This is a genomic window from Microbacterium sp. ZW T6_19, from assembly GCF_044987465.1.
Classification (GTDB): Bacteria; Actinomycetota; Actinomycetes; order Actinomycetales; family Microbacteriaceae; genus Microbacterium; species Microbacterium natoriense_A.
This window is the reverse complement of sequence record NZ_JBJDRH010000001.1, coordinates 1-56260: the sequence shown is the minus strand read 5'-3', so window position 1 is coordinate 56260 and position 56260 is coordinate 1. Positions and strand designations below refer to the sequence as shown.

General features: G+C 68.6%; 53 protein-coding genes (1 of these 53 cut by a window edge). 22 read left to right on the top strand and 31 right to left on the bottom strand.

Annotated features, from left to right (window positions below; genetic code table 11):
* Window positions 1–254, bottom strand: partial view of an OmpL47-type beta-barrel domain-containing protein gene (locus tag ACI3KT_RS00265; protein WP_404901696.1) — the 5' end (the start) only. The gene continues 5242 nt to the left of window position 1, outside the view; only the first 254 of its 5496 coding nucleotides appear in the window; its start codon is at window positions 252–254; its stop codon lies off the left edge, out of view.
* A gap of 192 nt (window positions 255–446) precedes the next feature.
* Window positions 447–1469 carry a LacI family DNA-binding transcriptional regulator gene (locus tag ACI3KT_RS00260; protein WP_404901693.1) on the bottom strand — a complete coding sequence of 341 codons (1023 nt, stop codon included), beginning with the start codon at window positions 1467–1469 and terminating at the stop codon, window positions 447–449.
* Window positions 1470–1634: 165 nt separating this feature from the next.
* On the opposite strand from ACI3KT_RS00260, the gene ACI3KT_RS00255 reads away from it, so the two are divergent.
* The 5 genes from ACI3KT_RS00255 to ACI3KT_RS00235 all read left to right on the top strand — a co-directional run bounded on the left by ACI3KT_RS00255 (window position 1635) and on the right by ACI3KT_RS00235 (window position 7354).
* Window positions 1635–2930: an ABC transporter substrate-binding protein gene (locus ACI3KT_RS00255; RefSeq protein WP_404901691.1), complete on the top strand. Its 1296-nt coding sequence runs from the start codon at window positions 1635–1637 to the stop codon at window positions 2928–2930.
* A 55-nt stretch (window positions 2931–2985) separates the two neighbouring features.
* A complete protein-coding gene (locus ACI3KT_RS00250) occupies window positions 2986–3891 on the top strand; it encodes a carbohydrate ABC transporter permease (RefSeq protein WP_404901689.1) in 906 nt (301 codons plus the stop codon).
* Window positions 3892–3894: 3 nt separating this feature from the next.
* Complete coding sequence (locus tag ACI3KT_RS00245) at window positions 3895–4785, top strand: carbohydrate ABC transporter permease (RefSeq protein ID WP_404901687.1); 891 nt, start codon at window positions 3895–3897, stop codon at window positions 4783–4785.
* A gap of 3 nt (window positions 4786–4788) precedes the next feature.
* Window positions 4789–6651: a glycoside hydrolase family 127 protein gene (locus ACI3KT_RS00240; protein WP_404901686.1), complete on the top strand. Its 1863-nt coding sequence runs from the start codon at window positions 4789–4791 to the stop codon at window positions 6649–6651.
* Between the two features lie 100 nt (window positions 6652–6751).
* Window positions 6752–7354, top strand: coding sequence for an HD domain-containing protein (locus ACI3KT_RS00235; protein WP_404901684.1), 603 nt, complete (start codon window positions 6752–6754; stop codon window positions 7352–7354).
* Between the two features lie 12 nt (window positions 7355–7366).
* Here ACI3KT_RS00235 and ACI3KT_RS00230 read toward each other — a convergent pair whose 3' ends face one another.
* Complete coding sequence (locus tag ACI3KT_RS00230) at window positions 7367–8644, bottom strand: FAD-binding protein (RefSeq protein ID WP_404901681.1); 1278 nt, start codon at window positions 8642–8644, stop codon at window positions 7367–7369.
* Between the two features lie 55 nt (window positions 8645–8699).
* Here ACI3KT_RS00230 and ACI3KT_RS00225 point away from each other — a divergent pair, with 55 nt between their 5' ends.
* The 5 genes from ACI3KT_RS00225 to ACI3KT_RS00205 all read left to right on the top strand — a co-directional run bounded on the left by ACI3KT_RS00225 (window position 8700) and on the right by ACI3KT_RS00205 (window position 14598).
* Window positions 8700–9746 carry a LacI family DNA-binding transcriptional regulator gene (locus tag ACI3KT_RS00225; protein ID WP_404901679.1) on the top strand — a complete coding sequence of 349 codons (1047 nt, stop codon included), beginning with the start codon at window positions 8700–8702 and terminating at the stop codon, window positions 9744–9746.
* A gap of 102 nt (window positions 9747–9848) precedes the next feature.
* Window positions 9849–11186, top strand: a complete 1338-nt coding sequence (locus ACI3KT_RS00220) for an extracellular solute-binding protein (RefSeq protein WP_307299218.1) — start codon at window positions 9849–9851, stop codon at window positions 11184–11186.
* Window positions 11183–12133 (top strand): carbohydrate ABC transporter permease, encoded by a 951-nt coding sequence (locus ACI3KT_RS00215; protein ID WP_404901676.1) that lies wholly within the window; start codon window positions 11183–11185, stop codon window positions 12131–12133. The genes ACI3KT_RS00220 and ACI3KT_RS00215 overlap by 4 nt, the downstream gene beginning before the upstream one ends.
* Window positions 12133–13038, top strand: coding sequence for a carbohydrate ABC transporter permease (locus ACI3KT_RS00210; RefSeq protein ID WP_404901674.1), 906 nt, complete (start codon window positions 12133–12135; stop codon window positions 13036–13038). The genes ACI3KT_RS00215 and ACI3KT_RS00210 overlap by 1 nt, the downstream gene beginning before the upstream one ends.
* A gap of 36 nt (window positions 13039–13074) precedes the next feature.
* Window positions 13075–14598 (top strand): alpha-N-arabinofuranosidase, encoded by a 1524-nt coding sequence (locus ACI3KT_RS00205; RefSeq protein ID WP_404901672.1) that lies wholly within the window; start codon window positions 13075–13077, stop codon window positions 14596–14598.
* A 109-nt stretch (window positions 14599–14707) separates the two neighbouring features.
* Here the strand turns inward: ACI3KT_RS00205 and ACI3KT_RS00200 are convergent, their stop codons facing one another.
* The 16 genes from ACI3KT_RS00200 to ACI3KT_RS00125 all read right to left on the bottom strand — a co-directional run bounded on the left by ACI3KT_RS00200 (window position 14708) and on the right by ACI3KT_RS00125 (window position 31674).
* Entirely contained in the window at window positions 14708–15694 is a 987-nt protein-coding gene (locus tag ACI3KT_RS00200; protein ID WP_404901670.1) for an arabinan endo-1,5-alpha-L-arabinosidase, read from the bottom strand.
* Window positions 15691–17190, bottom strand: a complete 1500-nt coding sequence (locus tag ACI3KT_RS00195) for an alpha-N-arabinofuranosidase (RefSeq protein WP_404901669.1) — start codon at window positions 17188–17190, stop codon at window positions 15691–15693. Before ACI3KT_RS00195 ends, ACI3KT_RS00200 begins: the two co-directional genes overlap by 4 nt.
* A gap of 33 nt (window positions 17191–17223) precedes the next feature.
* Window positions 17224–17868, bottom strand: coding sequence for a YesL family protein (locus ACI3KT_RS00190; protein WP_404901668.1), 645 nt, complete (start codon window positions 17866–17868; stop codon window positions 17224–17226).
* Window positions 17865–19181, bottom strand: coding sequence for an arabinan endo-1,5-alpha-L-arabinosidase (locus ACI3KT_RS00185; RefSeq protein ID WP_404901666.1), 1317 nt, complete (start codon window positions 19179–19181; stop codon window positions 17865–17867). The genes ACI3KT_RS00190 and ACI3KT_RS00185 overlap by 4 nt, the downstream gene beginning before the upstream one ends.
* Window positions 19182–19183: 2 nt before the next feature.
* Window positions 19184–20095 (bottom strand): carbohydrate ABC transporter permease, encoded by a 912-nt coding sequence (locus ACI3KT_RS00180; RefSeq protein WP_307299236.1) that lies wholly within the window; start codon window positions 20093–20095, stop codon window positions 19184–19186.
* Between the two features lie 8 nt (window positions 20096–20103).
* Window positions 20104–21003, bottom strand: a complete 900-nt coding sequence (locus ACI3KT_RS00175; RefSeq protein ID WP_307299239.1) for a sugar ABC transporter permease — start codon at window positions 21001–21003, stop codon at window positions 20104–20106.
* 101 nt (window positions 21004–21104) lie between these two features.
* Window positions 21105–22427, bottom strand: a complete 1323-nt coding sequence (locus tag ACI3KT_RS00170) for an ABC transporter substrate-binding protein (protein WP_404901664.1) — start codon at window positions 22425–22427, stop codon at window positions 21105–21107.
* A 254-nt stretch (window positions 22428–22681) separates the two neighbouring features.
* A complete protein-coding gene (locus ACI3KT_RS00165; protein WP_307299246.1) occupies window positions 22682–23692 on the bottom strand; it encodes a LacI family DNA-binding transcriptional regulator in 1011 nt (336 codons plus the stop codon).
* 109 nt (window positions 23693–23801) lie between these two features.
* Complete coding sequence (locus ACI3KT_RS00160) at window positions 23802–25247, bottom strand: hypothetical protein (protein WP_404901662.1); 1446 nt, start codon at window positions 25245–25247, stop codon at window positions 23802–23804.
* Window positions 25244–25396 (bottom strand): hypothetical protein, encoded by a 153-nt coding sequence (locus ACI3KT_RS00155; protein WP_292907030.1) that lies wholly within the window; start codon window positions 25394–25396, stop codon window positions 25244–25246. Before ACI3KT_RS00155 ends, ACI3KT_RS00160 begins: the two co-directional genes overlap by 4 nt.
* Before the next feature lie 40 nt (window positions 25397–25436).
* Complete coding sequence (locus ACI3KT_RS00150) at window positions 25437–26570, bottom strand: bifunctional 2-methylcitrate synthase/citrate synthase (protein ID WP_404901659.1); 1134 nt, start codon at window positions 26568–26570, stop codon at window positions 25437–25439.
* 2 nt (window positions 26571–26572) lie between these two features.
* A complete protein-coding gene (prpB, locus tag ACI3KT_RS00145; protein WP_404901658.1) occupies window positions 26573–27487 on the bottom strand; it encodes a methylisocitrate lyase in 915 nt (304 codons plus the stop codon).
* Window positions 27487–29013 (bottom strand): MmgE/PrpD family protein, encoded by a 1527-nt coding sequence (locus ACI3KT_RS00140; protein WP_292907025.1) that lies wholly within the window; start codon window positions 29011–29013, stop codon window positions 27487–27489. The genes prpB and ACI3KT_RS00140 overlap by 1 nt, the downstream gene beginning before the upstream one ends.
* Window positions 29010–29669, bottom strand: coding sequence for a GntR family transcriptional regulator (locus tag ACI3KT_RS00135; RefSeq protein ID WP_404901657.1), 660 nt, complete (start codon window positions 29667–29669; stop codon window positions 29010–29012). The genes ACI3KT_RS00140 and ACI3KT_RS00135 overlap by 4 nt, the downstream gene beginning before the upstream one ends.
* A 90-nt stretch (window positions 29670–29759) precedes the next feature.
* The gene (locus ACI3KT_RS00130; protein ID WP_404901655.1) at window positions 29760–30602 is read right to left on the bottom strand and encodes a hypothetical protein; all 843 of its coding nucleotides are present in this window, start codon (window positions 30600–30602) and stop codon (window positions 29760–29762) included.
* Between the two features lie 67 nt (window positions 30603–30669).
* A complete protein-coding gene (locus ACI3KT_RS00125) occupies window positions 30670–31674 on the bottom strand; it encodes a DMT family transporter (protein WP_292907019.1) in 1005 nt (334 codons plus the stop codon).
* 39 nt (window positions 31675–31713) lie between these two features.
* Here ACI3KT_RS00125 and ACI3KT_RS00120 point away from each other — a divergent pair, with 39 nt between their 5' ends.
* The 4 genes from ACI3KT_RS00120 (at window position 31714) to ACI3KT_RS00105 (ending at window position 35423) form a co-directional block, all read left to right on the top strand.
* Window positions 31714–32247: a CGNR zinc finger domain-containing protein gene (locus ACI3KT_RS00120; protein WP_404901654.1), complete on the top strand. Its 534-nt coding sequence runs from the start codon at window positions 31714–31716 to the stop codon at window positions 32245–32247.
* A 180-nt stretch (window positions 32248–32427) separates the two neighbouring features.
* Window positions 32428–33333 carry an ABC transporter ATP-binding protein gene (locus tag ACI3KT_RS00115; RefSeq protein ID WP_292907015.1) on the top strand — a complete coding sequence of 302 codons (906 nt, stop codon included), beginning with the start codon at window positions 32428–32430 and terminating at the stop codon, window positions 33331–33333.
* Window positions 33330–34940, top strand: coding sequence for an ABC transporter permease (locus ACI3KT_RS00110; RefSeq protein ID WP_404901651.1), 1611 nt, complete (start codon window positions 33330–33332; stop codon window positions 34938–34940). Before ACI3KT_RS00115 ends, ACI3KT_RS00110 begins: the two co-directional genes overlap by 4 nt.
* Window positions 34941–34958: 18 nt before the next feature.
* Entirely contained in the window at window positions 34959–35423 is a 465-nt protein-coding gene (locus tag ACI3KT_RS00105; RefSeq protein WP_292907011.1) for a GbsR/MarR family transcriptional regulator, read from the top strand.
* A 14-nt stretch (window positions 35424–35437) separates the two neighbouring features.
* Here ACI3KT_RS00105 and ACI3KT_RS00100 read toward each other — a convergent pair whose 3' ends face one another.
* The 4 genes from ACI3KT_RS00100 to ACI3KT_RS00085 all read right to left on the bottom strand — a co-directional run bounded on the left by ACI3KT_RS00100 (window position 35438) and on the right by ACI3KT_RS00085 (window position 38554).
* The gene (locus tag ACI3KT_RS00100; RefSeq protein WP_292907009.1) at window positions 35438–35800 is read right to left on the bottom strand and encodes a VOC family protein; all 363 of its coding nucleotides are present in this window, start codon (window positions 35798–35800) and stop codon (window positions 35438–35440) included.
* Between the two features lie 81 nt (window positions 35801–35881).
* Entirely contained in the window at window positions 35882–36301 is a 420-nt protein-coding gene (locus ACI3KT_RS00095) for an RbsD/FucU family protein (protein WP_292907007.1), read from the bottom strand.
* A 14-nt stretch (window positions 36302–36315) separates the two neighbouring features.
* Window positions 36316–37278 carry an aldo/keto reductase gene (locus ACI3KT_RS00090; protein ID WP_404901650.1) on the bottom strand — a complete coding sequence of 321 codons (963 nt, stop codon included), beginning with the start codon at window positions 37276–37278 and terminating at the stop codon, window positions 36316–36318.
* Complete coding sequence (locus ACI3KT_RS00085; RefSeq protein WP_404901648.1) at window positions 37265–38554, bottom strand: enolase C-terminal domain-like protein; 1290 nt, start codon at window positions 38552–38554, stop codon at window positions 37265–37267. Before ACI3KT_RS00085 ends, ACI3KT_RS00090 begins: the two co-directional genes overlap by 14 nt.
* Before the next feature lie 143 nt (window positions 38555–38697).
* Here ACI3KT_RS00085 and ACI3KT_RS00080 point away from each other — a divergent pair, with 143 nt between their 5' ends.
* The 3 genes from ACI3KT_RS00080 to ACI3KT_RS00070 all read left to right on the top strand — a co-directional run bounded on the left by ACI3KT_RS00080 (window position 38698) and on the right by ACI3KT_RS00070 (window position 41575).
* The gene (locus tag ACI3KT_RS00080) at window positions 38698–39558 is read left to right on the top strand and encodes a fumarylacetoacetate hydrolase family protein (RefSeq protein ID WP_404901646.1); all 861 of its coding nucleotides are present in this window, start codon (window positions 38698–38700) and stop codon (window positions 39556–39558) included.
* On the top strand, window positions 39555–40307 hold the full coding sequence (locus tag ACI3KT_RS00075; protein ID WP_404901643.1) for an SDR family NAD(P)-dependent oxidoreductase: 753 nt from the start codon (window positions 39555–39557) through the stop codon (window positions 40305–40307). Before ACI3KT_RS00080 ends, ACI3KT_RS00075 begins: the two co-directional genes overlap by 4 nt.
* A 617-nt stretch (window positions 40308–40924) precedes the next feature.
* Complete coding sequence (locus tag ACI3KT_RS00070; protein ID WP_404901641.1) at window positions 40925–41575, top strand: hypothetical protein; 651 nt, start codon at window positions 40925–40927, stop codon at window positions 41573–41575.
* A gap of 206 nt (window positions 41576–41781) precedes the next feature.
* Here the strand turns inward: ACI3KT_RS00070 and ACI3KT_RS00065 are convergent, their stop codons facing one another.
* From ACI3KT_RS00065 to ACI3KT_RS00045, 5 genes are read right to left on the bottom strand one after another with little or no spacing between them, the layout of a single operon-like run.
* Window positions 41782–42642 (bottom strand): carbohydrate ABC transporter permease, encoded by an 861-nt coding sequence (locus tag ACI3KT_RS00065; protein WP_292906995.1) that lies wholly within the window; start codon window positions 42640–42642, stop codon window positions 41782–41784.
* A complete protein-coding gene (locus ACI3KT_RS00060) occupies window positions 42632–43579 on the bottom strand; it encodes a carbohydrate ABC transporter permease (RefSeq protein ID WP_404901640.1) in 948 nt (315 codons plus the stop codon). The genes ACI3KT_RS00065 and ACI3KT_RS00060 overlap by 11 nt, the downstream gene beginning before the upstream one ends.
* Window positions 43576–44850, bottom strand: a complete 1275-nt coding sequence (locus ACI3KT_RS00055; RefSeq protein ID WP_404901638.1) for an ABC transporter substrate-binding protein — start codon at window positions 44848–44850, stop codon at window positions 43576–43578. The genes ACI3KT_RS00060 and ACI3KT_RS00055 overlap by 4 nt, the downstream gene beginning before the upstream one ends.
* A 13-nt stretch (window positions 44851–44863) precedes the next feature.
* Window positions 44864–46462: an FAD-dependent oxidoreductase gene (locus tag ACI3KT_RS00050; protein ID WP_404901637.1), complete on the bottom strand. Its 1599-nt coding sequence runs from the start codon at window positions 46460–46462 to the stop codon at window positions 44864–44866.
* Complete coding sequence (locus ACI3KT_RS00045) at window positions 46459–47496, bottom strand: LacI family DNA-binding transcriptional regulator (RefSeq protein WP_307299294.1); 1038 nt, start codon at window positions 47494–47496, stop codon at window positions 46459–46461. Before ACI3KT_RS00045 ends, ACI3KT_RS00050 begins: the two co-directional genes overlap by 4 nt.
* A 138-nt stretch (window positions 47497–47634) precedes the next feature.
* Between ACI3KT_RS00045 and ACI3KT_RS00040 the strand changes: the two genes are divergently transcribed.
* A complete protein-coding gene (locus ACI3KT_RS00040) occupies window positions 47635–49941 on the top strand; it encodes a hypothetical protein (RefSeq protein WP_404901634.1) in 2307 nt (768 codons plus the stop codon).
* A gap of 90 nt (window positions 49942–50031) precedes the next feature.
* On the opposite strand, the gene ACI3KT_RS00035 is transcribed toward ACI3KT_RS00040, so the two are convergent.
* Complete coding sequence (locus ACI3KT_RS00035) at window positions 50032–50892, bottom strand: amidohydrolase family protein (RefSeq protein WP_404901632.1); 861 nt, start codon at window positions 50890–50892, stop codon at window positions 50032–50034.
* Window positions 50893–50939: 47 nt separating this feature from the next.
* Here ACI3KT_RS00035 and ACI3KT_RS00030 point away from each other — a divergent pair, with 47 nt between their 5' ends.
* From ACI3KT_RS00030 to ACI3KT_RS00020, 3 genes are read left to right on the top strand one after another with little or no spacing between them, the layout of a single operon-like run.
* Entirely contained in the window at window positions 50940–51617 is a 678-nt protein-coding gene (locus ACI3KT_RS00030; protein WP_307299300.1) for a FadR/GntR family transcriptional regulator, read from the top strand.
* 22 nt (window positions 51618–51639) lie between these two features.
* A complete protein-coding gene (locus tag ACI3KT_RS00025; protein WP_292904170.1) occupies window positions 51640–52698 on the top strand; it encodes a PLP-dependent cysteine synthase family protein in 1059 nt (352 codons plus the stop codon).
* 23 nt (window positions 52699–52721) lie between these two features.
* Window positions 52722–53228, top strand: coding sequence for a glycine cleavage system protein R (locus tag ACI3KT_RS00020; RefSeq protein ID WP_404901629.1), 507 nt, complete (start codon window positions 52722–52724; stop codon window positions 53226–53228).
* 107 nt (window positions 53229–53335) lie between these two features.
* Here ACI3KT_RS00020 and ACI3KT_RS00015 read toward each other — a convergent pair whose 3' ends face one another.
* Window positions 53336–54349, bottom strand: coding sequence for an aldo/keto reductase family protein (locus ACI3KT_RS00015; protein ID WP_292904173.1), 1014 nt, complete (start codon window positions 54347–54349; stop codon window positions 53336–53338).
* A 45-nt stretch (window positions 54350–54394) separates the two neighbouring features.
* The gene (locus tag ACI3KT_RS00010) at window positions 54395–55873 is read right to left on the bottom strand and encodes a PLP-dependent aminotransferase family protein (protein ID WP_307299306.1); all 1479 of its coding nucleotides are present in this window, start codon (window positions 55871–55873) and stop codon (window positions 54395–54397) included.
* A gap of 19 nt (window positions 55874–55892) precedes the next feature.
* Between ACI3KT_RS00010 and ACI3KT_RS00005 the strand changes: the two genes are divergently transcribed.
* Complete coding sequence (locus tag ACI3KT_RS00005) at window positions 55893–56237, top strand: hypothetical protein (protein ID WP_404901628.1); 345 nt, start codon at window positions 55893–55895, stop codon at window positions 56235–56237.
* The last annotated feature ends 23 nt before the right edge of the window (window positions 56238–56260 follow it).

Genomic DNA, 56260 nt, shown 5'->3' with positions numbered 1-56260 from the left:
CAGAAATCCTTTTCGGCTGACGTGCCGGCACCGGCGACGACGTCGGCGTCGAAGATCGCCTGGAGCTCGTTGCGGACGGCATAGGGAACGCCTGTCGCGGGCACGGGCTCGGCACTGCCGGAGAACACCGGATAGCCGATGTCGGTGTTGGCCGCCTGGGCCGGTGTGGCGATGATGCAGCTGGCGATGATGCCCGCAAGCCCTGCCACGGCAAGGGTGGCGCGGGGGATGCTGCGGGAAGTGGTTCGGTCCACGTCGTCCGTCCTCTCGAGCGCTGCGCTCTGCTCCGAGCGCTGCTCCGCGTCACGCTATCCACGTCGCAATGCAGAGTGCAACCCTTTTCGAAAGATTTCGAAGAAGAATGTGAGCGAGAACAGGAACACGAAAGCGGCCGTCGACTGTGTCGACGGCCGCTTCAGGCAGTCAGCAGCGAACGCCTCAGAGAGTCAGCGGCGAGCGATCGTGGAGCCGCGGATGACGAGCCGCACGGGAACCGGACGGATGCCCGATTCGGCGTCGCGGCCGTCGATCGCCGCGAAGACATGCTCGGCCGCCTTGCGCCCCAGTTTCTGCAGGTTCGCGTCGATCGACGTGAGGCCCGGGCGGGAGTTGTCGGCCAGGACCTCCCAGTTGTCGTAGCCGATCACCGCGAGATCGTCCGGCACGACGCGTCCGAGATCCCTGGCCGTGTCCAGCACGCCGCGGGCGATCTGATCCGACCCGCAGAAGATCGCATCGATGTCGGGGTAGCGCTGCAGCAGCATGGCGGCGGCATCGCGCCCCCAGTGCTCGGTCCATTCCGAGAACATCGGCTCGCCCACCATCGTCAGGCCAGCCTCATCCAGCGCTTCCCGCGCTCCCGCCAGACGATCCTGCGCCGCGGCGTACGCAGGGTCGCCGGTGACGTGGGCGATCCTCGTCCGCCCGCAGGCGATCAGGTGCTCGACGGCCATCCGCCCGCCCGCGACGTTGTCGGGGGTCAGCGAGAGATCGCGGGGATCGTCCGACGGGGCGTACGCGTACACGACCGGCACCGGGATGTGCTGCCCGAGAGACCGGCGAGGGTCGGTGGAACGACCCACGACGATGATGCCGTCGACGCGCCGGCTCAGCAGAGCGCGCAGGTGATGCTGCTCGCGGATGGCATCGCCGCGGGCGTCGCACAGGAACACGTTCACCCGCCCCTCGCCGAACGCGTCCTCCGCGCCCATCAGGATCGGGATCATGAAGCGACCCTCGAGATCGCTCGTGAGCAGACCCACGGTCCCCGAGCGCCCCGCGAGCAGTCCTCGCGCGACGACGTTCGGCGTAAACGACAGCTGCTCGGCGACGGCGAGCACGCGCGCCTTTGTCGCGGCGGCGACGTCATCACGATCGTTCAGGGCTTTCGACGCCGTCGAGATCGAGACCTGTGCGGCCCGCGCCACGTCGCTGAGCGTCACCGTGCGTGCGGCGGTTGCCTCCGTCATGTGCCCTCCTTGAGTTCTGAAAGGTTATCGGCAATGTACTTGACGACATCTTCCACATCCAGATATAACAGGTACGAAATGGTTTTCGCTACATTTCGGAGAACCCGTCCGAGCAACGAGGCGAAGCACCCCCATCGTTCAAAGAAGAGCCAGAGGAGAACACCCATGCCCATCACCCGGAACCGCGGTCCCGTCAGAGGCGCGGCGATCGCCGTCGCAGCGGGCCTGCTGGTCGCAGGACTCGCCGCCTGCTCACCGGCCGCCGACGTGGCGTCCGACGAGCCGATCACCGCGGAGGGCGTCGACGACGGCTCGACCCTGACGCTGTGGACCCGCGCGCCCATGGAGCACCAGGCCAAGCTGCTCGTCGACGCGTACAACTCCTCGCACGAGAACCAGGTCGAGCTCACGATCGTCCCCAACGACGACTACGTCGCCAAGGTCGGCGCAGCCGCCGGCTCCGGAGGCCTTCCCGACCTGTTCGCCGCCGACATCGTGTACGTGCCGAACTGGGTCGAGCAGGGTCTCTTCAAGGACATCTCCGCCCAGATCGACGAGCTCGACTACAAGGACTCCATCAACCAGGGGCACCTCTCAGCCGGGGCCCTCGACGGCAAGGAGCACGTGCTGCCCTTCGTCCTCGACTTGTCGATGCTGTTCTGGAACAAGGAGCTCTTCGCCGAAGCCGGGCTCGACCCCGACAAGGCGCCCGCGACGCTGCAGGAGTTCGCGGATGCCGCGACGGCCGTGCAGGCGCTGAACAAGCCCGACACCTACGGCACGGCTACCGGGCTGAACTGCGGTGGATGCCTCGTGTTCACCTGGTTCCCGTCGATCTGGGCGTCCGGCGACGAGGTCATGGGCGACGACGGCGCCGAGTCCCTGCTGAGCGGCGACGCCGCGCAGGAGGTCTACAAGACCTGGGCCGGCCTCGAAGAGGCCGGAGCCGTGCTGCCGAGCTCGACCGACGAGACGGGACCGACCTGGACCGCGGCGTTCAGCGAGGGCAAGGTCGGCGTCATGCCGTTCCCGGCGACGCTGCTGCCCACGCTCGAGTTCGACGCGGGCGTTGCCGGCATCCCCGGTGTCGACGGCGGTGCGTCCACGTTCGTGGGCGGCGACGGCATCGGGATCTCGAAGGACTCGAAGCAGTCCCCGCAGGCGTGGAACTTCCTGAACTGGCTGATGTCCGAGGACGCTCAGGTCGAGGTCCTCGCGAAGGACGGCAACGCCGTGTCGCGTGGCGACCTGGCCGACAACGAGTACGCCTCGGCTGATCCCCGCCTCGTGACGATCAACGAGGTCGCCGCACAGGGCGACACCCCGGTGGCGCTGAACTTCCAGCAGGCGTTCAACGCTCCGGGCAGCCCGTGGCTCACGCTCGTCCGCAACGCCGTGCTGAACGGCGAGGACTCCGTGGACGCCGACAACGACGAGATCACCGCGATCCTCTCGCAGTGACCCCGTGTGCGGGGGCGGCGGTCGCCGCCCCCGCACCTCGACGAAAGTGACTCTGATGACCACGACCGCAGCGCCGCCCCGTCGGCGCCGACCTCGCACGGGCTTCGGCGGCCCGGTGCAGGGCTGGCTGTACGCCGCTCCGACCGCGATCTTCGTCGCCCTGCTCTTCGTGGTGCCGCTGGTGCTCGTACTGCAGATGTCGGCATCCGACTGGCCGCTGCTCAGCGGCAACCGAGGGCTGAACTTCCCCGAGAACTACTCGGATTCCGTGATGCACCGGCTCTTCTGGGATTCCGTCCGGTTCACGCTGCTCTACACCGTGATCACCACCGTGATCCTGATCGGGCTCGGGCTCGGTCTCGCCCTGCTCGTGCAGGAGTCGACCAGGTGGAAGGGCTTCCTGCGCACCGCATTCCTCATCCCCAGCGCGCTCGGCCTGGCATCCGCCTCGCTCCTGTTCTACGTGCTGTACTCGCCCATCGCGGGCCCTTTCGCCGACCTCATGAAGTCGTGGGGAGTGACGTTCCTCGGCACCCCCGAGGGCGCACTGTGGTCGACGATCTTCCTGATCGTCTGGCGCTACGCCGGCTTCTACATGCTGCTGATGCTCGTCGGGCTGCAGGGCATCCCCGACGACGTGTACGAAGCCGCCCGCATCGACGGGGCGAGCCGCTGGCAGACCTTCCGCGACATCACGGTCCCGCTGCTGAAGCCCACCTTCGCGCTCACGACCGTGATGTGCGTGACGGGTTCACTGCTCGCGTTCGAGCAGTTCTACATCCTCACCAAGGGCGGTCCCGACAACAGCACCATGACGGTCGTGCAGCTGATCTACAACGTCGCCTTCCAGGGGCAGAACAGCCTCGGCATCGCCGGCGCGCTGTCGGTCATCGTGCTGCTCGCCCTGATCGTCATCAACGTCTTCCAGCTGCGCGCCTTCCGGCGTCCCGACGAGAGCTGAATCATGTCCCAGACTCTGACCCGCACCATCGTCGCGCCGAACCACCAGCCGACCGCCCCTCGCTATCGGTCGAAGGCCGCGCGCGTCGTCTTCGGCATCCCCTACTGGGTGTTCACGACCGCACTCGCGGTGATCTTCCTCTACCCCCTGATCTGGACCGGAGTCTCCTCCGTCGGCCCTCGGGCCGGCACGAGCCAGACCGACGGGTGGGGCTTCGGCAACTACGCGGCCCTCGGCTCGTACCAGGCCGGCATCTGGGTGTACCTGGGCAACTCGATCTTCGTGTCGGTGCTGACCGTCGCACTCACCCTGTTCATCTCGCTGCTGGGCGGCTACGCGTTCGCCCGCTTCTCGTTCCCGGGCAAGAACGCGCTGTTCCTCGTGACCCTCGCGATCCTGATGGTGCCGTACGCGACGCTGCTGATCCCGCTCTACGTGATCCTCAACTCGGTCGGCCTGCAGAACTCCCTCGTCGGCGTCGCGCTCGTCATCACGATGTTCCAGCTGCCGTTCTCGATGTTCATGATGCGCATCTCGTTCGAGTCCATCCCGAAGGAGATGGACGAGGCCGCGATGGTCGACGGATGCTCCAGCTGGGGCGCACTGTGGCGGGTGCTGCTGCCCGCGGTCAAGCCCGGGCTGGTCACCGTCGGCCTGTTCGCGTTCCTCACGGCGTGGAACGACTTCATGGCCCCGCTGATCCTCATCAACGACTCGAACCGGATGACGCTGCCGCTCGCCGTGGCGAACCTCCGCGGTCAGGTGCAGGGCGTCGTCGACTACGGGGCCACGGAGGCCGGCGTGGTCGTGCTGGCGCTCCCCTGCATCCTGCTGTTCCTGATCCTGCAAAGACACTACGTGCGCGGCTTCATGTCGGGCGCCTTCAAGGGCTGATCCATGACTCACTTCTCCTCTCTCACCACCGCCCCCGTCGCCCCGGTCGCGCCTCGCGCGGGGCGCCTGCGCCCTCTGGGCCTCGACGAGGTTCACATCTCCGACGGGTTCTGGGCTGAACGCCAGCGCATCAACGGAGAGAACACGCTCGCGCACATCGAGAGTCGGCTGGAATCCGAAGGCTGGCTGCCCAACTTCGATCTGGCCGCCCGCGGTGAGCTCCCCGAGGGTCGTCGGGGCCGGGAGTTCTCGGATTCCGAGGTGTACAAGTACCTCGAAGCCGTGGCATGGGAGATCTTCCGCACCGACGACCCGGCCCTCGAGGCGCGGTTGCGCCACGTGGTCGACCGGGTGGCCGCGGCACAGGAGCCCGACGGATACCTGAACACGCGATTCGGACGCCCTGGCCAGGGCGCACGCTGGTCGGAGCTCGACTGGGGTCACGAGCTGTATTGCCTCGGCCATCTCTTCCAGGCGGCCGTCGCCCGTGCGCGCACCCGCCCGGATGCCGACGACGGGCTGCTCGGGATCGCGATCCGCGCCGCCGACCTGGTGTGCCGCGAGTTCGGCCCGGACGGACGCGACGCCATCTGCGGCCACGCCGAGGTCGAGGTCGGACTCGCCGAGCTCGGCCGGTTGACCGGTGACGAGCGGTATCTCGCCCAGGCGGCGCTCTTCGTCGAACGACACGGTCGCGGCACGCTGCCCGACATCGAGTTCGGACGCGTCTACTACCAGGACGACGTGCCCGTGCGAGAGGCCGAGGCGCTGCGCGGCCACGCAGTGAGGGCGAACTACCTGTCATCGGCTGCGGTCGACGTGGCAGTGGAGACCGCAGACGACGATCTGCTCGAGGCGCTGCGCAGGCAGTGGGAGCGCACGGTCGCCCGCCGCACGTACATCACCGGCGGTCAGGGCTCGCACCACCAGGACGAGGCGTTCGGCGACGACTACGAGCTTCCGCCGGACCGTGCGTACTCCGAGACCTGCGCGGGCATCGGCTCGATCATGTTCTCGTGGCGACTGCTGCTCGCCGACGGCGACGCGCGCTACGCCGATCTCATCGAGCGCACGCTGTTCAACGTCGTCGCGACCTCTCCGGGGCCAGACGGGCGCTCGTTCTACTACGCCAACACCCTGCACCAGCGTGTTCCCGCGCAGCCCGCGGACCCCGAAGCGACCTCGCCCAGGGCTCATTCCTCCCTGCGCGCGCCGTGGTTCGACGTGTCCTGCTGCCCGCCGAACGTCGCGCGCACCTTCGCGAGCCTCGCGGCGCTGACCGCCACCGCGGACGACGACGGAGTCCAGGTGCATCAGTACGCCCCCTCCAGCGTGCGCACGACTCTGCCCGACGGCACCGTCGCGGCCTTCGAGGTGTCGACCGAGTATCCCGTCGACGGACGGGTGCGGGTGAATATCGTCGAGGACGGTGAGTGGACGCTCACGCTCCGCGTGCCGTCGTGGGCGCACGGGGCGACCGTGCAGGTCGGCGAGGAGGACGCCGCGGATGCCGCGCCCGGCACCGTGTCGATCCGCCGCGCGTTCCGCGCTGGAGACGTCGTGCACCTGGTGCTGCCGGTCGCCCCCCGCGTGACGGCCCCCGATCCCCGTGTCGACGCGGTGCGCGGCTGCGTCGCGATCGAGCGCGGACCCGAAGTGCTGGCTCTCGAGTCGAACGACTTCGGCGCTGACATCGCCGAGGCGATCGTCGACACGGAGCGCGGGGTGAGCGAGCAGGAAGGCGTCGTGCACGTCCGCGTGTCGCGCCGAGACACCGGAGACACCGCCGATGTCGCGCTCATCCCGTACCACTCGTGGGCGCAGCGCGGTCCGTCGACCATGCGCATCTGGCTGCCAACGAGCTGATCGCGTTCCTCTCGTTCGAATCGCGTGAATGGCGGCATTCCGCCGGATCTTGTCACCATTCACGCGGTCCGGGCGAGTGCCGGTTCATTACCCTGGCCCCATGCGCATCTCCGACTTCGCCGTGCCCGACACCCCTGCGGCCCGGGGAGCCCGCGAGCTGATGGACGAATACCACTCCCCTGCGCTGCGCAACCACGCGGTGCGGTCCTGGCTGTGGGCCGAGGCGTTCGCGGTCGTCGAAGGACGCAGCGGCGTCGATCACGAGCTGCTCTATGAGGCGGCCCTGCTGCACGACATCGGGATCGTGCCGGCGTTCGACAACCACGTGCTGGGCTATGAGGAGGCCGGCGGCCATGTCGGCGAGGCGATGGCCGCGGGTGCCGGGTGGCCGGCGGCGCGGCGCATCCGCATCAACGAGGTGATCGTGAGGCACAACTGGCCCGAGGTCGACCCGGCGTTCGACCTCGAGGGCTACCTGCTGGAGACGGCCACCGGCCTCGACATCGCCGGGCGCCGAGATGCGGAGATCCCGCTCGACTTTCGCCGCGAGGTGCTCCACGCGCACCCGCGACTCGCTCTCGCCGAGGAGTTCGGCGCCGGCGTGCGGGAGCAGGCGGCCCGCAAGCCGCACAGCCACGCCCGACGGCTGCTCGAGGGCGGGGTCGTCGACAAGCTGGCGGCGAACCCGCTTGAGCGGATCTGAGGATGGATGCGCTCAGAGACCGAGGCGCTCCAGGTACTCGTTCACGAGGCGCCGCTCGGGGTCGTGCTTCGCGACGAGAGCCGCGAAGTCGTCCCATCGCGGGTAGCGCGAGCGCACATCGGCGCCGTCGAGCGTGAACACCTTGCCCCAGTGCGGACGGGCGGATGCGGGCAGCGCGGCCTCGATGGTCGGCAGCAGCTCGCGCACCGCCGCCTCGTCGGGCTTCCACGTGAAGTGCAGGCCGACGGCATCCGTCCCGTAGGAAGAGCTCAGCCACAGATCGTCTGCGCGCACCGTGCGGATCTCATTCACGAGCAGCAGCGGTGCGATGCGGTCGGCGAGCGAACGCACGGCCTCGATGGCGGCCACGGCATCGAGGCGCGGCACCAGGTACTCGCTCTGGATCTCGGCCCCGGCCGACGGGGTGAACTCGAGCTTGAAGTGCGGCAGCCGTTGGAACCACGGGCCCGCGACGCCCTCCTGCTCGGTGCAGGCCTCGGGATCGACTCCGATGATGGGATGCCGTTTGCCCTCGGCCGGCGCAGCGCCGAGAGACACGGCGAGCGCCTCGCGCGCTGCGCGTCGCTCCGCGGCATCCGCCCTCGTGGCGGGCACCCGCTGCTTGATCCAGATCTGGTCGGCGACGTCGGTCCGCTGCCAGGTCGAGAAGATGCTGACGCTGGTTCCGACGCCCGTGACGGCGCCGAGGTCACGGAGGATCGCGTCCCACGACGGGTGCTCGAACACGTGCTGGGCGACCTGGTAGCTGGGCTCGACGTCGAGCGTCAGGTCGATCACGGCGCCGAGAGCGCCGAGCGCCACGACCGCGCCGTCAAAGCCGTCGTCTCCCCGCGCGAGGGAGCAGACTTCGCCGGATGCCGTCATCACGGTCACCGCGCGAACCGCGCTCGCGAGCGAGCCGGTAGCGTCGCCGGAGCCGTGCGTTCCCGTGGCCACGGCACCTGCGACCGAGATGTGCGGGAGGGACGCGAGGTTCGCGAGCGCCAGCCCCTGCTCCTCGAGCACGGGGGCGATGTCGCCGTAGCGGAGCCCGCCGGAAACGCGCACCGAGTCGCGAGCGGGCGAGATGTCGATCACCTGGGGCATCCGGTCGAGGGCGATCAACGAGCCTGTCGTGTCGGCGATGTCGTTGAAGCAGTGCCGGGAGCCGAGCACGCGCACGGCGCCCCCCGCGGTGAGCAGCTCGCGGAGCTCGTCGATCGACTCGGGATGCTCGATCGAGGAGGCCCGATAGAGGAGGTTGCCGGCCCAGTTGCGTTCGTCGCCCATGGTGTCAGCGTACCCGCGGGGCCGTGCCTTCAGACGCGCGGGATAGTCTGACCCCATGACAGCGCCGCCCGCTCCTCGAGCGACGATGAAAGACGTCGCGGCTCTGGCCGGAGTGTCTCCGAAGACCGTGTCGAACGTCGTCACCGGCACGGTCGTGGTGCGCGAGGAGACCAGGGCGAGGGTCGAGGCGGCTATGGCCGAACTCGATTTCGTGCCGAATCTCAGCGCGCGCGGTCTGCGCAACGGCAGAAGCGGGATCATCGCCGTCGCGCTTCCCGACCTGGGCACGGCGTACTCGGCCCAGCTCGTGCACCGCATCGTCGCCGCCGCGCACGACCGCGGCCTCGCGGTGCAGGTGGAAGAGACCGCGACCGAACCCGAACGCGAGAAGGAGCTGCTCTCTCGCGCCCGCGCCCACCTGATCGACGGCCTGATCCTGAACCCGATCCGCCTCGAGGACAGCGTCGTGAAGTACGCGGACCGCCTGCCGCCGCTCGTCGTGATCGGCGAGGTCGAGCAGAACCGCGCCGACCACGTGCGCATCGACAGCCGTGTGGCCGCATCCGAGGCGACCCGCCACGTGATCTCCCGCGGCGCGCGCCGGATCGCCGTGATCGGAGCCGACGACGACCCCGCGTTCGAGACCGCCACCAGCCGGATGCGCCTCGCGGGCGTGCACGATGCGCTGCGCGAGGCCGGCATCGCCCGCGATCGGCGACTCGAGGTCAACCTGCTGCCCTGGACGATGGCAGGCGGCGCGGAAGCTGCGCGCATGCTGCTGGCGCGCGAGGTCGACTTCGACGCGGTCGTCGCGTTCACCGACTCGATCGCCTTCGGTGCGATGCACACGCTGCACGACGCCGGCATCCGCGTTCCCGACGACGTGATCGTGACCGGCTTCGACGACGTCGAGCTCTCGGCATTCACCTCCCCGTCGCTGACGACCGTGGCCTTCGATCTGGGCGACTTCGCCGAGGCGGCGCTGGGCCTTCTCGAGTCGCGCATGGACGATCGCGTGTCGCCGCCGCGCGGGCTGATCCTGCCGCACCGGCTCATCGCGCGCGCGAGCACCTCGGCCTCGCCGGCCGGGTATCACCCCTGACCGGCAGATCGTCGCGACGGGTATCGCTCTGACTCTTGCGCCGCCGATTACCACGATGTAATGATGGGTGCGCCCCCGACGCAGTCACAAAGGAGTGACCCGATGACACCCCCGCTCGATCTCTCGCGAAGGCAGTTCCTCACCGCCGCCTCGCTGACCGCGGCAGCAGCGCTGCTCGCGGGATGCGCGCCCGGTGCGACGCCCGGCGCCGGCCCGCAGACGCTCCAGTTCTGGCATCTGCTCTCCGGCGGCGACGGCGTGACCATGTCTCAGCTGCTGCAGAAGGTCAACGACGCGCAGGACGCCTTCCGCATCCGCCCCACCGTCCTCGCCTGGGGCACGCCGTATTACACCAAGCTCGCGATGGCCGGCGCAGGCGGGCGCGCTCCCGACGTCGCCATCATGCACGCCACCCGCACGGTCGGCTGGGCTCCGGGCGGGCTGCTCGACCCGTGGGACCTCGCCCGGCTCGAGGAACTGGGCATCGACGCCTCGACGTTCCCGAAGCCCATCTGGGAGAAGGGCTTCGTCGGCGAGCAGATGTTCAGCATCGCCCTCGACGCCCACCCGTTCGTGGCCATGTTCAACACCGACATCTGCGACGCCGCCGGCGTGCTCGACTCCGACGGCGCACTGCAGGAGACGACCTCACCCGAGGAGTTCCTCGAGCAGCTCCGCGCGATCGGCGGCCAGGCGAGCGGACACGCGCTGTCGTACGGCTACCTGGGCGACGGCGCGCAGATGTGGCGCCTGTTCTACACGCTGTACTCACAGCACGGCTCGCCCATCGAGCTCCCCCCTGGCGGGAAGGCCGTGATCGACAAGGACGTGGCGGTCGAGTCTCTGACGTTCATGCGCACGCTCCTCGACGGCGAGATCGCCGCGGCCCAGGCCGACTACGGCACGGCGGTCGCAGAGTTCTCGACAGGAAAGAGCGGGATGCTGTTCACCGGCGTCTGGGAGCTGCGCACCATGCAGAACGCGAAGCTCCCGTTCGACGCGACGATGATCCCGACCCTGTACGGGACCCCAGCGGTGTACGCCGACTCGCACTCGTTCGTCCTGCCTCACCAGACCCACGCCGACAAGGCGAAGCGCGACCTGACCTATCAGTTCGTCGCCGACATGCTCAAGGGCTCGTTCGGCTGGGCCGAAGCCGGCCACATCCCCGCGTTCCTGCCCGTCACGGAGTCGCCGGAGTACGCGGATCTCGTGCCCCAGGCGCACTACGCCGAGGCTGCGAAGCACGTCGTCTACGATCCGACCGCCTGGTTCACGGGCTCCGGCTCCAACTTCCAGGGCGAGTTCGGTGCTGCCGTGCAGAACGTGCTACTCAAGGGCGACGACCCGGTCGCCGCGATCGATCGCTTCGAGGCGCGCGTGAACACGATGCTCTCGCAACCGAACCCGGCTGACCCCGAAGGGACGTTCGGCTCATGATGACCGCAGCCACCGATTCGACCCGCACGATCGTGACGGGTTCCCGCACCGCCGCCCCCGCACGCCGTGCAGGCACGCGCAGCCGCGAGCAGCTCGTCAGCTGGGCGTTCCTCGCCCCGTTCCTCATCGCCTTCGCGCTCTTCCTGGTCTGGCCGATCATCCACGGCATCGTCCTCAGCTTCACCGACGCCTCGCTCACGGGCGCCGGCGGCGGATTCGTCGGCTTCGCCAACTACGCCGAGGCGCTCAGCGACCCGGTCATGTGGCGTTCGCTGTGGAACACGATCTGGTTCACGCTGCTCTCCACCGTGCCGCTCGTCGTGATCGCCCTGCTGATGGCCGCGCTCGTCGACCGCGGCCTTCCTGGCCAGTGGCTGTGGCGGCTGTCGTTCTTCATGCCGTATCTGCTCGCCTCGACCGTGATCTCGCAGATCTGGGTCTGGATCTTCAACCCGCAGATCGGTGCGGCCAACAACATCCTGAAGGCGCTCGGCCTCGAGCCGCTCGCCTGGCTGCAGAATCCCGAGACCAACATGCTGTCGATCGTGATCGCCACGGTGTGGTGGACGGTCGGGTTCAACTTCCTGCTCTACCTGGCGGCGATGCAGAACATCCCGCCGCAGCAGTACGAGGCGGCGTCCCTCGACGGTGCGGGCGCCTGGCGCCAGTTCTGGTCGATCACGCTTCCCCAGCTGGGACCGGCGACCGTGCTCATCCTGCTGCTGCAGATCCTCGCCTCGCTGAAGCTGTTCGATCAGGCGTACCAGATGCTCGGCGGCGTCGCGAGCGACACCACCCGCTCGATCGTCCAGTACATCTACGAAGCCGGATTCGTCAGCTACCGGTTCGGCTACTCGGCCGCCATCTCTTACGTGTTCTTCGCCCTCATCGTCATCGTGGGTGTCGCGCAGGCCCTGGTCACGCGCCGCCGGAAGGAGCAGCTGTGATGTCCGCCGCGACCCTTACCCCGACCGAGGCGGTCGTCACCGCCACGCCCCGGCGCCGCTCGCACCTCCCCGGCCAGAAGCCGTTCGCGCCCCTGCGCGTCGCGGCGTTCCTGGTGCTGCTGCTGCTCGCGATCGGCTGGCTGCTGCCGTTCCTCTGGGCGGTCGCGACCGCCTTCAAGACCGAGCCGGATGCCGCATCGGGCGATCCCTCGTGGATCGGCGCCTCAGGTCCCACGGTCGACGCCTTCACGGCGATCCTTTCGCAGGGCAACGTCTACACCTGGGCGTTCAACAGCCTGTGGACGGCCGCGGCGGTGACCTTCATCACCCTGACGATCTCGGCCCTCGCGGCGTACGCGTTCTCGCGGCTCGACTTCGCGGGTCGCAAATGGCTGTTCGTCGTGATTCTCGCCTCGATCGTGGTGCCGCCGCAGGTGCTGATCATCCCGCTCTTCTACCAGATGCTCGCCTTCAACATGATCGACACCTACTGGGGACTGATCCTGCCGCAGGTGGTGGCGCCGGCGATGGTGTTCATCCTGAAGCGGTTCTTCGACGCGATCCCGATCGAGCTCGAAGACGCGGCCCGCGTCGACGGCGCCAGCCGGCTGCGCATCTTCTGGTCGGTCGTGCTGCCGCTGTCGCGCCCGATCCTGGCATCCGTCGCGATCTTCGTGTTCATCGCCGCGTGGAACAACTTCCTCTGGCCGTTCCTCGTCATCAACGACACCACGCTGATGACGCTGCCGGTCGGTCTGCAGACCGTCATCAGCGCATACGGCGTGCAGTACGCGCAGGTCATGGCGCAGGCGGTGCTCGCAGCCCTCCCCCTCATCGTCATCTTCCTCATCTTCCAGAAGCAGATCGTCAAGGGCGTCGCGACCAGCGGCTTCGGCGGTCAGTGACCCCCACCCGGCTCGAAAGCCACAACCAGGAGAACCATGCCCAACGCCCGCATCACCATCGACCGCGACTTCACGATCGCCGACGTCCCCCGACGACTGTTCGGGTCCTTCGTCGAGCACATGGGGCGCTGCGTCTACACCGGCATCTACGAGCCGGGGCACCCGCAGGCCGATGAACGCGGGTTCCGGCGCGACGTGCTGGAACTGGTTCGGGAGATGGGTCCGACGGTCGTCCGCTACCCGGGCGGCAACTTCGTCTCCGGGTACCGATGGGAGGACGGCGTCGGCCCCGTCGCCGATCGCCCCGTGCGCATCGACGGCGCTTGGCACACCATCGAGACCAACGCCTTCGGCCTGCACGAGTTCGTGGACTGGGCCCGCGACGCCGAGGTCGAGATCATGGAGGCCATCAACCTCGGCACCCGCGGGGTCGAGGAGGCACGTGCGCTCGTCGAGTACGCGAACCACCCCGGCGGCACCTACTGGTCGGACATGCGGCGCCGCAACGGCGCCGAGGACCCGTTCGACATCAAGCTCTGGTGCCTCGGCAACGAGCTCGACGGGCCGTGGCAGATCGGCCACAAGACTGCCGCCGAGTACGGCCGGCTCGCGCAGGAGACCGCGAAGGCGATGAAGCTCGTCGACGACTCGATCGAGCTCGTCGCTGTCGGCTCGTCGAATCGCGGCATGCCGACCTTCGGCACCTGGGAGCACACGGTGCTCACGCACGCCTACGACGAGGTCGACTACATCTCGATGCACGCCTACTACCGCGAACTCGAGGGCGACGCCGAGTCGTTCCTCGCCGAGGCCGTCGAGATGGACGCCTTCATCGACGGTGTGATCGCCACGATCGACGCCGTCAAGGCCGCAGGCAAGCACACGAAACAGGTCAACATCTCCTTCGACGAGTGGAACGTGTGGGACTTCGACCGGTACAACAACGAAGAGGAAGCGGCGATCGCGGCAGCCGGATGGCGAGAGCATCCGCGCCTGATCGAAGACACCTACAACGTGACGGATGCCGTCGTGGTCGGTACTTTCCTGAACAGCCTGCTGCGCCACGGCGATCGCGTGCACATCGCGAACCAGGCGCAGCTCGTGAACGTGATCGCGCCGATCCGCTCGGAGCAGGGCGGACCCGCCTGGCGTCAGACGAGCTTCTGGCCCTTCGAGCGGATGGCGCGCCTCGCGCGCGGCCGAATCCTGCAGCTCGCGGTGTCGGCGTCGCAGATCGGCACGAAGCAGTACGGCGACGTGGACTCGGTCGACGCCGCCGCGACGTTCGACGAGGAGACGGGCCGCGTGGTGCTGTTCGTCGCGAACCGTTCGCTCGAGTCGGCGAACGACCTCACGGTCGATCTGCGCGGCTTCGGCGCCCTGCGCGTCGTGAACGCCGAGACGCTCACGATCCCCGACGGCGGCGACCGCTTCACCGCCAACCTCGAGACCACGCCCGACGCCGTGCACATGGTGCCGCTCGCGGGCGCCGAGGTGGTCGACGGCGCCGTGCGGGCGACGCTCCCCGCGCTCTCGTGGTCGGTGATCGAACTCGCCTGAGCTGGCGCGCTGCCGGACACGAATGTCGGCTCAGATTACGGATGTCGGTCGAGAATCCGGGTTTCCACTGACATCTGTATTCTCGGCCGATATTTGTGCGGCAGCGCGCTCAGCGACCGTCGACCGTTGGCCAGCCGTCGGTCCAGGTGATCGGCAGCAGGCCGAGGGTCGGGATGCCGTCGGCATCCGCGTCGTAGAAGTGGAAGGCGAGCCGGTCGCCCGACACCGACTGGCCGCCCGGGCCGACGCGTGAGCCCTCGGACGTGAGCACGACAGTGCCCCCGTCGTCGAGCAGCGCCCCGCCGTCGGCGTCGAGATAGGGGCCGACCGCGTCCTTCGAGCGCCCCACGATGATCTCGTAGGTGCTGTCGACGCCCTTGCAGCAGAGGCCGCGCGAGGCGAACAGGTAGAACCAACCGTCGTGCGCGACGATGTACGGCGCCTCGATCGCGTTCTCGACCAGCCCGCGGTCGGCGATGAGGATCGGCTCGCCGTCTGAGGCGCGCAACCCGCTCGGCCACTCCAGTTCGACCATCTGCAGGCCTGAGAAGAACGACCCGAACGACATCCACGGCACGCCCTCGGCATCCTCGACGATCCCCGGATCGATCGCGTTGAAGTCCTCGCCCTCCGAGGAGATCACCTCGCCCCGATCGACCCATTCGTATGCGGGGTCGTCGGGGTCGAGCGTCGTGTTGGTCGCGAGCGCGATCACCGAGCGGTTGCTGCCGAAGGTGGATGCCGAGTAGTAGAGGTACCAGGTGCCGCCGTGCTCGTAGAGCTCGGGCGCCCACAGGTTGTCGACTCCGGGCACGGCCGCAGGCAGCCACTCGGGCTTCGTCTTCCAGACCTCGCCGACGTACTCCCAGCTCGCCCCGTCGTCCGAGCGGCGGATCTGGATGTTCCCGTCGCCGATCTGACCGTTGCCCGTCGAGTAGATGTAGTCGCCGTCGTCGGTGTGCACGTACGCCGGGTCGTGCACGAACACGTCACCAGACAACGATGGCGCGACCGGGGCGCCCGAGCATCCGAGCAGCACCGCCGCCGCTGTGACGATCACAGCGGCGGCGACAGGCCGGGAGAAGCGACGGATCACGAGAGCGCGAGCGCCGACCAGGAGACGGGCGGGAGCGTGACGGTGAGCACGCCGTCGGCCAGCACAGCACCGTCGAGCTGCTTCAGCCCGACGCGATTCTGGTCGGCGAGCGTGTTCTTCGCGTACACGTCGTCGTCCCACAGCGTGACCGCCTCGTCGATGCTCGAGGCGCCGAGCTCGGTCACGGCGATCTGCACCTCGATCGACTCGGTCTGGCTGCGGTTCACGAGGAACACGGCCGAGTTCACGCCGTCGGTCGTGACGACCGAGTCGACCAGTGGTGCGTCGCCGTAGACGGCGGTCGAGTAGGTGCCGACGTCGATGCGCGGCTTCACGATCTCACCCTTCGCGAGACGCGAGGTCACCGAGAACGGGAAGAAGGTGGTCTGACGCCACGCGGCGCCGCCCGGCTCCGTCATGATCGGGGCGATCACGTTCACGAGCTGCGCGAGAGAGGCCGACGCGACGCGGTCATGGTTCTTCAGCAGTGTGATGAGCAGGTTGCCCAGCACCACGGCATCCGCCACCGAGTAGACGTCCTCGAGCTGTCGAGGGGCGACGCGCCATTCGTCGTTGACCTCGTCGGAGGCCTGGTGCTCGTCGAGGTACCAGATGTTCCATTCGTCGAAGGAGAGCTTGATCTTCTTCTTCGACTTGAGCTTGTTGCCGACGTGGTCGGCCGTCGCCACGACGGTCTCGATGAAGTACTGCATGTCGAGCGACGAGGCGAGGTACGAGGCGAGGTCGCCGCCGCGCTCCTGGTAGTAGGCGTGGCAGGAGATGAAGTCGACGTGCTCGTAGGCCTGCTCGAGGACCGTGCGCTCCCAGTCGCCGAAGGTCGGCATCGACGAGCTCGACGACCCGCACACCACGAGCTCGAGATCCTTGTCGGCCGTCTTCATGGCCTGTGCCGTGCGGGCGGCGATCTTGCCGTAGTCCTCGGCCGTCATGTAACCGGTCTGCCAGGGGCCGTCCATCTCGTTGCCCAGGCACCACATCTTGATGCCGTGCGGTTCGACGGTGCCGTTCGCGATGCGCTGGTCGCTGAGCGCGGTGCCCGAGGGGTGGTTGCAGTACTCGAGCAGGTCGAGGGCCGCCTCGATGCCGCGCGTGCCGAGGTTCACGGCCATCATCAGCTCGGAGCCGGTGAGCTTCAGCCAGCGGGAGAACTCGTCGACGCCGACCTGGTTCGTCTCGATCGAGTGCCAGGCCAGGTCGCGGCGGACGGGCCGCTGATCGCGGGGTCCGACCGAGTCCTCCCAGCGGAAGCCCGAGACGAAGTTGCCGCCGGGGTAGCGGATCGTGGTCGAGCCCAGCTCGCGCACGAGGTCGACGACGTCGAGACGGAAGCCGTCTTCGTTCGCCGTGGGGTGGCCGGGTTCGTAGATGCCGTCATAGACGCAGCGGCCGAGGTGCTCGACGAACGAGCCGAAGATGCGCCGATCGATGGGAGCGACGACCGCCTCGCGGTCGATGGAGATGCGTGCCTTGGTCACGGGGTTTTCCTTCTCTGAGTGGTGCTGAGGTCTTCAGGCCGCGATGCGTGCGGCCGGATGCTGAGGATCGATCTTCGCCAGCCGGTGGTCGATCAGACGCACCGAGACGGCAAGAGGGAGCGACGCGCCCACGAGCGGGATCACGACGGGGAAGATCGCGGCGATGATGCCGAAAGCGCCGAGGGCGACCAGCACGCCGATCGCCGTCATCGGCGAGCTCAACGGCACCGCCACCGCGTAACGCAGCAGCGCGAGCGGGGTGTCGCGATAGCGCACGAGTAGCGCGACGGTCACGATCGCGGTGAGCACGACGAGCGACGCGACGACCGTCGCGAGCGCGGTGAGGGCGGCGGATGCCGGTCCCGCCAGCGCCGGCAGCACGAGGAAGTCGGCGTACAGCAGCACGGCAGCGGCCAGGAGCGGGATGCCGGTCAGGTTCGCCCGCCGGAACGATTCCCGGTACGCGCGGACGAACCCGCGCACCGTGCCCTCGTCGCTGCTCCCCCGCAGGAGGACGGTGGCGGACGCGACGGCAGCGGGCATGATGCCGCACACGACGAGGCCGACGATCACACCGCCCGCGAAGAGCAGATTCACGAGGACTAGCGTCCACACGGCCTGCAGCATCTGCATGACCCGGCCGGTCCAGCCCAGGCCCACTTGCGCTTCGGCGCTCACGACGCGACCGCCTTCGAGCCGCTCCAGACGACGCCCTGCTCGTCGATGCCGCTGAATGCGAGGACGGGCCGCCCCGCCACCGGATCCCACGCCCCGAACACCACCGCGTCCAGGGTGACGATGTCGTGCGCGCCACGAGGCGTTTCGTCTCGGTCGCTGGCGCTCCCTCGCTCAACGACCAGTCGCGCTACCAACGGCTCGCCGTCCGTCACCACATCCGAGACCAGGCGCACGCGCTCGGCGTCGATCATGGTCGACACCTCGGGCGCGAAGCGCACGGCATCCCATTCGCCACAGGCCGGCTCAGCCGCGGCGAGCCGTTCGGTGCCGACACCGGCGAAGGGATGCGGTGACACGACCGGCCAACCCGATGCCGTCCAGTGCACACGGCGTACCTGAGCCTCGTGCTGGGTCGGTGCTTCGGCGAACCTCACGTGGTGCACCATGAACGTCGCGTCGCCGTCGTGGAAGATCGAGTTGTGACCCGGTGCGATGAGGCCGGTGCCACCAGGGAACCGCAGCCCGCCGAGGATCTTGGTGCCTGAGGCCAGGGCGTCGGCATCCGGCGACACCGTCAGCTCGCGTCCCTGGTGGTCGAGGTACGGGCCGGTGATGTCGTCGGACACCCCGACCCTCACGTTGTAGGTGTCGACGAGCGAGTCGTACGAGACGAACAGGACGTACCGGCCGTCGCGCTCGACGACGTACGCGCCCTCGATCGCACCGTCGACGCTCTGCGGACGCCGGGCGATCAGGGTCCCTGGTTCGTCGCGCACGCGCAGTCCCGTCGACGCCGACAGTTCGACGGCGTGGATCCCACCGAAGAACGAGCCGTAGATCATCCATGGCGAACCCGCGCGATCGAACACGATCGCGGCGTCGATCGCGTTGAACGAATCGCGTTCGTGCTGCGTGGCGATCACGATGCCCTCGTCGGTCCAGGGGCCGGCGAGATCGGATGCGGTGGCGAGTCCGATCGCCGAGGTGCGAGACCCGAAGGTGGACGCGGAGTAGTACATGTGCCAGCGGGTGGTGCCGTCGGCGGTGGGCCAGCGGACCACCTCGGGCGCCCAGAGACCCGCGGCGCCGGACCATTCGGCGGCAGGACGCGGGACCCCGCCGAGGGCGGTGCCCCGGTAGGTCCAGGTCACGAGGTCGGGCGAGGTGCGCACGTGCGCGCCGGCCGGGATGTGCTCGGCGCCGGCCACGGCATCCGTCGAGAACATGTACCAGAGGCCGTCATCGCCGCGCACGACCGTGGGGTCGTGCGCGTGCCGCGCCCCCCAGCCGCTCGTGTCGGTGTCGGTCGTCATGATCAGCCCTTCGCTCCGGTCAGCGCGACCGACTCGATGATCTGCTTCTGGAAGACCACGAACACCACCAGCACCGGCACCAGGGCGATGAACGACGCCGCCATGATCAGCGGATAGTCGGTCTGGCTGGCGTAGGTCGCGTTGAAGCTGGCGATCACGAGCTGCAGGGTCTGACGCTCGGGGGTGTTCAGGTAGATGATCGGGGCGAGGTAGTCGTTCCACACCGCCATGAACCACAGGATGAACTGCGCGGCGACCGCCGGTCGGATCGCCGGGAAGATCAGCGTGAAGAAGATCCGCAGGTAGCCCGCTCCGTCGAGCTTGGCCGCCTCGATGATCGAGTCGGGGACCGAATCGAGGTACTGCCGGAGGAAGAAGATCATCACGATGTTCCCGAAGAGCCCCGGCAGGATCAGCGGCCACAGCGTGTCGACGAGGCCGGCATCCGCGAACATCTTGAACTGCGGGATCATGATCGTCGGGAACGGGATCATGATCGCCGCCAGCAGCGACAGGAACACGACGTTCTTGAACGGCAGGCGCATCTTCGCGAAGGCGAATGCGGCGATGGCCGAGCTGATGGTGCCGACCACGGTGACGCTGACCGAGACGATGAGGCTGTTGACGATGCCGCTCGCGAGCGGACCCGCCGACCACACCCTGATGTAGTTCTCCCACTGCACCGGATCGGGGATCCACTGCGGAGGCAGTGCGAACACCGCTTCCTTGGTCTTGAGCGAGGTGCTGAAGGTCCACACCAACGGCGCGATCATGATGATGCCGCCGAGCGACAGCACCGCGAAAACGATCGCGTTGACGATCCGGTACTGCGAGGTGCGTGTGCGCCCGGTGGCCGCGGCGCGCTTCGCGCGCGGAACCGTGAGCGCGACGGTCTCTGATTCGTTCTGGAACATGATGGGCCTCAGTCGATCGAGAACTGGAAGCGGCGGTTGATCTGGAACTGGATGGCCGTGATCACGAAGACCAGAAGCCCCAGCACGACCGACATCGCGGTGGCGTAGCCCATCTGCAGGTAGTTGAACGCCTTCTGCCAGATGTACCAGACGATGGATGCCGTGGAGAACTCGGGCCCGCCGGTGGGGGTCATGATGTTGATCTCGATGAAGATCTGCGCGCCGCCGATGATGCTCGTGACGACGAGGAAGAAGGTCACCGGGCTGAGCATCGGGATGGTGATGTGACGGAACTGCTGCACGGCGTTCGCGCCGTCGATCGCCGCGGCCTCGTAGAGGTGCCGCGGCACCGACTGGAGGGCGGCCAGGTACAGCAGCATCGAGAAGCCGATGCCCTTCCAGACCGCCATGATGACGATCGCCGGCTTCGCGGTCTCGGCGTTCTGCAGCCAGTTCGGACCGTCGATGCCGAACATCGCGAGCACCTGGTTGATGAGTCCGAAGTCGCCGTTGTACGCCCACTGCCAGAGGATCGCGACCGCCGCCAGCGAGGAGATCACCGGAACGTAGTACACCGTGCGGAAGAAGGTGGTGCCGCGCATCTTGCGGTTGAGGGCGAGGGCGAGCAGAAGAGACAGGACCAGGCCGATCGGGATGCCGATCATCATGAAGACGGTGTTGCCCATCGCCTTCCAGAAGTAAGGATCGGCGAACATCTCGGTGTAGTTGTCGAGACCGTTGAAGACCGGATCGCTCAGCCCGTTCCACTTGGTGAACGAGGCGTAGAACGAGAACAACAGGGGGTAGGCGGTGAAGATCAGGAAGCCGAGTACGGGGATCGCGATGAACGCGGCGGCCACGAGATGCTCGCGGCGGTGCAGTCGGGAGCGCCGGAGGGTCGTCGACATGGTCACCTCTTCTCAGGAAGCAGGGGTTCTTGTGCAGAACGCGGTGGGGTGGGGGATGCTGATGCCCGGGAGCCGCGTTCTGCACGCGGCTCCCGGAGCGATCAGCCGATGCCGGCGTCGGCGTTGGCCTTGTCCAAGAGCTCCTGCATGCGCGGCTGCACCTCGGCGAGGTAGTCGGCGGCGGACTGCTTGCCGTCGAGGACGGGCTGGATGTTCTTGAACAGCTCGTCGTACCACTCGGCGGAGTAGGTGGTGTTCGCCGGGAGCGGGCGACCGTAGTCGTTCGCGATGTCGAGGAACTCCTGCTTGTTCGCGGGCGGGAGCGTCGAGGCGGTCACCCAGGAGTCGGCCATGTCCTTCAGGTTCGGGATCTGCACGCCGGCGTCCACGAGGGACTGCTGCGCGGTCTCGTCGGTCGAGAGGTAGATCGCGAGCTTGGTGGCGAGGTCGGCGTTCTTCGAGGATTCCGAGACGGCGATGCCGAGGGTGCCGGTCCAGGTCGCGGTCTCACCCGTGGCGCCGACCGGATAGGGGATCAGATCCCAGTCGAAGTCGAGCTTCTCGTAGGTGGGCACGTCCCACGGGCCGACGGGGAAGAAGCCGATCTCGCCCTGCATCCACCGCTGGTACGTGTCGAGCGTCTGCGCGTCGGAGGTCGACGGGGTGACCTTGGCGACGTTCGACATGTCGGCGAAGAACTGCAGAGCCTCGGCGAACTCGGGGGTGTCGACCGTGACCTTCGTGTGGTCCTCGTTCAGCCAGTCGCCGCCGTTGGACCAGACGAACGACTGCAGGTTCCACTGGACGTTGAGCCCGGTGCCCCACTGGTCGAGCGTGCCGTCGCCGTTCGTGTCCTTCGTGAGCTGCGTCGCGACGTCGAGGAACTCGTCCCACGTGTAGGGCTTGTCGGCGTCGGGCAGCGGGATGCCGGCGGCCTCGAACATGGACTTGTTGTAGCCGAACGAGAAGGGACCGATGTCCTTGGGCATCGCGTAGATGTCGCCCTGGCCCATGATCTTGCCGTCGAAGCGGTAGCTGTCGATGCCGTAAGCCCAGATGTTGTCGAGGTCGGCGGAGGCCTCGACCTCCTTGGTGATGTCTTTGATGATGCCGGACTTGACGTAGGCCTGCACGCTGCCCGGGTCGACGTAGAACACGTCCGGGATCTGCTTTCCGGTGATCGCCGCCTTGAGCTTGGTGCTGTACTCGTCGGCCGTCGTCATGATGATCTTCACCTTGACGTCGTTGTCCTTCTCGAACTGCGTGATCGCCGCGGTGTACGCCTCCTTCTCCGCGTCGTTGCCGCGGAACATGAAGGTGATCTCGTCGGAGCCGGAGCTGCCTGCGCCTCCGGCGGAGCATCCGGTGATGGTTGCCGTGGCGAGCGCGATGGCACCCGCAGCGGCCAGGATCCGTGACTTCATTGTGCTGTGTTTCCTCTCGGGAGCGGACTTCGATGTCGGTCGCGCCGGTGATGAGCAGATACGTGTCGGGGCGACTATCACTCGTTCTACAACGTTGTAGTAAACGTTGTAGAAGTTATTGTCGTCGGAACCGCGCCCGGTGTCAACACGAATTCTCAGCGCACGTCATCGCGAACGCACCTGGTCCCGCGAGACCAGGAACGCACGGCGTCAGAGTCGACCCGCTTCGCGAGTCGACCGCCGCCGGTGTCGCCTCAGCTCGCGGGCGCCGACTCGCGCTGCAGGATGCGGTAGTCGGCCAAGAGCGTGCGGGGCGGAGCATCCGCGTCGCCCGCGATCCGCGCGAGAAGCGTCGAGACCGCCGTCCGCGCGATCCATTCACGCCCCGGATCGACCGTGGTGAGGCTCGGAATCGAGTACTCCGCCTCGTCGAGACCGTCGAAGCCGAGGACGGCGACGTCATCGGGCACCCGGCGCCCCGATTCCTGCAGCACGCGCATCGCTCCCAGGGCGAGCGTGTCGTTGAGGCCGAAGACCGCGTCGAACTCGGCGCCTGCGGCGAGCAGCTCGCGCATGGATCGCGCACCGTTCGCGCGGTGCCAGAGGGTCGTGTAGCCGATGATGCTGTCGTCGTAGGCGATGCCCGCGGCGTCGAGGGCTTCGCGGTACCCCTGGAGTCGCAGGGCCGCCGAGCCGATGAGCTCGCCTTCGTGCGCCCCGACCACGGCGATCCGTCGGCGCCCCTGCGCGATCAGATACTCGGTCGCGGCCCGAGCGGCCTCGACGTTGCGCATGGTCACATGATCGGTCGGCCCGTCGAAGATGCGCTCGCCGAGCAGCACCATCGGGAAGTTCACGTCGAGGGCCGCCGCGTCGTCCTGCCCCATGCCCAGCGGGCTGAAGATGAGGCCGTCGGTGAGCTTGAGCCGCGGGCTGCGCAGCAGCTCGAGCTCTCGCGTCCGGTCGGCGCCCGTCTGCTCGACGAGCACGACGACTCCGGCAGCCTCGGCCTCGCGGATCACCTCTGCGGCCAGTTCGGCGAAGTAGGCGAGGCTGAGGTCGGGCACGGCGAGAGCGATCGCGCCGGTACGGCCCGATCGGAGGTTTCGCGCGGTGAGGTTGGGGGTGTACCCGAGCTGCGCGATCGCCGCCTCGACCTTCTCGCGCGTGGCAGGCCTGATGTGCGGGTAGTCGTTGATGACGTTCGACACCGTCTTGATCGACACCCCGGCCAGCCCCGCGACGTCATGCAGCGTCACCGCCATGCGCACCCCCTTCACTCGCGCTCACTCTACAACGTTGCAGGTCGCCGAACCGTCGAGAAGAACGCTGCGGGTCCGCGCCGTTCCGAGGAACGTCGCGGACCCGCGGCCGTCACTCCCAGACGACGGAGGGCGTCTCGGCGGAGAAGTCGACCTTCGGGGTCAGCACCTCGCCGCCGAAGAGGACTTCGAACGGCTCGGTCGACGAGCCGTTCGAGGCCTGGAGCGTGATGTCAGCACTCCAGTAGTCGTACGTCGTCACGATCGCGCGCTCGCTCACGTAGGCCTCGAGGTTGTCGAGCTTCGACTGGTTCTCGGCGTCGATCGTGCGGGTGACCGTACCGTCGACGGGCGTGTAGCCGTCCTGGCTCATGGTGCTCGTGTTCATGCCGCACGGGGTGTCGAGCGTCTTCATCGCGAGGCACTCGGCGAACGAGGCCTTGACCAGCTCGCGGAACGACGTGGTGCCCGCCTCGCTCAGGATCGGCTTCACCTCGTAGAGCGCTTCGGTGTCGTCGTCGGAGGCGACCACGAGGGTGCTCTCGCCTTCGATCGCGAACTGCTCGGGACCGACCGCGAGCTGGTAGGTGCCGGGGAAGACGTACACGCTGTCGGTCGGCGCCTCGGCGCCGTTCACCGTCAGGCCGAGCCCCTCGAATCCGTACAGGCCCGAGAACGACACGAGACCGTCGACGATCGTGAGCTCGGTGCCGTCATACGACGGGTTCACGTCGAACGTGCGGTCGACCTTGGTGTCGCCGATGGTGAAGGTGACTGCGACCTGGGTGTCGCCGTACTCCCCCTCGGATTCCTTGCCGACCTTGATCTTGTCGATCTTGCCGAGCTTCAACGACTCCTTGAGGACGTCGGCGGTCAGAAGATCGTCGCCTCCGTAGTTCTCGACGTAGGTGACCGCCTTCTCGGCGTCGCCGTCGGCGAGCGCCGTCAGGTACTGCTCGACGTACTCGGACGCCGAGGGCTTGGCCGGCCGCGTCACGATCGGGACGATCACGGCGGCCGCGATCGCGAGGACCACCACTGCTCCACCGCCGATCAGGCCGAACAGCAGCCCCTTCGACATCGGCTTCTTCGGTGCGGGCGCGAAGCCGGCAGCCGGGTAGGCCCCGGGGTAAGGGGCGTTCGGGTCGCCGGGAGCTGCAGCGCCCGGGTAGGCGGCAGGGCCTCCGGGCGGGTAGGCGTTGGGGTCGCCCTGCGGAGCGGCGGGATACGACGCGTGGGGGTCGGATGCCGCGGCATACGGCTCCGTCGGCGCTGCAGGGTAGGCCTGCGGGCCGCCCTGGCCGGGAACCGCGTAGGGATCCGGCGCTGCGGTGGGAGCAGCCCCCGGGTAGGCCGCCGGCGCCCCCGGGTACGCGTTCGGATCGAACGACGGCGGCTGCACGGGCTCGGGCTGGTATGGCGGCTGCGGCTGCACGGGCTCGGGCTGGTATGGCGCGGGCGGCTGGACGGGCTCCGGCGGAACCGGCGCGGCGGGCGGTGCCGGCGGTTGTGTCGGCTCGGGCTGGGACGGCTGCGGGTTCTCCGGCGTTTCGGTCATGGCTGCTCTCCGTAGACGCCGTCGACCACGGCATCCGCTCTGCTCTTCGTCACCTGGAAGAGGTGACCCCCTCCCCCGGCCGCGGTGCGTGCGACGGGGAACTCCTTCAGGGTACCGTCAGCCAGGGCAAGGATCGGGTCCTTCGTCATGGGGAGTTCTGCCCATGACGAAGGACCGTCACGGCCGAGCTCAGCGCGCGATATGCCGCTCGTCGACGCCGTCGTAGTGCGAGAGCGGGCGGATGAGCGCGTTCGCTCCGGCCTGCTCGATCACGTGCGCCGTCCACCCGGTGACGCGTGCGGCGACGAACAGCGGCGTGAAGGTGAGGGTGTCGAAGCCGATGAGGTTGTACGCCGGCCCCGACGGGTAGTCGAGGTTCGGGTAGATCCCCTTGCGGGCGACGAACTCGGACTCGAGGGCGTCGTACAACTCCGCCACGTCGCGCCGTCCGTAGTGCTCGACGAGGGTGTCGAGCGCGGCCTTCATGGTGGGCACTCGCGAGTCTCCGCGCTTGTACACGCGGTGCCCGAAGCCCATGATCTTGCGCTTCTCGGCGAGCGCCGTGTCGAGCCAAGACTTCACGTTCGAGGCGTCGCCGATCTCGTCGAAGATGTGCAGCACGGCCTCGTTCGCGCCCCCGTGCAGAGGACCCTTGAGCGCGCCGATAGCGCCGACGACGGCCGAGTACAGGTCGCTGAGCGTCGAGGTGATCACGCGCGCGGTGAACGTCGAGGCGTTGAAGGAGTGCTCGGCATACAGGATCATCGAGCGGTTGAACGCGTCGACCACGACCGCGTCGGGTTCGGCGCCGAAGGTCATCCAGAGGAAGTTCGCCGAGTAGTCCAGGTCGTCCCGCGGCGCGATGGGCTCCTCGCCGCGACGGCGGCGCTGTCCGTAGGCGACGATCGCGGGCAGCGCCGCGAACAGGCGGATGCTGCGCTCGAGGTTCTCGGCGGGGCTCCCGCCCGCGTTCAGCACCGAGCCGCCGGCATTCGGATCGGAGGCGCCGATCGCACTGACCGCCGTGCGCACCTCGTCCATCGGGTGGGCGCTCACCGGGATGAGATCGATCACGGCCTTCACCTCGTCGGCGAGCGCACGGTGGGCACGCTCCGTCGCACGCAGCTCGGCGAGCTGCTCGGCATCCGGCAGCTCACCGTTCCAGAGCAGGTACGCGACGGCCTCGAACGGCTGGGTCGCGGCGAGCTCCTGCACGGGGTACCCGCGGTACAGCAGGCTGTTGGTCTCGGGGTTGACCTTCGAGATCGCGGTCGTGTCGACGACGACTCCGGCGAGGCCCTTCTTGATGTCCGGCTCGGTCATGGTCACTCCTTCGTGGTGTCCCGCTCGACGCGGAAGTTGAAGACGCCCGAGTCGAAGTGGTTGTACGACTCGTAGTCGATCAGATCGTAGAGATCGGCCCGATGCTGCATCTCGCCGAGCTTCGAGGTCAGATGCCCCTCGTCGTTCAGCGTATCCAGTGCGCGGCCGGCCGACCCCATCGCGATGCGCAGCAGCGAAACCGGCCAGATGACCATGCTCACACCGGCATCCCGCAACTGGTCGACAGGGAACAGCTCGCTCTTGCCGAACTCGGTCATGTTCGCGAGGATCGGGACGTCCACGGCGTTCGCCATCGCCTCGAACTCCGCGAGCGTGCGCATCGCCTCGGGGAAGATCGCGTCGGCCCCGGCGTCCACCAGCGCCTTCGCGCGGTCGATCGCGGCCTCCAACCCGTCGATGGCACGGATGTCGGTGCGCGCCATGATGAGGAAGTTCTTGTCCCGTCGGGCGTCGGCGGCGGCGCGGATGCGCTTGATCGCCGTGTTCTCGTCGACGACGCTCTTGCCGTCGAGGTGACCGCAGCGCTTGGGATTGATCTGGTCCTCGATGTGCGTGCCGGCGAGCCCGGCATCCTCGAGCTCCTGGATCGTGCGGGCGACGTTCATCGGTTCGCCGAAACCGGTGTCGGCGTCGACGATCGCGGGGAGGTCGGTCATGCGGGCGATCTGCTTCGCCCGGCCGGCCACCTCGGTGAGGGTCGTGAGCCCGATGTCGGGGAGTCCGAGGTCGGCGGCGAGCACCGCGCCCGAGATGTAGACGCCGTCGAAGCCCTTCTCCTCGATCAGCCGCGCGCTGAGCGGGTTGAAGGCGCCGGGCAGGCGCAGCAGCTCGCCGCTCGCGAGACGCTCGCGGAACAGCCGCCGTTTCTCGGCCGGAGTGACCGTGGAGTAGAGCATCAGAAGAGCCCCTTCGGGGCATCCGCGGCCTCGAGCAGGCCGGGCCGCGCGATGATCGAGAGCTCGCCGACCTCGGCGGCGGTGAGTTCGGGCAGCCGCTGCACGAGCTCGAGGAACCGCTCGATCTCGGCGGGCTCGAGCACGGGTTCTGCGAGCAGGCGGAACTTCGCGATGTAGTTCTCACGGGCGAACGGACGGGCTCCCAGCGGATGCGCGTCGGCCACCGCGATCTCGTCGACCACGGTCGTGCCGTCGGTCAGACGGAACTCGACGCGACCGCCGAAGGCCTTCACGTCGGGATCCTCGGAGTGGTAGCGGCGCGTCCACTCGGGATCCTCGGCGGTGGTGATCTTGTGCCACAGCTGGACCGTGTCCGGTCGAGCAGCGCGTTCGGGAGCATAGGAGTCGACGTGGTGCCAGCCGCCGTCCTGCAGTGCCACCGCGAAGATGTACGGGATCGAGTGATCGAGGGTCTCACGCGACGCGGTGGGGTCGTACTTCTGCGGGTCGTTCGCCCCTGAGCCGATCACGTAGTGCGTGTGATGGCTGGTGTGCAGCACGATCGACTCGATGTTCGCGGGGTCGCGCAGCGCCGGGTTCTCGGTGCCGAGCTTGCGGGCGAGATCGATCCACGCCTGCGCCTGGTACTCGGCCGAGTGCTCCTTCGTGTACGAGTCGAGGATCGCGCGCTTCGCCTCGCCGACGGCAGGCAGCGGCACCTCGTATGCGGCGTCATTGCCGTCGAGCATCCAGGCGATCACGCCGTCCTCGCCTTCGTAGATCGGCGAGGGACTGGTCTGCCCGCGCATCGCGCGATCGACGGCTTCGACGGCCATCTTTCCCGCGAATGCCGGCGCGTGCGCCTTCCATGTGGAGATCTCGCCCTTGCGGCTCTGACGGGTGGCGGTCGTGGTGTGCAGCGCCTGGCCGACGGCCTGGTAGATCGTCTCGACGTCGAGGTCGAGCAGCGTGCCGATGCCAGCTGCAGCCGAGGGCCCGAGATGCGCGACGTGGTCGATCTTGTGCTTGTGCAGGCAGATGGCGCGCACGAGGTCCATCTGGATCTCGTAGCCGGTCGCGATGCCGCGCACGAGTGCCCGACCGTCCTTGCCTGCATGCTGGGCCACAGCGAGGATCGGCGGGATGTTGTCTCCGGGGTGCGAGTACTCCGCCGCGAGGAAGGTGTCGTGGTAGTCGAGCTCGCGCACCGCCACGCCGTTCGCCCACGCCGCCCATTCTGGACTCGTGCGGTGGTCGAGGGCTGCGCCGAACAGGTTCGCACCCTGGCCGCCGGTGGACACCGGGTGGCTGAACGCCTGTGCGCGCGCCGCGTTGATCGGGGCGCGGGTGAGGGATGCCGCGGCCACCGAGGCGTTGTCGATGATGCGGTTGATGATCATGTCGACGACGGCCGGCTCGACCTCGACGGCGTCGACCGCGACCTCGGCGATCTTCCAGGCGAGCTGGCCTTCACGGGCCAGATTCTCGTCGCTGCGGTGGACCCGGACGTGGTGGGTGACGGTCATTTCTGTCCTTCGTTCAGGGTTTCGAGGATGCCGGTGAGCGCGTTGTGCAGGTGCACGTGCGTGGCATGGGCGGCCAGGTCGCCGTCGCGATCGGCGAGGGCTCGGGCGATCGTGCGGTGCTCGGCGGCGGATGCTTCGAGCCGGGCGGGCTTGTCGCGAGCCATCCGCCGCACTCTCACGAGGTGCGTGCGCACGGTGCGCAGGGCCGAGGCGATGTAGTCGTTGGCCACCGCCGCATCGAGGGCCGCGTCGAAACGGGCGATCAGGGCGTAGTAGGCGTCTCGCCCCTCGACGGCCGTGAGATCGACGTGTGCGAATTCTTCGGCGAGGTTCCGGAACAGCGCGGCGTCGCCTCGGGCCGCGGCCAGCCGGGCCGAGGTCTCCTCGAGCGCGCGACGGATATCGAACAGCGCGCGGATGTCGTCGGCATCAAGGTCCGCCACGACCGTGACCCGGGGCGACTGCTGCACGACGAGGCCGTCGGCGGCGAGGCGGCGCAGCGCCTCGCGCATGGGCGTCCGACTGACCCCGAGCCGCGCGGCCTGTTCGACCTCGCCCAGCACGAAGCCTGCGGGGAGCAATCCCGATTGGATGCCGTCCAGCAGATCCGCGTAGGCGCGATCGCTCGCGCTGATGCGATCGGCGGCGAGGGTCATTTGATCAGTGTATACATAAACAAACACTGTGCGGCTCGAAAGCCCCGCTCGCGTTCCTCCCCGTATACATTCGAGTCGAGGCGGGGCACGTCATTCACGCCTCAGATACGAGTTCCACTTCACCAGGAACGCGGAGATGATCACCCCTCCGGCCGGCACCACTTCTTCGACGGCGGGCTGCGGGTCACCCAGGGCGGCGAGGTCGACGAGCGCCGCCGTTCGCAGGGCGACGATTCGCTCCTGCTCCTGCGCACTCAGCTTCTCCAGCGTCTCCGCCTGCAGGCGCGCGGCGATGGCATCCACCTCCGGCCGCATCCGAGCGACCGCGACGTTGATGGCCGTGTCGATCTCCTCGCGCTCCGCCGGACGGAGCGCGCGCACCAGCAGCACGAGTATGAGTCCGGCGATTCCGATCGCACCCGCGCCGAACACGAGCGGCGCAACCGGCATCGCAGGGCGCGTCAGCTGGAACGCTGCGGCCACCGCTAGCGTGACAGCGATCCCGATCTGCATCCGCACCATTCCCCAGTTCAGCGGACGCCACCCGACCGCGATCAGCACGATGAGGTCGCCCAGCCCCGAGATCGTCGCCAGAACGAAGAGGATTCCTTCCGTCTCGTAGGGATCGGACCTCAGACCGGCGGCGAGCGCCGCAGAGAACGCTCCGCTCAGCACCGCGGCGAACAGCACGAAGGTCGACCATCCTGCGTGCGGGTTCCGCGCCCCGTACTCCCAGCGCAGCCGCCTGCGGCACTCGCGCCACGCCTCGTCGGCCGCGTCACGCGCCTGATCCCAGAGATCGAGTGCGACGTCCCGCCGCCCGGCGACGTCGAAGGCCACCCGCTCGACGTCCTTCGCATCGAAGTGCTTCGCCGCGACAGGAAGGCGCGACCGCACGGCGACGACCTGCTTCTCGAAGTCGTCATCTGCCACGGACTCAGGGTAGCCACCCGCACTGGGAGCCGACGGACGTGAGAATGCCCGACGAAGGCGAGCGTCGTCAGCGGTCGACAGGCCCACTCCGCTCGACGGGCACCGCTTCGACGACGAGCGAGGGTGCACCGGCATCCGCTTCGCCGAGCTTCACGACGACGACTCCCGCGAGCACGAGCGCGCCTCCGATCGCCTGCACGGGTCCGGGGATCTGACCCAGCATCAGAGCGCTGAACACCATCGCGGCGACCACCTCGGAGAGGGCGACGAACGACGACAGGCGGGAGCCGAGCATCCGCGTCGACGCGATGCCGAGGATGTATGCGAGCGCCGTCGCGATCAGCCCCATCGCAAGCACCGGCACGAACCACGGCACGCTCCCGACGCTGTACTCGACGTCGGCGGTGGTCCACTCGAACGGGAGCACCCCGATCAGCGCGGCGATCGCGAGGCCCACCGCTCCGATCAGCAGGCCGAGGCCCGCGAGCGCGATCGGCGGCAGCCCGGTGTCGGCTCTGCCCGAGAGCACGAAGTAGGTCGCCGCCCCGATCATCGCACCGAGCGCGAACAGGATGCCGCCCAGATTCACCTGCGCGCCGGTGAGGATGTCGAGCATCAGCACGAGACCTACGAAGGCGACGGCCGCGCCGAGCAGGCTGCGCCTGGTCGGCTTCTCGCCGCGCCGGATCCACAGCCAGAGCACGACGGCGATGGGGGCGGTGTACTCGATGAGCAGGGCGATGCCCACGTCCATGACGGCGACCGCCTGGAAGTAGCAGAGCTGCGCGAGCGTCACCGCGAGCACTCCGTAGACGAGGACCATGACGGCGTTGCGGCGCACGATCCGCCATTTTCCCCGCAGCGCGAGAAGGGTCGGCACGAGGAGCACGAGCGCCGCCACCCACATCCGCACCGTGACAGCCGCGCCGGGGCTCCAGCCTGCATCGATGAGCCCGCGGGCGAAGACGCCCGACATGCCGAACGACACGGCCGCGCCGAGCGCCACCAGCATCCCGCGGCTGACGCCCTGGCGCGACGCGATTCGAATGCTGTCATCGGCAAGTGTGGTCATGACATGTGACGCTACGCGTATGCGATGTAAGATGTCAATATGATCTTCACCAATGACACGGAAGACGCGCTCCGCTCGGCCGTCTGGCTGGTGAACACCGCGGAAGCGCCGGACACGCTGACGGACGCCGCAGACGAGGCCGAATTCCTCGAGGAGTTCCCGTTCACCGGGCGCGTGGATCGGGATGCCGTCGAGCTCGACGCGCTGCGCCGCATCCGCTCGCAGCTGCGCGCCATGCTCATCGCGCCGCGCGATGAGATGGCCACGGCCGTCAACGAGGCCCTCGCGTCGGTGACGCTGACGCCACGGTTGACCAGGCACGGCGACATGGACTGGCACCTGCACGCGGTCGCCGACGACCGCCCCCTCTCCGAGCGCGTGCTGATCGAGACGGCCATGGCCCTCGTCGACGTCATCCGCACCGACGAGGGCTCACGCATCTCCGTGTGCGACGACGACTCTTGCGAGGCCCTCGCCCTCGACCTCTCACGCAATCGCTCGAAGCGCTACTGCTCGACGACCTGCGCCAACCGCAACGCCGTCGCCGCCTACAGGGCGCGGCGTGCCTCCTGATCGATCCCCCGCCGCCTCCAGGTCGCCCCTCCCGCGCCACCGCGTTCCCGACGCGCCGCCCCCGAATATGCGCGAACAACGTGGTGGCACGTCGACATCGTGGTGGCGGGGCATCATCGCACCACCGGGCCAGGCTTCAGACTCTTCACAAACTTCTGAAATCGGCGTAGCGTGCCGTGCATGGACACAGTGATCCGCACGAGCGATCTCACCAAGCACTACGGCCGCGTGCACGCTCTCGACGGCCTCGATCTCTCCGTCACAGCGGGTCAGGTGCACGGCTTCCTCGGTCCGAACGGCGCCGGAAAGACGACCACGATCCGCATCCTCCTCGGTCTCGCACGCAAGACCTCGGGCGACGTCGAGGTGCTCGGTCGAGACCCCTGGAGGGACGCGACCGACCTGCACCGCCGCATCGCCTATGTTCCGGGTGACGTCAGCGTCTGGCCCAACCTCTCCGGCGGAGAGGCGATCGACCTGCTGTCGCGCCTGCGCGGGGCATCGACGAAGAGCGCCGACTACCGGGCGAGCCGCGCACGGCTCGAGGCGGCGTTCCAGTTCGATCCGCGCAAGAAGGGCAGAGCCTATTCGAAGGGCAACCGGCAGAAGGTCGCCCTCATCGCCGCGTTCGCGGTGCCGGCCGACCTCTACATCCTCGACGAGCCGACCAGCGGGCTCGACCCACTGATGGAGGTCGTGTTCCGCCAGGAGATCGCACGGGTGAAGGATGCCGGCGCCACGGTGCTGCTTTCGAGCCACATCCTGTCGGAGGTCGAGCTGCTGTGCGACCGGGTCTCGATCATCCGTGCCGGCCGCGTCGTCGAGTCCGGCACGCTGCCGGAACTGCGACACCTCACCCGCACCGAGGTGTCGTTCGCAGCAGCCGACGTCTCGGCCACCGACGGGATCGCTGCGGCCCATGATCCGACGTTCACCGAGGGGCGCGCGCGGTTCACGGTCGACAGCGACGCCATGGCATCCGTCCTCCCGATCCTCGCCCAGCGCCAGGTGACCGGCTTGCGCATCGAGCCGCCCTCTCTCGAGGAGCTGTTCCTGCGTCACTACGGCGACGAGAGCGCATCATGATCCCCCTGCTCCGCCAGCGTCTGCGCCGCGACTGGCTGCAGCTCTCGCTGTGGGTCATCGGCGCCGTGCTGCTCGCCTACGCGGGCTACGCCGGCGTCACGCAGTCGTACAGCACGGTCGCCGACCGTCAGGAGGTGCTCGCGGCGGTCGCCGCGAACCCGGTGATCCTGATGTTTCGGGGGCTGCCCTCCGGCACCTCCGTCGGCGCGTTCCTCGCATTCGAAGATCTGCCCTGGCTCGCGATGCTCGCAGCTCTCATGAGCACGTTCCTCGCCGTGCGTCACACGCGCGGCGACGAGGAGGCCGGGCGCAGCGAACTCGTCGCGGCCACACCCGCCTCGCGCACGCTGCCGCTGCTCGCCACGATCGTGCACGGACTCGCGGCCAACGTCGTGCTGGGCCTGCTCATCGGCCTGTCGCTGATCGGCGCGGGGATGGACGCCGCGGGCTCGCTGCTGCTGGGAGCTGCGGCAGCCGCCACGGGCGTCTCGTTCCTCGGCGTCGGTCTCGTCGCAGCGCAGCTCATGCGCACGTCGCGGGGTGCGAACGCGCTCACCGTCTGGCTGCTGGTGGCGACGTTCCTGATCCGGGGCATGGGCAATCTCGCCGGCACGCCGAGCGACGACCTGAGTCGCATCGACAGTGCGTGGCCGGTCTGGCTGTCGCCGTTCGGCTGGGCAGAGCAGATCCGCCCCTTCGACGAGAACTCGCCCTGGCCGCTGGTCCTCGGGTTCGCGTTCGGGATCGTTCTCGCCGTGACCGCCACCGTGCTGCAGTCGGCTCGCGACCTGGGCGCGAGCTTCATCGCCGAGCGCGGCGGCCGGGCGAGCGCACGCGCCGCGCTCGCCTCTCCGCACGCTCTCGTCTGGCGGCTGGCGTGGGGGTCCCTCCTGGGCTGGGTCATCGGCGGTGTGCTCACGGGGTTCCTCGCCACGACCCTCGGCGGCATTGCAGGGCAGGTGGCCGGGGAGAACCCTGCCGTCGCGCAGATCCTCGAGAGGATCGCCCGCGCCGGCGACCTCGACGAGGCGATGATCACGGTCTTCTTCACGATGCTCGGAGTGCTCGCGGCCTGCGCCGGCGTGCAGACGATCATCCGCGCGCGACAGGAGGAAGCGCACGGCACCGCCGAGCCGGTGCTCGCGGCCGCGGTCGGCCGCGTTCGCTGGCTCGCGGACTACGCGATCGTCGCGACGATCGGGGTAGCTCTGGTCGTGGCCGCGGCGATGGTCGCGGCATACGTCGGCCTGGCGGCCAACGGCGCCCCCGCCGACCTGTTCCGAGTCGTCACGGTCACCGGGCTCGGGCAGTTCGTCGCGGCATCCGTCTTCACCGCCCTCACCGCACTCGTGTTCGTCCTCGCGCCGCGCGCGACGCTCGGGGCGGGGTGGACGCTGGTCGGCGTGGCAGCGGTCCTGGGCATGTTCGGACCGCTCATGGGCATGCCCGAATGGCTCACGAGCATCTCGCCGATCGCGGTGACACCCGTGGTGTCGCACGGCGACGTGGATCTGCGGGGACTCTGGTGGCTCGTGTTCGCAGTCGTGGTCGCCGGTGCCGGAGCGCTCACGCTCATGCGCCGTCGGGAACTCGCGTCGGACGGCTAATCTGGGGCTGAGGAGCGCATGGAACACCGAGGAACCGAAGCCGCAGAGCAGGCCGCCGCGATGATCACGGCAGCCGGCATGCCGAGGATGCCCGCGCGCGTGCTGATGGCGCTGGTCGCCGCCCCCGCCGGCGGATACACGGCGGCCGAGCTCGCCGAGCGCCTCGAGGTGAGCCCCGCCGCGGTGTCGGGCGCGGTTCGCTACCTGCAGGATGCGCATTTCGCACGGCGTCTGCCCAGCGCCGGCCATCGCCGGGACCGCTACGACCTGGTCGCCGACTCGTTCCACTCCGTCGTGATCGGCAACCTGCCGGTGTACACCCGCATGGCCGACTACGTCGAGAAGATCGCAGCGGAGACCGGCGAAGAGCCGGCCGCCGCCGAGCGCGCCGCCCAGATGGCGGGCTTCCTGCGGTTCATGGCCGAGCGGATGCCGCAGCTCGTCGACGAGTGGATCGCTCAGCGCGACGCGAACCCCGCGTAGGGCGGGGCGCCAGGTCAGCCCCCGACCACGCCCTCGAACAGCCCGATGTGATTGCCGTCGGGGTCGACGATCACCGCCCACCAGCTGCTCTCGGTGATCTGCTGCTTGCCCTGGGCGACGCTCGCACCGGCGTCCTGCGCGCGAGCGATCGTCTCGTCGATCGAGTCGACCTCGACGTACGACCGCGGCTCGACGAACCCCTCACCGCGGGGCGCGAGGCCGCCGCCCGAGATGCCGTTGGGAGCCTGCCACATCGGGTAGCCCTCGAAGCCCGGCATCTCGGCGATCTGCCAGCCGAACAGGCTCGAGTAGAACTCAGTCGCCGCTTTCATGTCGCTCACCGGGATGTCGATGTGCGTGATGTCTCCGTGCGCCATGGTGGCCCCTTTCGCCGTTCTCGTCGTCGTGCGGACGCGGCCAGTCTTCTCGCCCGACCAGGCGACTTCAAGGGGTTGTGCTCACACTCCGGAACGCCCGACGACGCCCTTGCGCAGCAGTGCGTTTCCGTACGCACGGGTCTCCCCGGTTCGCACCATCAGATAGGCGCCCCTGGCGACGTCGTAGTACGCGAAGCGCTCCACGAATCGCGTGGTGCCGGCATCCGTCCCGGCTGCGGCCATGAGCTGGTGCTGCACGTCGAGCACCTCGCCATCAGCAGAGGTCATGAGGTCGATGCCGGGCACGTCGTCGAGGGGCAGCACCGTGCGGATGGCGGCGACGACATCGGGCGTGGTGGTGCCGGGCAGGTCGACGACCCGCTCCCCCAGCGCCCACGCCGGGAAGTGCGCGTCGGCGATCACGACCGCGTCGGAGTGTCCCATCCGGTCGAGGTGCAGCAGCAGTTCACCGGTGAGCAGCGGATCGATTCCTTCGAGCATGAGCGTTCCGTTCGTCAGGAGATGAAGCCCTCGGCGGCGAGGGCCTGCCAGAGGGCTGCCGGGATGTCGAGGGCGGCGTACTCCGCGTTCTGTCTCAGCTGCGCGGGGCGGCTGCCGCCGACGACCACCGAGCGCACCAGGTCGGACTGCAGCGGGAACTGCAGCGCCGCGGCAGGCAGCGGCACGTCGTGATCGGCGCAGATCGCGGCGATCCGGACGAGGCGCTCCCACAGCTCCTGCGGGAGCTGCCCGTACTCGTACCGGCCGTCGCGGTGCGGGGTGCTCTGGGCGAGAAGCCCCGAGTTGAACACAGACGCGGCGACGATCCCCGTGCCGTTCTCGCGGCAGGCCGGCAGAACGTCGGCTGCGGCAGGCTGCTCGAGCAGCGTGTAACGTCCGGCGACCATGATGAGGTCGAGGTCGGCCGCCCGGACGGCGGTGGCGAGAGCATCCGACACCATCGATCCGATGCCGATCCGACCGACCTCCCCGTCCGCGCGCAGCTGCTCGAGAGCAGGCAGTGCCTCGGCGAGCGCGAGGTCGAGGTCGTGGCGTTCGGGATCGTGCAGGTACAGCAGGTCGATCCGGTCGATGCCGAGCCGCTCGCGCGACTCGTCGAGGGATGCGCGGATGCCGCCTGCTGAGAAGTCCCAGGCCCGTCGCAGGTCGTCGGGCACGTGGAAGTCGTTCGCGGTGTCGAGCCCTCCCCGCTCATGGTCGGGGTTCGGACGCAGGAGGCGGCCGACCTTCGTGGAGAGGAAGTACTCCTCGCGCGGCTTGGTCGCGAGGAACGCGCCCAGCCGTCGCTCGGACAGGCCGAGGCCATAGTGCGGTGCCGTGTCGTAGTGGCGGATGCCGGCATCCCACGCCGCATCGAGCACCTCCCATGCCTCGTCATCCGTGAGCGGGCGGAAGAGGTTGCCGAGGTTGGCCGCGCCGTATCCGAGGCGGGGCACGCCGCGATCAGACGAAGACATGCTGTCCCTTCCAGGTGTACTCGGCGATGCTGTCCGCCTTCATCTCCATGCCGCTTCCCGAGGCGGACGGCGGCATGTACGAGCCGCCGCGGATCGCGGTCGGGGTCACGAAGTGCTCGTGCAGGTGATCCACGTACTCGATCATGCGCCCCTCGCGGCTGCCGCTCACCGCGACGAAATCGAACATCGACAGGTGCTGCACAGCCTCGCAGAGTCCGACCCCGCCCGCGTGCGGGCACACCGGCACCCCGAATTTCGCGGCGAGCAGCAGGTTGGCGATGTTCTCGTTGACGCCGGCCACGCGCACGGCGTCGATCTGCATCACCTCGATCGCGTTCGCCTGCAGCAGCTGCTTGAAGATCATCCTGTTCTGCGCGTGCTCTCCGGTGGCCACCCGGATCGGAGCGACGCCGCGCGCGATCTCCGCATGCCCGAGGATGTCATCGGGACTCGTGGGCTCTTCGACCCAGGCGGGGCGGAACTCGGCGAGCGCGTTCACCCACTCGATCGCCTCGGCGACCTCCCAACGCTGGTTCGCGTCGATCGCGATCGGGAAGTCGGGTCCGCATACCTCGCGGGCCTTGCGGAAGCGCCGGATGTCGTCGTGCAGGTCGGCGCCGACCTTGAGCTTGATCTGGGTGAAGCCCGCGGCCATCGCCTCGCGCGCGAGGCGTTCCAGCTTCTCGTCGGAGTAGCCGAGCCACCCCGGGCTGGTGGTGTACCCGGGATAGCCGGTGGCGAACAGCTGCTGCTCTCGCTCCGCCCGTCCTGGCACGGCGTCGCGCAGGATGGCGAGGGCGTCATCGCGCGTGAGCGCGTTGCCGAGATAGCGGAAGTCGACGAGACCCACGATCTCCTCGGGCGTCATGCGAGCCAGCAGCTGCCAGAGCGGGAGCCCCGCGCGCTTGGCCTTGATGTCCCACAGCGCGTTGATGACGGCGCCGATGGCCATGTGCATGACGCCCTTCTCCGGGCCCAGCCAGCGCAGCTGCGAGTCGCGGATGAGCTCGCGGAACGTGCCGCCCATGTCGTCGAGCAGCGGCTCGATCTCACGCCCGACGAGGTGGCCGGCCAGAGCGTCGATCGCCGCGACCTGCACGTCGTTCCCACGACCGATCGTGAAGACGAAGGCATGACCGGCGTCGTCGGCGTCGGTCCTGACGACCGCGTAGGCCGCCGAGTAGTCGGGGTCGGGGTTCATGGCGTCGGAGCCGTCGAGGCTCAGCGATGTCGGGAAGCGGATGTCGGTGGTGTCGAGGGCGACGATGCGGCTCACGGGATTCCTCTCAGAGTCGGCTTTCCTGCACCGACCTCTTGGAGCATAAACATCGGATGTCTATACTGTCAACGAACCCGGCCCACACGGTGACGAATCGACCGTCTCTGTCGTGCGAGCCCCCGGAATCCTCGAGGAGAGTCATGAAGTTCGCACGATTGGGAGAACCAGGGGCCGAGATCCCCGTACTCGTCGAGGGAGATCGTCACCTCGACCTGCGGCCGGTGACATCCGACCTCCACGGCGATTTTCTCGCATCCGATTTCCGCTCCCGCGTCGCCGCGGCTCGCGCGGCGGACGAGCTCCCCGAGGTGGCGGACGCCGCGGCGATGCGCATCGGCGCTCCGATCGCACGCCCCAGCGCGGTGATCTGCATCGGGCAGAACTACGCCGCTCACGCCCGCGAGTCGGGGGCGGAACCGCCCACAGTGCCGATCTTGTTCCTGAAGACTCCCAACACGGTCGTCGGCCCGAACGACGCCGTGACGATCCCGCGCGGCAGCGAGAAGACCGACTGGGAGGTCGAGCTCGGCATCGTGATCGGCGCTCGCGCGGCGTACCTCGATTCACCGTCGGAGGCCGACGCGCACATCGCGGGATACGTCGTCGCCAACGACGTGTCCGAACGCTCCTTCCAGATGGAGGTCTCTGGCGGGCAGTGGTCCAAGGGCAAGATCGCGCCGGGCTTCAACCCGACCGGCCCGTGGCTCGTCACCCCCGATGACGTCGACGCCGCCGATCTGCGCCTGCGCAGCTGGGTCAACGGCGAGCCCCGCCAGGACTCGAACACGAACGACATGATCTTCGACGTGCGCGAGATCGTGCACCATCTGTCGCAGTACGTGACCCTCGAGCCCGGCGACCTCATCCTCACCGGCACTCCGCAGGGCGTCGCCTTCGGCGGGAAGTTCCCGTACCTGGCGGCCGGAGACGTCGTCGACATCGAGATCGAAGGACTCGGCCATCAGCGGCAGGAGTTCGTGGCGTGGAAGGAACAGCAGTGAGCGCAGGACTCGACGGGCTCGTCGCGATCGTCACCGGTGGAGCATCCGGCATCGGCGCCGCCATCGCGCGTCGCCTGCATGCCGACGGCGCGCGGATCGCGGTTCTCGACCGCGACATCTCGGGGGCGGATGCCGGGTTCGCAGCGTTCACCGCCGACGTCTCGGACCGCGCCTCGGTCGACGCCGCGGTCGCGGCTGTCGCCGAGCGGTTCGGAGGCATCGACATCGTCGTGAACAACGCCGGCGTCGGCGCGCAGGGCGACATCTCCGCGAACGACGACGACGAGTGGGCGCGCGTGCTGTCGATCAATGTCACCGGCATCGCGCGGGTGACCTCCGCAGCGCTCCCCTGGCTGCGGAGGTCACCCGCGGCATCCGTCTGCAACACGGCGTCCATCGCGTCGACCACCGGCCTCCCCCAGCGCGCGCTGTACTCGGCGTCGAAGGGCGCGGTCTCGGCCCTGACGCGCGCGATGGCGACCGACCACTTGCGCGAAGGCATCCGTGTGAACGCCGTCAACCCCGGCACCGCAGACACTCCCTGGGTCGGACGTCTGCTGGATGCAGCATCCGACCCCGCAGCCGAGCGCGCCGCCCTCGAGGCCCGGCAGCCGCACGGACGTCTGGTCAGCCCCGACGAGGTCGCCGCCGCTGTGGCCTACCTCGTCTCCCCCGACGCAGGTTCCACGACCGGAACCTTCATCGAGGTCGACGGCGGTATGGCGCAGCTGCGTCTGCGCCCCGAGTAGCCGGCTTCGGTTCCGCGGGCTCGCTCCCGTCGCGAAACATCCCGGTCGGCCGCTCCGCGTCGCTCGCGCCGACCCGCCTCCGCTTCCGCTTCCGCTTCCGGTCGCAGTTGTTGCCGTCAGCGCGCTCGGACTCGGTGTTCCGGGTGCAGTTCGTGCCGCTCGATCGGCGGCGGAGCGACACCAACTGCGCCCGGAGTAAGGCATACGGCTGCCGCAGCGACACCAACTGCGACCGGAACGACGCCCCCCGCCTGTGGATAACTTCCGCGAACATCCACGTGTGATGCGACGGTTGAGCCATGGGAAATCCACGCCCCCTGCCCGCGGAGCTCGGAAGACGCTTCAGCGTGCAAGATGCGCTGCGCGCCGGAGCGAGCAGCGGGCGCCTTCGGCGCTCGGATCTCGAGACCCCCTTTCGCGGCGTGCGCTCCACAACGGTCGCAGCGGATCTCAGCGCACTCGATCCGTTCGAGAGGCAGGCCGCCGCGAGGCGGATCCGTGCGAGAAGGTATGTTCCGCGTCTGCGAGATGACCAGTTCCTCAGCCATGAGAGCGCGGTCGCCCTGTACGGAGGCCCGCTCCCGCTCGTCATAGACCGAACTGGTCCCGTCGATGGCATGGAGCTCCCCGTGCACGTCGCCACTCTCGGCCGCGGCACACTCGTCCGGGCCAACGGCGTAACGGCGCATCGGGCGAATCCGCTGAACACCCGCATCGCGAATCGCGACGGCATCCGCCTCGCCTCGACAGCCACCGCGTGGGCGCAACTCGGAGCCTGGAGCGTGCTCGATCTTGTAGCGCTAGGCGACTTCTTCTGCCGTGTCTGGCGATCAGGGCCGGGTCGACGTGACGTCGGCAGACGTCCTCTCGCCACGGTCGACGAGTTGAGAGCCGCGATCTCTGCGGGGCGACGCACGGGAATCGCTCGTCTGCGCGAGGCTGTGGAACTGATCCGTGAAGACTCCTGGTCCCCGCGCGAATCGATGATCCGTTTCCACCTCATCGCCGCTGGTCTTCCGGAGCCCTCGCTAAACCACGACGTCTACGACTCGAGCGGACGCTTCCTCGGCTGCGTCGATCTGGCCTACCCCGAGCAGAAGATCGCGATCGAGTACCAGAGCGTCCTCCACCACTCCCGCTATGCCGCGGATGTCGAACGCATCGCCGCCCTCCGCGCCGCGGGCTGGGTCGTCATCGAGATCACGAGCGACCTCTTCGCCAGGCCCGACGTCATGATCGACCGCGTCCGCCGGGCGCTTCGCGCCTGAACCGGAAGCAGCGCTCCCCCGTTGCCGCGTTCCGGTCGCAGTTGCTGCCGCCGCTCGATCTTTCGGTCCGTTCCGGGCGCAGTTGATGCCGCGTAACGACGCATCCGACGGCACCAACTGCGACCGGAGTGTGGCGAGCGAATGCTGCGGCGGCATGAACTGCGACCGGAACGGCTTTGTGGGAACCCGGCGCGGGACCGACCCGATCAGCCCTTCAGACCCGAGTGGGCCAGCCCCTCGACGAACTGCCGCTGGGCCACGATGAACACGATCAGCATGGGCACCACCGTCATGGTCGCGGCCGCGAGCTGCGTGTTCCACATCTGCCCGCCGTAGGCGTCGGTGTAGCGGGTGAGCGCCTGGGGCAGGGTGAACAGCTCGGGCGAGGTCAGATACACGGTCGGCTCGAGATACAGGTTCCACGACGCCAGGAACGTGAGGATCGCGACGGCCGACAGGGCGGGCTTGGAGAGCGGCAGGCAGATCCGCCACCAGATCGCGGGCCTGCCGAGTCCGTCGATGCGCGCCGCCTCCTCCAGCTCGACGGGCAGCGACAGGAAGAACTGCCGCATGATGAACGTCGCGAGCACGCACGGCGCCGCGAGCGCGGTGACGAGGATCAGCGGCCAGTGGGTGTTGATCATCCCCCACTGCTTGAACATCTGGAACAGCGGCACGATGGTCACCTCGCCGGGGACGAGCAGCCCCACGAGCACCACGAGGAACAGCGCGTTCGCCCCGCGGAAGCGGATGCGGGCGAAGGCGTAGCCGGCCAGGCTCGACACGATCATGACGATCGCCGTGACGATGACCGCGATGTACACGCTGTTGAAGTACTGCCTCGCGAAGGGCTGGAACGCGAACGCCTCGGCGTAGGCCGCGAACGTCGGGTTCTCGGCGAACAGGGCGGGCGGCGAGCGGAAGATCTCGGCCAGCGGCTTGAACGACGACGTGATCATCCAGATGGTCGGCACCGCGAACGGCACGGCGAGCACGATCAGGGCCGCGATCAGGATCACCTGGCGGATGCGGTGGCTCCCCGTCATCCGTCTGCTCTCAGTCTTCATAGAACACCCACTTCCGTCGCAGCTGCCACTGCAGCAGCGTGAGCAGCATCACGAACGTCAGCAGCATGAGCGCGAGTGTCGATCCGTAGCCGATGTCGTTGAACTCGAACGCCTGCTGGAACACGTAATAGACGAGCACAGTGGTCGAGAGTCCCGGGCCCCCTCCGGTCAGCACGGCCACGTTCGCGAAGGCCTGCAGCGCCCCGACGATCGTGATCACGGCAGTGAGCATGAGCGTGGGAGAGATCAGGGGCAGCGTGATGCGGAAGAAGATGCGCCCTGAGCCCGCGCCGTCGATGCGCGCCGCCTCGTAGAGCTCGGACGGCACGCCCTGGAGAGCTGCGAGGAAGAGCACCATGTTCACGCCGACGCTTCGGATGACCTGCGTGACGATCACCGAGATCATCGCGGTGTCGCCCGACAGCAGCCAGTTGGGTCCGTCGATGCCGAACACCGCGAGCAGCGCGTTGATGCCGCCGTTGTCCTGCAGGAGGAATCCCCACACGAGCGTCCAGGCCACGACCGAGACGACGACCGGCGAGAAGAACACCGTGCGGAAGAACGTCACCCCGCGGAACCGCCGGTTCAGCAGCACCGCGAGGCCGAGGCCCAGCGCGATGTTCAGCACGACGATGCCGATCGAGAAGATCGCGGTCGCGCCCAGCACCGCAGGAAGCTGCGGGTCGCTGAAGAGCGCGGCGTAGTTGTCGCCGCCGACGAAGGTGAGCTCGCCTCGGAAGATGTTCCACTCGTTCAGGCTGTACCAGATGCCCAGTCCGACGGGCACGAGCACGAAGAGCACGACCCCGACGAGCTGCGGGGCGATGAAGAGGTAGCCCGTGAGCTGGTCGCGCCGCCTCGTCGTCCAGAACGGGCGGCGCAGGTCCCGGGGCGCCTGCGCGCCCCGGGACTCGATCACGGTGTCGACAGCGGTCACTTCGACAACAGCGGCGTGAGCGCGTCGCAGGTCGCGCCGAGCACGGCCTTCACATCGGCATCCGCCGTCCACATGGCGTCGAGGGCGGTCTTGCCCGCCGCCTTGATCTCGGCGGGGCCGGTGTGGTTCGGGAGGGTCACCGCGTCGGGCAGCTGGTCGACCACGACGGTCTGCAGCTGATCGGCGGAGAGCTTCGGGTTGTTCTCGGCGAGCTTCTCGCCCGTGAGCAGGGATTCGCGGGGCGGCGGGAAGTACTGCGCGAGCTTCTCGGCGTTCTCGGGGTCCGTGAGGAAGGCGAGGAAGTCCGTCGCCTCCTGCACGTGAGAGCTCGAGGAGAGCACGCCCACCCCTGCCTGCCCGATCACCGAGTAGTCGCCCTCCGGGCCGCTAGGCAACGGGACGACGTCGTAGGCGAACGACCCGTCGAGCAGCGCCGCACGCGAGACCTGCGCCACGGTGAACGCGGCGTCCCCCGCGAAGAAGTCGGCCGTCGTGCCCGGACCGGGCATGGACTGGTCGGCGAAGGCGGCGTCATGCAGGAACGTGAACGCGTCGACCATCTCGGGGCTGTCCATCGTGCAGGTCTTGCCGTCGGCGCTCCAGGCGCTCGCGCCCCAGCCTGCCCACACCGTGGCGAGCTGGCCCCAGTTCGCGTAGTCGAAGTCGCGGATCACGAACCCGGCCTTGCCCGTGGTCTGGTGCACGGCGGCTCCCAGTTCGCTGACCTTGTCCCACGTGACCTCGTCGTCGAGAGCGACGCCGGCCTGCGCCAAGAGGTCTTTGTTGACGTAGAGCGCGAAGGGCGAGTTCGAGAACGGGTAGGCGTACAGCTCGTCATCCGCACTGAATTCTGCAGTGACGCTGCCGAGCAGGTCGTCGTAGCCCCAGCCCTTCGTGCCCTTCAGCGCGTCGGTCAGCGGAACGAGCGCGTCGGCGTCGATGAGGTCACGCGACAGGTCGCCCATCCACGCCAGATCGGGTGCGTTGCCGCCCGCGATCTGCGTGGTCAGTGTGGTGTTGTAGTCGGCGAACGGGAGCGACTCGTAGGTGATCTCCCCGATCTCGGGGTGGTCGGCCTTATACGCGTCGGCGATCTCGTCGAACAGCGCGAGTTGATCTTCGTTCGAAGTCCACACCGACATGCGCAGATCGACGCTGCCCGGTGCGGCTGTGGTCTCGACGGGTTCAGGTGCGGATGCTGCGCACCCCGCCAGCGCCAGGCCCATGACGGCGACCACAGCCGCCGCGCCCAGCTTCTTTGCTGATGTCATGCTCTTCTCTTCTCTAGTAGCCGATGATCTCGGGCCAGTGGATCTCGATGCCCGCCTCGATGAGGCGGGACTGGAATGCGGCGACGAGCGCGTCGCCGGCGGCGACCTGTGCGGGTTCGAGCGAGCGCTCGGCGCAGAACGCCGCGAGCTCGCCGGCCGATTCGCCGATGTTCCACTCGACGGGGTGCAACCGGTAGGCGCCGTTCGTGATGTGGGTCGTGCCGATGTTCTTCGCGGCGGGCAGCAGGTTGCGCATCCGTACGGGGATCAGCGCGCCGAGCGGGATCTCGAAGGGCGCGCATTCGACGTCGATGTAGTTGTCGCCGCCGGTGGAGGGGTGGATGTCGATGCGGTACATGCCCACGCCGACGGTGTCGTCGAAGGTCGCCGGTCCTCCGTGCCCCCGCAGGCGCACCGAGATGTCCTGCTCGACGATCGTGCGGCGGGCGACGATGCGACGGGACTCGCGGATGTACGGAGCCTGCGCGAAGCCGTCGTCGGTCCCTGCGACGTCCGGCCGCAGACGGAGGCCGGGGAACCCGGTTCCGCCGTCGGGGCGTGGAGCCTCGGTCTGCAGCCAGTACACGTACGAGCGGGCGAGCTCCTTGGCTCCCTCGAGGTGGGTCTCGGCATCCGGATCGTCGATGATCGAGCCGTCGAGGTAGTCGAGCATGGGCCAGTTCGCCACGACGACGTCGCTGTCGAGGAAACCCGCGCGGAAGTTCTCCCTCGCGAGAATGCGGCGGAACTCCCACAGGTCGCGGTCGCCGGCGTCCGTGCGCTGGTCCGACGCTCCGCGCTCGACGATCGGCGGGTTCACGTGCATGGTGCGGACGACCGGTTCCAGCGTCCGAGGATCCGGCGCGGTGAACGAGAGCAGAGGGGCGCCCCAGAACTCCGGCTGCATCCGACGGAAGCGCTCGTACTCGGCGGGGCGCTCGATCGTGTGGTCGGCGCCCTCCTCGTGATCGAACGCGAAGCACCACGTGACCGCCTGGACGTTGCGCGGGTCGGCCGTCTCTGCCGCGCTGGGCTCTCCCGTGTCGGTGCGTGATTCGGCGCCGAGCACGTACTCGGTGCCAGTGAGCGGCAGGAGGTCGCCAGTCTCGGTGGCATCGAGGACGAAGGATGCCGCGATCTCGCGCCGCACGCCGTCGTGATCCACGGTCACGGAGGTGACGACGTCGCCGTCGACCGACGCCGCGACCGGGATCGCAGGCTGCAGCACGGTGAGGCGGCCGCTCGCCCGATGCGGGGCGAGCATGGCGTCGATCACGGCGACCGCGACGCGCGGTTCGTGGCAGAGCCGGCTGACCCGGCCGAGGCCGGGGTTGAGGTGACGCTCGGATCGGGCGCCCTCAGTGAGCGGGTAGTGCTCGCGGTAGTAGTCGCGGATGCCGTCGCGCAGAGCGCGGTACGAGGCCGTGACGCCGAACTGCTCGACCCAGTACGACTCATCGGGAGGGACGATCTGCGAGGTGAGCTGGCCACCCAGCCAGGCGTATTGCTCGGTGAGCACGACCCGCTGTCCGCGGCGGAGTGCGGCGAGCGCGGCGGCCACGCCGCCGAGGCCTCCGCCGACGATCAGGACGTCGGTCTCGACCCGGCTCACCGGCGCACCTCGAGAAGGGTCGCGCCGTCGACGATGTCTCCGGTCAGCAGCACCTGCTTCTGAAGATCGGCGTGCTCTGCGGGGTCGGCGAGCACGATGTCCTGCAGAAGGGACAGCGCCTTCGAGGCCACGGCTTCTCGGCGCAGGTCGAATCCGCTGAGCGGTGCGGATCCGATCGAGTGCCCCGCGACATCCGCCAGGGCGACGTAGCTGAAACGGATCTGCGGTGCGGCGCTCTCGAGCGCCGCTGCCGCGGCCTCTGCGAGGAAGGAGTCCTCAGCGATCACGGCCGTGACGTCTGCGTCGACGACTCGACGGGCGATCGCCGCGGCATCGAGCCCGCTGACGTCGACGGAGGTGACGGCGATGCGCAGTCCCGACGCGGCCTGGGCGATTCCGGAGCGGCGGTCGGCTGCAGCGGGGGCGATCGTACCGTGATGCAGGTAGACGGCGCGCTCGTGCCCGAGCTCGTCGAGCCGGCGGATGATCCGGCCGGTGAGGGACAGGTAGTCGATTCCCACGTAGGGCACGTCGGGTTCGTCCCGACGTCCGATCGCGACGAAGGGGAAGTCCTCGGCGACCAGCCGCGCGAGCTCCGCACTGTTCATCTGCTGTCCGAGGAGGAGGCAGCCGTCGGCCAGACGGAACCGCGTGTTCTTGTGGAAGAGGCTCCGCGACCCGTCGACGAGAGGAGAGGCGGTGAAGAACAGCAGATCGCAGCTCAGCCGCTCGGCCGCGCGCTCGATGCCGTTGAGGAGAGGCCCGTAGAAGTCCATGCTCTCGGCGGAGAGCGCCGGCTCGTACGTGAAGATGCCCAGGATCTTGTTGTCGAGCCCGGCGAGCCGGCGAGCGGCCGGATCGGCGACGTACGTGGTCTGCTCGATCGCGCGCATCACGCGCGCTCTCGTCGCCTCGGGGATGCGGACGTTGGAGTAATCCCTGTCGTTCAGCACCATCGACACGGTCGCCTGGCTCACGCCGGCGATCTTCGCGATCTCGCGCTGGGTGACTCGCCCGTTCTTGTTCGTCGTCATCGACCTCTCCTGATAGTTCGGATTATCAGAATCCGAACTTGACGATAACAGACCACACCGGATCCTTGTCAAACACTTGTGCAGGAAACCCACCTCGGTGCATAGTGCTGTGATAATCCCTATCATCATGGAAGGACGATGATGTCCCCTGATCCCCTGCACCTCAACCTGTCCCGCCGCCATTTCCTCGGCGCCGGCATCCTCGCGGGAGCACTGATCGTGCTGCCGCCGAGCGTCGTGAGCGCGGCCGCCGCCGCCGGCGACGTCACGCTCACCGCCGACGGCATCCGCGTGGTGGCCTCTGTCGGCGGTCGCATCGCCGTCTACTCCGGCGCCGGAGTTCTGCTCATGGCAGGCTCCCGCTTCCAGACCAAAGACACCGTGTACGGCATCCAGACGTCCACGGGCGGCACCCCATCGTTGACCAGCGCCGACGGGCAGCCTGCCATCCGCATGGAGTACACCATGCCCGCATCCGCCGGCGGAGTCGTCGTCTCTGCACTCATCCGCGTGCAGACCGCTCAGGTCCACCTGGAATGGACCGTGTCGGGCTCGGCGACGCTCAATCCTGCCGGGTTCATGTTCAGCCGCGCCCTGACCGCACCCACCGCTCCCGACGAGTACATCCCCACGTCGGAGTGGCAGCGGGACGGCGCAGGCGGAATCCCCTACGAGGTGCCGACCGGTGTCGTCTACCGCTCGTCCTGGGCATCCGGACACGGTCTGCTCCTCCTGGACTCCAGCCGCAAGGCGTGGACGACCGCGACCTGGGTGCACGCCCCGGGAACTCAGGTGGATGCGACGACGGCGGCCACCTCGGCGAGCCTGATCCTCACCGAGGCGCGGCCGGCGTCAGGAGCCGCCATCGGACGCGGAGACGGCATGGCGGTCGAGCTCTCGACGACCCGCCCCTACAACGTGTGGGATGCAGCCGGCGATGCCGCAGCGACCGTGACCGTCACGAATGCACGGAGCAGCGACGAGGTCTTCGCCCTCTCCTGGTGGGCGCGCACCGACCAGGGCGCGGTCGTGTCCTCCGGGACGACCTCGCTCACGGTCGCCGCGTTGTCAGCCGCCGACGCGACGATCTCGGTGCCGCTCGAGGCGCAGGGAATGGTGCTGCTCGAAGCCACGGCGACGGCCGCATCGGGCGACACCGCGTTCGCGCGAACGACGCTGGCAGCGCTCACCCCCTTCGCCTACTCAGCCGGGTCGTCGAGCATGTTCGGCATCGCGAACTACCCGTGGCTGCTGAACGCCGGCGAACAGGCGACTCTGGATCTCTGGCAGAAGGTGGGCATCCAGTGGGTGCGGATCGCCTACGACGGCGGCCCCGGCCTGCCCCCGTCGTCGTACGACGCCCGCGGAATGGACCACAACCTCGAGCTCCAGCCCGACATCACGGCGACGGATGCTGCGCTGGTCGCGTGGGCCGAGGCCAGCTGCACCACGGCGAGCGCCGCCGGAGCCTCGTGGTTCGAAGTGGGCAACGAGCTCAATCGCCCCTTCAACACGGGCGACGCCGCCCCAGGGTACGTCGAGCGCGTGCTCAAGCCGGTCCACGCGGCGCGGGCGGCGCAGGGCGGCGCTTTCCAGCTCATGAACAACGGACTCGCCGGCATGGACCGCCCATGGATCGAGGCCTTCCACGCGGCGGGCGGCTGGGACCTCGTCGACGGCATCGCCTTCCACCCGGGTCGCGGCAACTTCACACCCGATTTCATCCCCGATGGCGAGGGCGGAGAATGGGGCACGGGAGCCACGGGCGCCTACTGGAACTTCCTCGGCGGACTCCGTCAACTCAAGGAGCTGATGGCGGAGTACGGCGAGAAGGAGATCTGGCTCACGGAGGCCTATGCGTGCACGCGGCCGAACGCGTGGTGGAACGACACCTACCGGCATGCCGCCGAGAACGTGCTGCTGTCGCTCGCGCTCGCCAAGGCAGAGGGCGTGCGCGCGGTGTGCTGGTACCAGTTCTTCGACTCGTACACGATCAGCCCCATGGGGGCGAGCCCCGACGATGTCGAGTACCACTTCGGGCTCGTGAACCGCGATCTCGGGCCCAAGCCGTCGCTGCTCGCGTACGCGACGGCCGCCCGCGCTCTCGACCAGGCGACGTTCGTCCGCTGGGTGCACCTCGACGACGGCACGACGCACGGTCTGCTCTTCTCCACGCCGGACGGCCCGCTCGCCGTGCTGTGGAACCGTGCAGACGGCTACATCCTGAACACGGATGGCACGCGGACCGACTGGCGCTTCCCCGCACCCGAGATGTGGCAGGATCCGTGGCCGACCAAGACGCAGGTCTCGCTCCCGGCCGCGTCACTCGTGACGGAGACGGATGCCTTCGGCCGCACGAGACAGATCGCCTGTGCAGGAGGACAGGCGCAGCTCACGCTCGACGGCGCTCCGCGCCTCTACCGCGGCCTGCTTCTCGACGACTGACGGCTCCGCTCCCGTCGCGAAAGATCCCGGTATCGCGCCGCACAACCGTGATCTTCTGCGACGGGAGGACGCCGCCGGCAGGCGGGTGGGTCAGCGGATGCCGTAGAAGGCGAGCGGCGTCGACCAGAACAGTCCGTCAGACGAGACTCCGCGCGACTGCGCCCACGAGGCGACGAACCGGAACCAGCGGGCGCGACCGCCCGGCTGGTACGCGGTGTCGAACGACGAGACCGGCCAGTCGCTCCCCCACATCAGCCGCTCGGGACCGAACGCCTCGAGAGCGGCGTCGAGGAACGGAGTCAGCTGCGCCTCGGTCCAGCACCCTCCGGCCTCTGCCGGCAGCCCCGACAGCTTCGCATGCACGAGGGGCCGTGCCGCGAGCTCGTGCACGTCTCGCAGCCATTCCGCCGAGGGGCGCAGCGGCGCAGCATCCGTCCCGACCCGAGGCTTGCCCAGATGATCCAGCACGACCCGCAGCTCGGGCACGGCGTCGGCGAGCGCCGTGACATCAGAGATCCCCTCCGCCCGCACGCAGGCGTCGAACGTCCATCCGCGCGCGGCGACCAGCTTCGCCCCGTCGACGAATGCCGGCGAAGAGGCGGTTCCGTGCGGCTCGTCCTGCAGCAGGTGCCGCACGCCGATGACGCGCTCGTGCGCGGCGAGGCGCTCCAGATGCTCTGCCGTCGCTGCACCGGAGTCCAGCCGAGCGCCCGCCGTGATCGCGACGACGCCCGCGGCATCCGCGACGCTCTCGACCCACGCCACCTCGTCGAGGAACGCACGCTCGACCGTCCCGGCCTGCACGAAGATCGACACCTCCTCGGTGACGCCGGGCAGCTGCTCCTCGAAGAGCTCGTCTTCGGCGAAGCGGGCGGCCATCGGGCCCTCCAGCCAGTCGTACTCGAGCGTCCACGGATCCCACAGGTGCAGATGACTGTCGACAACGCGCATGCTCCCATCTTGCCTCAGACATCCGATCAATGTGCGAGGATGACGCCATGGCAGTGACAGATGAGGCGATCGAGAAGATCAAGGCGATGATCGTGTCGGGCGAGCTCGGCCCCGGCGACCGCCTGCCCCCCGAGAAAGAGCTGTCCGAGCGCCTCGGCCTGAGTCGCAACTCCATGCGCGAAGCAGTGAAGGCGCTCGAAGTCATCCGAGTTCTCGATGTGCGCCGCGGCGACGGCACCTACGTCACCAGCCTCGAGCCGCACCTGCTGCTCGAGGCCATCGCGTTCGTCGTCGACATGCATGACGACGACTCGATGCTCGAGATCTTCGCGGTCAGGCGGATGCTGGAGTCCCAGGCCACGGGTCTCGCGGCCACGCTCGGCACCGACGACGAGATCGCCGAACTCGTACAGGAGGTCGACGGGGTGGACGCCTCGGTCGGCATCGAAGAACTCGTGGAGCACGACATCCGCTTCCACCGCGAGATCGTGGGGATGGCGCGCAACGCCTACCTCTCGAGCCTGATCGAGCACCTCAGCAGCCAGACGGTCCGCGCGCGCGTCTGGCGCGGACTCACCGAAGGCGGCGCGGTCGAGCGCACGCTCTCGGAGCATCGCGCGATCGCCGACGCGATCGCGCAGCACGACGCCGCGCTCGCGACCTCACTCACGACCGCGCACATCGCCGGAGTCGAACGCTGGCTGCGGCAGGCCGCGTCAGCCTGACCCGCCGAGTACCCTCGAGATCATGACCTCCTGGACCAGCACCGCGATCGCCCTGCTGGAGGCCGATGCCAACCGCAGCGCCGACACGCACCTGCATCTGTTCCCGCTGCCTGCGCAGTGGGGCATCGACCTGTACCTGAAAGACGAGTCGGTGCATCCGACCGGCTCCCTCAAGCACCGCCTCGCGCGCTCGCTGATCCTCTACGGGCTGGTCAACGGACGCATCACCGAGGACTCAGTGCTCGTGGAGTCATCGAGCGGCTCGACCGCCGTGTCAGAAGCGTATTTCGCGCGGATGCTGGGACTGACGTTCATCACCGTGGTGCCTCGCTCGACCAGCCAGGAGAAGATCGACCTCATCGAGTTCTACGGCGGCCGCTGCCATTTCGTCGACCGCGCGGAGGACATCTCCCCCGAGGCCAGGCGACTCGCGAGCGACTGCCGCGGCCACTACCTCGATCAGTTCACGTTCGCCGAGCGCGCGACCGACTGGCGTGGCAACAACAACATCGCCGAGAGCGTGTTCAGCCAGCTGTCGCAGGAGCGGCATCCGATCCCCCGCTGGATCGTCGTCGGGGCGGGCACCGGCGGCACCAGTGCGACCTTCGGCCGGTACGTCAAGTACCGCAGGCACGAGACGCAGGTCGCGGTCGTCGATCCCGAAGGCTCGGCGTTCTACGACGGCTGGGCCGGGACGACGGATGCTCCGGCCGGACGCCCGAGCCGCATCGAGGGCATCGGACGCCCACGCGTCGAGCCCTCGTTCGTGCCGAGCGTGATCGACGAGATGCTGCGCATCCCGGATGCCGGCTCGATCGCCGCGATCCGGCTGTTGAAGGAGCGCACGCTGCACTGGGCGGGCGGTTCCACCGGCACGAATCTGTACGGCGCGTTCCAGCTGATCGCGCGCATGCGGGCGGCGGGCGAGACAGGAAGCGTCGTCACGCTGATCTGCGACAGCGGCGTCCGCTACGCCGGCACCTACTACTCCGACGAGTGGGTCGCCGAGCAGGGGTGGGATCTCGCGCCGCACCGCGCACGGCTCGAGCGGTTCCTCGAGACCGGCGACTGGGTGGAGTGAATCGGCGGGGCTACGCTGTGGCCATGACAACTCTGATCCTCACCGTCGCGGGTGCAGACCGTCCGGGCCTCGTCGCCGCCGTCGCCGATGTCGTCGACGCGCACGGCGGCAACTGGGAGAACAGCAGCCTGGCTGAGCTCGCCGGCACCTTCGCCGGCGTCATCGAGGTCTCGGTCGCGGCCGACCGGGCGACCGAACTCGAACAGGCGCTGCACGCGCTCGAGGGGCTGCTCACGGTGGCGGTGCACACCGGATCGGATGACGTGGCATCCGATGACCGTCTGCTCGGGATCCAGGTGCTCGGCAACGACCGCCCCGGCATCGTGCGCGAGATCTCCGGGGTGCTGAACGCCCATGCGCTGAGCATCGAGGAGCTGGCGACCGAGACTCGCGACGCCGCGATGGCGGGCGGGCGTCTGTTCGAAGCATCCGTGACCGCGAAGGTGCCGGCATCCGTCGACCTCGAGACCCTGCAGGCCGACCTCGAGCGCCTGGCCAGCGAGATCCAGGTCGACATCACGGTCGGCTGAGTCCGCAAATACCTCGAGACCCCCACTTACCGCCGAGACCCCCACCTGCTGACGTCAGCAGGTGGGGGTCTCGGCGATAGATGGGGGTCTCGGTGCGAGGATCCGCGTCAGACCAGTCGAGCCTTCGGCGACACCGAGTACGTGTCCTCGGGGTCGCGGTTCGGCACGTCGCCGAGAGCGGTGTCGATCGCGGCCATCGTGTCGGCGTCGAGCTTCACGCCCGATGCCTTGACCGTGTCGGCGAGCTGCTCGGGGCGCGATGCTCCGACGAGGGCAGCGGCAACGTTCGGGTTCTGCAGCACCCAGGCGATCGCGAGCTGCGGCATCGTGAGGCCCGCTTCGGCCGCGATCGGCTTGAGCCGCTGCACGGCCTCGAGGATCTCGTCGCGCAGGAAGCCCTTGATGAAGTCGGCACCGGAGTGCGGGTCTGTCGCGCGCGACCCATCGGGCACCGGCTGACCGGGCAGGTACTTGCCGCTCAGCACGCCCTGCGCCATGGGCGACCACACGATCTGCGAGATGCCGAGCTCCTCGGATGCCGGCACGACCTTGCCCTCGATCACGCGGTGCAGCATCGAGTACTGCGGCTGGTTCGAGATGAGCTGCACACCCAGCTGCTTCGCGAGGGCGTGGCCATCTCGCAGCTGCTCCGCGGTCCACTCCGAGACGCCGATGTACAGCGCCTTGCCCTGGCGGACCACGTCGGCGAAGGCCTGGAAGGTCTCCTCCAGCGGGGTCTCGTAGTCGAAGCGATGCGCCTGGTACAGATCGACGTAGTCGGTGCCGAGTCGAGTGAGGGAGCCGTTGATCGACTCGAGGATGTGCTTGCGCGAGAGACCGGTGTCGTTCGGCCCCTTCGGGCCGGTCGGGAAGTAGACCTTCGTGAAGATCTCCAGGCCCTCGCGGCGCTGGCCTTTCAGCGCGTCGCCGAGCACGACCTCGGCGGCCGTGTTGGCGTAGGTGTCTGCGGTGTCGAATGTGGTGATGCCGGCATCCAGAGCGGCGTGCACCGTCTTGACCGCCGCGTCGTCGCCGACCTGCGAGGCGTGCGTGACCCAGTTGCCGTAGGTGATCTCAGAGACCTTGAGACCGCTGTTGCCGAGATAGCGATAGTTGACCATGATTCCACGCTACCGGCCGTCAAAGCCCCCGGGGTCGGTCACGACTCACAAGGTCGCCCGATACTCCCGCCATGCATCCCCCAGCCGGGCGATCGCCTCGGTCAGCACTTCGTCAGGGGCCGTGAACGGGATGCGGATGTGATCGTCGGGGGCGACGGATGCTGCGAACGCAGCCGAGCCCGCGACCGAGACGCCGTGAGTTGCCGCGACCCTCGCGAGCGCTGCAGCCGAGCCGATCGGCAGCTGCGCCCACAGCGACAGGCCTCCCCGCGGGGGCACGGTCGTCCAGTCGGGCAGGTGCTCCGCCATCAGCGACTGCAGCAGTCGAAGCCGCGCGTGGTGCACGCGGCTGTTCTGCCGGCGCAGTTCGTCGGCGTGCGCGAGCAGATCCATCGCGAGCAGCTGGGCGGGAACGCTCGTGGACTGATCGGCGAGCTGGCGTGCACCGCGCAGCCGCCGCACCAGCACGGGGTCGGCGCGCAGCCAGCCGATGCGGAGCCCCGCCCACGCCCACTTCGACACCGACTCGACGACGATCACGGGAGCGTCGGGCCGCTCCGCTGCGAGAGACGGCGGCACGACCCCGTCGAACGAGATCCCGGCGACGACGCGGTCTTCGATCACCGGCACCCCGTACTGCGCGGCGAGCTCCGCGACGCGATGCCGCGCCTGAGCGGGAAGACGGGTTCCGGTCGGGTTCTGGTGATGCGGGTTGAGAGCGACGAGGGCGGGTCGCAGCCTGGCCATCGCGATCTCGAGCGCGTCGACGTCAAGCCCGTCGGCGGTCATCGGTATGCCGTGCACGACGCCGCCGCGCAGGCCGACCGAGTCGGTGACACCCGGCCAGGTGATCTCTTCCGCGAGCACGACGTCGCCGGGCGCCACCAGGGCGTTGATGACGAGGCTGATCGCCTGCTGCGCGCCGTGCGTGACGAGGATCTGCTCGGGCGTGGTCGGCGTGCCCTCGGCGCGGAACAGCTCGGCGATCTGCTCGCGCAGGGCGGCGAGGCCGGCGGGATCGGTCTCCGGGAGCAACGCGAGGTCGAGCCTGGGGGTGTGCGCGGTGATCAGCTGCACCGCGAGGTCGGGTATCTGCGGCACCGTGCGCAACAGGTCGATCGCGTTCGGCAGCGCGGAGAACAGGGCCTCGCCGCGTCCTGGTCGCTGCATCGGAACGGCGGATGCCGCAGCCCCGGCGACCCGGGTACCGCTGCCCTGGCGGCGCTCGACGAGGCCATCGTCGGCGAGATCGGAATAGGCGGCGACCACCGTGCCCCGTGAAACCGACGTCACCGCGGCGAGCGCGCGCTCGGCGGGCAGCCGGTCTCCTGGGCGCAGCTCACCCCCGGCGATCAGCGCGCCGACGGCCTGCGACAGGCGCGACGCCAGCGTGCCGTCGCCCTGCGTCCAGCGGCCGAGGCGTGCGGCGAGACGCTCGACCGAGACATCGCCGGCGTGCACGAGTGGTCCATCTGCCGATCGCTGATCCACGCGGCGCGAATTGGCCCTGTCCGTGATGCCCATGAGGCTCGATTCTGGACCAATGAGCATCCCCATCGCCACAGAAGCGTCGGTTCTTGCGCCAATCAGCCCCGATTGGACCATCGCCGAGCTCGTCGAATGGCTCGCCGACGACTCCCGTCAGCACGACGTGGCGTTGCAGCATCCGCTCGCCCTGATCGAGCGAGCCGTCACCGGCGAGACGTGGATCCGCACGCCGTCGACCGTGGCACTCGTGCGTTCGCTGGCCTCCGCCGCACGCACGCACGGTGCCGTCGTGATCGCCGACCTGACGCCGTTCGGGTCGCAGTTCGTGCCGCTCGGAGGCACGTCAAGCGGCACGAATCGCGACCGGAAGGAGCGGATGCCCGAGCCTCAGGTCGCCTGAGCGGGGGCGGGAGGGGAAGCGGG

Excerpts from the sequence above, each read along its gene's own strand:
- ACI3KT_RS00105 (WP_292907011.1), top strand. The coding sequence starts at position 34,959 with ATGGAACACCGAGGAACCGAAGCCGCAGAGCAGGCCGCCGCGATGATC.
- ACI3KT_RS00170 (WP_404901664.1), bottom strand. The coding sequence starts at position 22,427 with ATGAAGTCACGGATCCTGGCCGCTGCGGGTGCCATCGCGCTCGCCACG.
- ACI3KT_RS00135 (WP_404901657.1), bottom strand. The coding sequence starts at position 29,669 with ATGACCCTCGCCGCCGATCGCATCAGCGCGAGCGATCGCGCCTACGCG.
- ACI3KT_RS00230 (WP_404901681.1), bottom strand. The coding sequence starts at position 8,644 with ATGGGCGACGAACGCAACTGGGCCGGCAACCTCCTCTATCGGGCCTCC.
- ACI3KT_RS00165 (WP_307299246.1), bottom strand. The coding sequence starts at position 23,692 with ATGGCGGTGACGCTGCATGACGTCGCGGGGCTGGCCGGGGTGTCGATC.
- ACI3KT_RS00080 (WP_404901646.1), top strand. The coding sequence starts at position 38,698 with ATGAAGTTCGCACGATTGGGAGAACCAGGGGCCGAGATCCCCGTACTC.
- ACI3KT_RS00210 (WP_404901674.1), top strand. The coding sequence starts at position 12,133 with ATGTCCGCCGCGACCCTTACCCCGACCGAGGCGGTCGTCACCGCCACG.
- ACI3KT_RS00010 (WP_307299306.1), bottom strand. The coding sequence starts at position 55,873 with ATGGGCATCACGGACAGGGCCAATTCGCGCCGCGTGGATCAGCGATCG.
- ACI3KT_RS00235 (WP_404901684.1), top strand. The coding sequence starts at position 6,752 with ATGCGCATCTCCGACTTCGCCGTGCCCGACACCCCTGCGGCCCGGGGA.
- ACI3KT_RS00110 (WP_404901651.1), top strand. The coding sequence starts at position 33,330 with ATGATCCCCCTGCTCCGCCAGCGTCTGCGCCGCGACTGGCTGCAGCTC.
- ACI3KT_RS00125 (WP_292907019.1), bottom strand. The coding sequence starts at position 31,674 with ATGACCACACTTGCCGATGACAGCATTCGAATCGCGTCGCGCCAGGGC.
- ACI3KT_RS00255 (WP_404901691.1), top strand. The coding sequence starts at position 1,635 with ATGCCCATCACCCGGAACCGCGGTCCCGTCAGAGGCGCGGCGATCGCC.
- ACI3KT_RS00055 (WP_404901638.1), bottom strand. The coding sequence starts at position 44,850 with ATGACATCAGCAAAGAAGCTGGGCGCGGCGGCTGTGGTCGCCGTCATG.
- ACI3KT_RS00090 (WP_404901650.1), bottom strand. The coding sequence starts at position 37,278 with ATGTCTTCGTCTGATCGCGGCGTGCCCCGCCTCGGATACGGCGCGGCC.
- ACI3KT_RS00180 (WP_307299236.1), bottom strand. The coding sequence starts at position 20,095 with ATGTTCCAGAACGAATCAGAGACCGTCGCGCTCACGGTTCCGCGCGCG.
- ACI3KT_RS00225 (WP_404901679.1), top strand. The coding sequence starts at position 8,700 with ATGACAGCGCCGCCCGCTCCTCGAGCGACGATGAAAGACGTCGCGGCT.
- ACI3KT_RS00205 (WP_404901672.1), top strand. The coding sequence starts at position 13,075 with ATGCCCAACGCCCGCATCACCATCGACCGCGACTTCACGATCGCCGAC.
- ACI3KT_RS00005 (WP_404901628.1), top strand. The coding sequence starts at position 55,893 with ATGAGCATCCCCATCGCCACAGAAGCGTCGGTTCTTGCGCCAATCAGC.
- ACI3KT_RS00030 (WP_307299300.1), top strand. The coding sequence starts at position 50,940 with ATGGCAGTGACAGATGAGGCGATCGAGAAGATCAAGGCGATGATCGTG.
- ACI3KT_RS00185 (WP_404901666.1), bottom strand. The coding sequence starts at position 19,181 with ATGACGACCGACACCGACACGAGCGGCTGGGGGGCGCGGCACGCGCAC.
- ACI3KT_RS00150 (WP_404901659.1), bottom strand. The coding sequence starts at position 26,570 with ATGACCGAGCCGGACATCAAGAAGGGCCTCGCCGGAGTCGTCGTCGAC.
- ACI3KT_RS00065 (WP_292906995.1), bottom strand. The coding sequence starts at position 42,642 with ATGAAGACTGAGAGCAGACGGATGACGGGGAGCCACCGCATCCGCCAG.
- ACI3KT_RS00155 (WP_292907030.1), bottom strand. The coding sequence starts at position 25,396 with ATGACGAAGGACCCGATCCTTGCCCTGGCTGACGGTACCCTGAAGGAG.
- ACI3KT_RS00160 (WP_404901662.1), bottom strand. The coding sequence starts at position 25,247 with ATGACCGAAACGCCGGAGAACCCGCAGCCGTCCCAGCCCGAGCCGACA.
- ACI3KT_RS00215 (WP_404901676.1), top strand. The coding sequence starts at position 11,183 with ATGATGACCGCAGCCACCGATTCGACCCGCACGATCGTGACGGGTTCC.
- ACI3KT_RS00035 (WP_404901632.1), bottom strand. The coding sequence starts at position 50,892 with ATGCGCGTTGTCGACAGTCATCTGCACCTGTGGGATCCGTGGACGCTC.
- ACI3KT_RS00175 (WP_307299239.1), bottom strand. The coding sequence starts at position 21,003 with ATGTCGACGACCCTCCGGCGCTCCCGACTGCACCGCCGCGAGCATCTC.
- ACI3KT_RS00220 (WP_307299218.1), top strand. The coding sequence starts at position 9,849 with ATGACACCCCCGCTCGATCTCTCGCGAAGGCAGTTCCTCACCGCCGCC.
- ACI3KT_RS00015 (WP_292904173.1), bottom strand. The coding sequence starts at position 54,349 with ATGGTCAACTATCGCTATCTCGGCAACAGCGGTCTCAAGGTCTCTGAG.
- ACI3KT_RS00115 (WP_292907015.1), top strand. The coding sequence starts at position 32,428 with ATGGACACAGTGATCCGCACGAGCGATCTCACCAAGCACTACGGCCGC.
- ACI3KT_RS00260 (WP_404901693.1), bottom strand. The coding sequence starts at position 1,469 with ATGACGGAGGCAACCGCCGCACGCACGGTGACGCTCAGCGACGTGGCG.
- ACI3KT_RS00100 (WP_292907009.1), bottom strand. The coding sequence starts at position 35,800 with ATGGCGCACGGAGACATCACGCACATCGACATCCCGGTGAGCGACATG.
- ACI3KT_RS00025 (WP_292904170.1), top strand. The coding sequence starts at position 51,640 with ATGACCTCCTGGACCAGCACCGCGATCGCCCTGCTGGAGGCCGATGCC.
- ACI3KT_RS00250 (WP_404901689.1), top strand. The coding sequence starts at position 2,986 with ATGACCACGACCGCAGCGCCGCCCCGTCGGCGCCGACCTCGCACGGGC.
- ACI3KT_RS00070 (WP_404901641.1), top strand. The coding sequence starts at position 40,925 with ATGGAGCTCCCCGTGCACGTCGCCACTCTCGGCCGCGGCACACTCGTC.
- ACI3KT_RS00095 (WP_292907007.1), bottom strand. The coding sequence starts at position 36,301 with ATGCTCGAAGGAATCGATCCGCTGCTCACCGGTGAACTGCTGCTGCAC.
- ACI3KT_RS00245 (WP_404901687.1), top strand. The coding sequence starts at position 3,895 with ATGTCCCAGACTCTGACCCGCACCATCGTCGCGCCGAACCACCAGCCG.
- ACI3KT_RS00040 (WP_404901634.1), top strand. The coding sequence starts at position 47,635 with ATGATGTCCCCTGATCCCCTGCACCTCAACCTGTCCCGCCGCCATTTC.
- ACI3KT_RS00240 (WP_404901686.1), top strand. The coding sequence starts at position 4,789 with ATGACTCACTTCTCCTCTCTCACCACCGCCCCCGTCGCCCCGGTCGCG.
- ACI3KT_RS00020 (WP_404901629.1), top strand. The coding sequence starts at position 52,722 with ATGACAACTCTGATCCTCACCGTCGCGGGTGCAGACCGTCCGGGCCTC.
- prpB (WP_404901658.1), bottom strand. The coding sequence starts at position 27,487 with ATGCTCTACTCCACGGTCACTCCGGCCGAGAAACGGCGGCTGTTCCGC.
- ACI3KT_RS00140 (WP_292907025.1), bottom strand. The coding sequence starts at position 29,013 with ATGACCGTCACCCACCACGTCCGGGTCCACCGCAGCGACGAGAATCTG.
- ACI3KT_RS00120 (WP_404901654.1), top strand. The coding sequence starts at position 31,714 with ATGATCTTCACCAATGACACGGAAGACGCGCTCCGCTCGGCCGTCTGG.
- ACI3KT_RS00045 (WP_307299294.1), bottom strand. The coding sequence starts at position 47,496 with ATGACGACGAACAAGAACGGGCGAGTCACCCAGCGCGAGATCGCGAAG.